The sequence below is a fragment of the Providencia sp. PROV116 genome, from assembly GCF_028482485.1.
Taxonomy (GTDB): Bacteria; Pseudomonadota; Gammaproteobacteria; order Enterobacterales; family Enterobacteriaceae; genus Providencia; species Providencia rettgeri.
The window spans coordinates 1-57,671 of sequence record NZ_JAMPQO010000030.1 but is presented as its reverse complement, the minus strand read 5'-3'; the positions used below and the strand labels follow the sequence as shown (position 1 = coordinate 57,671).

At 40.7% G+C, this 57,671-nt stretch carries 49 protein-coding genes and 2 tRNA genes (1 of these 51 running past the window's edge); 19 read left to right on the top strand and 32 right to left on the bottom strand.

All coding sequences use genetic code 11. The features are described 5' to 3' along the window. Positions 1–1,259 carry the 5' portion of a DNA repair protein RadA gene (radA, locus tag PSE72_RS17745; RefSeq protein ID WP_004914753.1) on the bottom strand. Its footprint begins 127 nt before the window's first position, so the window shows 1,259 of its 1,386 coding nt (coding positions 1–1,259); it begins with the start codon at positions 1,257–1,259; the stop codon falls past the left edge of the window. Positions 1,260–1,448: 189 nt separating this feature from the next. After that, positions 1,449–2,426 carry a phosphoserine phosphatase gene (gene serB / locus PSE72_RS17740; RefSeq protein ID WP_115166601.1) on the bottom strand — a complete coding sequence of 326 codons (978 nt, stop codon included), beginning with the start codon at positions 2,424–2,426 and terminating at the stop codon, positions 1,449–1,451. A 222-nt stretch (positions 2,427–2,648) separates the two neighbouring features. On the opposite strand from serB, the gene PSE72_RS17735 reads away from it, so the two are divergent. Next, the gene (locus PSE72_RS17735; protein ID WP_238563156.1) at positions 2,649–3,392 is read left to right on the top strand and encodes an AhpA/YtjB family protein; all 744 of its coding nucleotides are present in this window, start codon (positions 2,649–2,651) and stop codon (positions 3,390–3,392) included. A gap of 26 nt (positions 3,393–3,418) precedes the next feature. Here PSE72_RS17735 and PSE72_RS17730 read toward each other — a convergent pair whose 3' ends face one another. Then, positions 3,419–4,201, bottom strand: a complete 783-nt coding sequence (locus PSE72_RS17730) for an energy transducer TonB (RefSeq protein WP_198642077.1) — start codon at positions 4,199–4,201, stop codon at positions 3,419–3,421. A gap of 179 nt (positions 4,202–4,380) precedes the next feature. Between PSE72_RS17730 and PSE72_RS17725 the strand changes: the two genes are divergently transcribed. From PSE72_RS17725 to PSE72_RS17705, 5 genes are all read left to right on the top strand, one after another. Further along, on the top strand, positions 4,381–4,917 hold the full coding sequence (locus PSE72_RS17725) for an RNA polymerase sigma factor (protein WP_115168249.1): 537 nt from the start codon (positions 4,381–4,383) through the stop codon (positions 4,915–4,917). Continuing rightward, positions 4,917–5,903, top strand: coding sequence for a FecR family protein (locus PSE72_RS17720; protein ID WP_198642076.1), 987 nt, complete (start codon positions 4,917–4,919; stop codon positions 5,901–5,903). Before PSE72_RS17725 ends, PSE72_RS17720 begins: the two co-directional genes overlap by 1 nt. Before the next feature lie 117 nt (positions 5,904–6,020). Beyond that, a complete protein-coding gene (locus PSE72_RS17715) occupies positions 6,021–8,798 on the top strand; it encodes a secretin and TonB N-terminal domain-containing protein (RefSeq protein WP_115166598.1) in 2,778 nt (925 codons plus the stop codon). A gap of 69 nt (positions 8,799–8,867) precedes the next feature. Beyond that, positions 8,868–10,574 (top strand): ABC transporter ATP-binding protein/permease, encoded by a 1,707-nt coding sequence (locus PSE72_RS17710; RefSeq protein WP_115166597.1) that lies wholly within the window; start codon positions 8,868–8,870, stop codon positions 10,572–10,574. Then, on the top strand, positions 10,564–13,353 hold the full coding sequence (locus PSE72_RS17705) for a M16 family metallopeptidase (RefSeq protein ID WP_272691041.1): 2,790 nt from the start codon (positions 10,564–10,566) through the stop codon (positions 13,351–13,353). The genes PSE72_RS17710 and PSE72_RS17705 overlap by 11 nt, the downstream gene beginning before the upstream one ends. 85 nt (positions 13,354–13,438) lie before the next feature. Here PSE72_RS17705 and PSE72_RS17700 read toward each other — a convergent pair whose 3' ends face one another. After that, complete coding sequence (locus tag PSE72_RS17700; protein WP_115166595.1) at positions 13,439–14,677, bottom strand: hypothetical protein; 1,239 nt, start codon at positions 14,675–14,677, stop codon at positions 13,439–13,441. A gap of 207 nt (positions 14,678–14,884) precedes the next feature. On the opposite strand from PSE72_RS17700, the gene PSE72_RS17695 reads away from it, so the two are divergent. Continuing rightward, a complete protein-coding gene (locus PSE72_RS17695; RefSeq protein WP_164528370.1) occupies positions 14,885–15,379 on the top strand; it encodes a GNAT family N-acetyltransferase in 495 nt (164 codons plus the stop codon). A 47-nt stretch (positions 15,380–15,426) separates the two neighbouring features. Here PSE72_RS17695 and PSE72_RS17690 read toward each other — a convergent pair whose 3' ends face one another. From PSE72_RS17690 to PSE72_RS17635, 12 genes are all read right to left on the bottom strand, one after another. After that, a complete protein-coding gene (locus tag PSE72_RS17690) occupies positions 15,427–15,795 on the bottom strand; it encodes a helix-turn-helix domain-containing protein (RefSeq protein ID WP_115166594.1) in 369 nt (122 codons plus the stop codon). A gap of 2 nt (positions 15,796–15,797) precedes the next feature. Then, positions 15,798–16,103: a type II toxin-antitoxin system HigB family toxin gene (locus tag PSE72_RS17685; protein WP_198642070.1), complete on the bottom strand. Its 306-nt coding sequence runs from the start codon at positions 16,101–16,103 to the stop codon at positions 15,798–15,800. A gap of 135 nt (positions 16,104–16,238) precedes the next feature. After that, on the bottom strand, positions 16,239–16,955 hold the full coding sequence (gene deoD / locus PSE72_RS17680; protein WP_004914779.1) for a purine-nucleoside phosphorylase: 717 nt from the start codon (positions 16,953–16,955) through the stop codon (positions 16,239–16,241). Between the two features lie 244 nt (positions 16,956–17,199). Continuing rightward, on the bottom strand, positions 17,200–18,423 hold the full coding sequence (gene deoB, locus PSE72_RS17675; protein WP_004914781.1) for a phosphopentomutase: 1,224 nt from the start codon (positions 18,421–18,423) through the stop codon (positions 17,200–17,202). Positions 18,424–18,475: 52 nt separating this feature from the next. Beyond that, positions 18,476–19,798 carry a thymidine phosphorylase gene (gene deoA, locus PSE72_RS17670; RefSeq protein WP_004914783.1) on the bottom strand — a complete coding sequence of 441 codons (1,323 nt, stop codon included), beginning with the start codon at positions 19,796–19,798 and terminating at the stop codon, positions 18,476–18,478. A 48-nt stretch (positions 19,799–19,846) separates the two neighbouring features. Then, a complete protein-coding gene (deoC, locus tag PSE72_RS17665) occupies positions 19,847–20,626 on the bottom strand; it encodes a deoxyribose-phosphate aldolase (RefSeq protein ID WP_115166593.1) in 780 nt (259 codons plus the stop codon). Positions 20,627–21,120: 494 nt separating this feature from the next. Next, positions 21,121–22,404 (bottom strand): NupC/NupG family nucleoside CNT transporter, encoded by a 1,284-nt coding sequence (locus tag PSE72_RS17660; protein WP_181937082.1) that lies wholly within the window; start codon positions 22,402–22,404, stop codon positions 21,121–21,123. A gap of 305 nt (positions 22,405–22,709) precedes the next feature. Beyond that, the gene (locus PSE72_RS17655) at positions 22,710–23,495 is read right to left on the bottom strand and encodes a TatD family hydrolase (protein ID WP_115166592.1); all 786 of its coding nucleotides are present in this window, start codon (positions 23,493–23,495) and stop codon (positions 22,710–22,712) included. Further along, positions 23,488–24,585, bottom strand: coding sequence for a patatin-like phospholipase family protein (locus tag PSE72_RS17650; protein ID WP_004914789.1), 1,098 nt, complete (start codon positions 24,583–24,585; stop codon positions 23,488–23,490). Before PSE72_RS17650 ends, PSE72_RS17655 begins: the two co-directional genes overlap by 8 nt. Positions 24,586–24,717: 132 nt before the next feature. Next, on the bottom strand, positions 24,718–25,128 hold the full coding sequence (locus tag PSE72_RS17645; RefSeq protein WP_115166591.1) for a BON domain-containing protein: 411 nt from the start codon (positions 25,126–25,128) through the stop codon (positions 24,718–24,720). 192 nt (positions 25,129–25,320) lie between these two features. Beyond that, positions 25,321–26,910 carry a peptide chain release factor 3 gene (prfC, locus tag PSE72_RS17640; protein WP_004914793.1) on the bottom strand — a complete coding sequence of 530 codons (1,590 nt, stop codon included), beginning with the start codon at positions 26,908–26,910 and terminating at the stop codon, positions 25,321–25,323. 202 nt (positions 26,911–27,112) lie between these two features. Continuing rightward, a complete protein-coding gene (locus PSE72_RS17635; RefSeq protein WP_004914795.1) occupies positions 27,113–28,177 on the bottom strand; it encodes a tartrate dehydrogenase in 1,065 nt (354 codons plus the stop codon). Positions 28,178–28,279: 102 nt separating this feature from the next. Here PSE72_RS17635 and PSE72_RS17630 point away from each other — a divergent pair, with 102 nt between their 5' ends. Further along, positions 28,280–29,194: a LysR substrate-binding domain-containing protein gene (locus PSE72_RS17630; protein WP_115166590.1), complete on the top strand. Its 915-nt coding sequence runs from the start codon at positions 28,280–28,282 to the stop codon at positions 29,192–29,194. Positions 29,195–29,228: 34 nt separating this feature from the next. Next, a complete protein-coding gene (locus PSE72_RS17625) occupies positions 29,229–30,134 on the top strand; it encodes a helix-turn-helix domain-containing protein (protein ID WP_004914800.1) in 906 nt (301 codons plus the stop codon). Positions 30,135–30,179: 45 nt separating this feature from the next. Here the strand turns inward: PSE72_RS17625 and PSE72_RS17620 are convergent, their stop codons facing one another. Genes PSE72_RS17620 through PSE72_RS17610 form a run of 3 tightly spaced genes read right to left on the bottom strand, consistent with a single transcriptional unit; the run spans position 30,180 to position 33,764 of the window. After that, the gene (locus tag PSE72_RS17620) at positions 30,180–31,133 is read right to left on the bottom strand and encodes a PDR/VanB family oxidoreductase (protein ID WP_115166589.1); all 954 of its coding nucleotides are present in this window, start codon (positions 31,131–31,133) and stop codon (positions 30,180–30,182) included. Positions 31,134–31,149: 16 nt separating this feature from the next. After that, positions 31,150–32,598: an NAD-dependent succinate-semialdehyde dehydrogenase gene (locus PSE72_RS17615; protein WP_115166588.1), complete on the bottom strand. Its 1,449-nt coding sequence runs from the start codon at positions 32,596–32,598 to the stop codon at positions 31,150–31,152. A gap of 38 nt (positions 32,599–32,636) precedes the next feature. Continuing rightward, positions 32,637–33,764 (bottom strand): aromatic ring-hydroxylating oxygenase subunit alpha, encoded by a 1,128-nt coding sequence (locus tag PSE72_RS17610; protein ID WP_004914806.1) that lies wholly within the window; start codon positions 33,762–33,764, stop codon positions 32,637–32,639. Positions 33,765–34,086: 322 nt separating this feature from the next. Between PSE72_RS17610 and PSE72_RS17605 the strand changes: the two genes are divergently transcribed. After that, positions 34,087–35,646 carry a BCCT family transporter gene (locus tag PSE72_RS17605; RefSeq protein ID WP_217007888.1) on the top strand — a complete coding sequence of 520 codons (1,560 nt, stop codon included), beginning with the start codon at positions 34,087–34,089 and terminating at the stop codon, positions 35,644–35,646. A gap of 85 nt (positions 35,647–35,731) precedes the next feature. On the opposite strand, the gene rimI is transcribed toward PSE72_RS17605, so the two are convergent. Both rimI and PSE72_RS17595 read right to left on the bottom strand, forming a co-directional pair. After that, positions 35,732–36,184, bottom strand: a complete 453-nt coding sequence (gene rimI / locus PSE72_RS17600) for a ribosomal protein S18-alanine N-acetyltransferase (RefSeq protein WP_109911832.1) — start codon at positions 36,182–36,184, stop codon at positions 35,732–35,734. Continuing rightward, on the bottom strand, positions 36,153–36,563 hold the full coding sequence (locus PSE72_RS17595; RefSeq protein ID WP_004914814.1) for a DNA polymerase III subunit psi: 411 nt from the start codon (positions 36,561–36,563) through the stop codon (positions 36,153–36,155). The genes rimI and PSE72_RS17595 overlap by 32 nt, the downstream gene beginning before the upstream one ends. Before the next feature lie 133 nt (positions 36,564–36,696). Between PSE72_RS17595 and rsmC the strand changes: the two genes are divergently transcribed. The 3 genes from rsmC (at position 36,697) to PSE72_RS17580 (ending at position 38,125) form a co-directional block, all read left to right on the top strand. Then, positions 36,697–37,710 (top strand): 16S rRNA (guanine(1207)-N(2))-methyltransferase RsmC, encoded by a 1,014-nt coding sequence (gene rsmC / locus PSE72_RS17590; RefSeq protein ID WP_115166587.1) that lies wholly within the window; start codon positions 36,697–36,699, stop codon positions 37,708–37,710. Between the two features lie 196 nt (positions 37,711–37,906). Next, a tRNA-Leu gene (locus tag PSE72_RS17585) sits at positions 37,907–37,992 on the top strand. Positions 37,993–38,039: 47 nt separating this feature from the next. Further along, positions 38,040–38,125 (top strand) — tRNA-Leu (locus PSE72_RS17580). 108 nt (positions 38,126–38,233) lie between these two features. On the opposite strand, the gene PSE72_RS17575 is transcribed toward PSE72_RS17580, so the two are convergent. From PSE72_RS17575 to PSE72_RS17550, 6 genes are all read right to left on the bottom strand, one after another. After that, entirely contained in the window at positions 38,234–38,488 is a 255-nt protein-coding gene (locus PSE72_RS17575) for a DUF1435 family protein (RefSeq protein ID WP_115166586.1), read from the bottom strand. A 118-nt stretch (positions 38,489–38,606) separates the two neighbouring features. Then, positions 38,607–39,137, bottom strand: a complete 531-nt coding sequence (locus PSE72_RS17570) for a GNAT family N-acetyltransferase (RefSeq protein ID WP_115166585.1) — start codon at positions 39,135–39,137, stop codon at positions 38,607–38,609. Between the two features lie 206 nt (positions 39,138–39,343). Next, the gene (gene phoA, locus PSE72_RS17565; RefSeq protein ID WP_004914820.1) at positions 39,344–40,783 is read right to left on the bottom strand and encodes an alkaline phosphatase; all 1,440 of its coding nucleotides are present in this window, start codon (positions 40,781–40,783) and stop codon (positions 39,344–39,346) included. A gap of 181 nt (positions 40,784–40,964) precedes the next feature. Beyond that, positions 40,965–42,533: an alpha/beta hydrolase-fold protein gene (locus PSE72_RS17560; RefSeq protein WP_272691040.1), complete on the bottom strand. Its 1,569-nt coding sequence runs from the start codon at positions 42,531–42,533 to the stop codon at positions 40,965–40,967. Positions 42,534–42,591: 58 nt separating this feature from the next. Beyond that, positions 42,592–43,206: a DUF3156 family protein gene (locus PSE72_RS17555; RefSeq protein WP_232801102.1), complete on the bottom strand. Its 615-nt coding sequence runs from the start codon at positions 43,204–43,206 to the stop codon at positions 42,592–42,594. Then, complete coding sequence (locus PSE72_RS17550; protein WP_004914823.1) at positions 43,181–44,671, bottom strand: APC family permease; 1,491 nt, start codon at positions 44,669–44,671, stop codon at positions 43,181–43,183. Before PSE72_RS17550 ends, PSE72_RS17555 begins: the two co-directional genes overlap by 26 nt. Before the next feature lie 397 nt (positions 44,672–45,068). On the opposite strand from PSE72_RS17550, the gene PSE72_RS17545 reads away from it, so the two are divergent. Continuing rightward, positions 45,069–45,731, top strand: coding sequence for a helix-turn-helix domain-containing protein (locus PSE72_RS17545; protein ID WP_115166583.1), 663 nt, complete (start codon positions 45,069–45,071; stop codon positions 45,729–45,731). Positions 45,732–45,876: 145 nt separating this feature from the next. Here the strand turns inward: PSE72_RS17545 and PSE72_RS17540 are convergent, their stop codons facing one another. From PSE72_RS17540 to PSE72_RS17525, 4 genes are all read right to left on the bottom strand, one after another. Beyond that, positions 45,877–47,370, bottom strand: a complete 1,494-nt coding sequence (locus PSE72_RS17540) for an aldehyde dehydrogenase family protein (protein ID WP_217007887.1) — start codon at positions 47,368–47,370, stop codon at positions 45,877–45,879. 28 nt (positions 47,371–47,398) lie between these two features. Further along, positions 47,399–47,767: a cupin domain-containing protein gene (locus tag PSE72_RS17535; RefSeq protein ID WP_109911826.1), complete on the bottom strand. Its 369-nt coding sequence runs from the start codon at positions 47,765–47,767 to the stop codon at positions 47,399–47,401. 49 nt (positions 47,768–47,816) lie between these two features. After that, positions 47,817–49,121 carry an NAD(P)/FAD-dependent oxidoreductase gene (locus PSE72_RS17530; protein ID WP_115166582.1) on the bottom strand — a complete coding sequence of 435 codons (1,305 nt, stop codon included), beginning with the start codon at positions 49,119–49,121 and terminating at the stop codon, positions 47,817–47,819. Between the two features lie 341 nt (positions 49,122–49,462). After that, positions 49,463–50,206, bottom strand: coding sequence for a helix-turn-helix transcriptional regulator (locus PSE72_RS17525; protein WP_115166581.1), 744 nt, complete (start codon positions 50,204–50,206; stop codon positions 49,463–49,465). Positions 50,207–50,471: 265 nt separating this feature from the next. Between PSE72_RS17525 and uriH the strand changes: the two genes are divergently transcribed. Beyond that, complete coding sequence (uriH, locus tag PSE72_RS17520) at positions 50,472–51,416, top strand: uridine-preferring nucleoside hydrolase UriH (protein WP_004914829.1); 945 nt, start codon at positions 50,472–50,474, stop codon at positions 51,414–51,416. A gap of 43 nt (positions 51,417–51,459) precedes the next feature. Here uriH and PSE72_RS17515 read toward each other — a convergent pair whose 3' ends face one another. Then, positions 51,460–52,446 (bottom strand): glycosyltransferase, encoded by a 987-nt coding sequence (locus tag PSE72_RS17515; RefSeq protein ID WP_115166580.1) that lies wholly within the window; start codon positions 52,444–52,446, stop codon positions 51,460–51,462. A 303-nt stretch (positions 52,447–52,749) separates the two neighbouring features. Here PSE72_RS17515 and PSE72_RS17510 point away from each other — a divergent pair, with 303 nt between their 5' ends. From PSE72_RS17510 to idi, 4 genes are all read left to right on the top strand, one after another. Next, positions 52,750–53,664 carry a DUF808 domain-containing protein gene (locus tag PSE72_RS17510; protein WP_272691039.1) on the top strand — a complete coding sequence of 305 codons (915 nt, stop codon included), beginning with the start codon at positions 52,750–52,752 and terminating at the stop codon, positions 53,662–53,664. A gap of 373 nt (positions 53,665–54,037) precedes the next feature. Next, positions 54,038–55,795, top strand: coding sequence for a nitrate/nitrite two-component system sensor histidine kinase NarX (narX, locus tag PSE72_RS17505; protein ID WP_115166578.1), 1,758 nt, complete (start codon positions 54,038–54,040; stop codon positions 55,793–55,795). A gap of 18 nt (positions 55,796–55,813) precedes the next feature. Beyond that, positions 55,814–56,470: a two-component system response regulator NarL gene (gene narL, locus PSE72_RS17500; protein WP_004914835.1), complete on the top strand. Its 657-nt coding sequence runs from the start codon at positions 55,814–55,816 to the stop codon at positions 56,468–56,470. A 145-nt stretch (positions 56,471–56,615) separates the two neighbouring features. Next, positions 56,616–57,137, top strand: coding sequence for an isopentenyl-diphosphate Delta-isomerase (gene idi, locus PSE72_RS17495; protein WP_115166577.1), 522 nt, complete (start codon positions 56,616–56,618; stop codon positions 57,135–57,137). Positions 57,138–57,671: the final 534 nt, after the last annotated feature.

Genomic DNA, 57,671 nt, shown 5'->3' with positions numbered 1-57,671 from the left:
GCTTCAGAGATACGTTCTTGCCCACTTGGAACTGGACGAATTTCCCCTGCCAGCCCAACTTCACCAAATACCACAAGGTCTCTAGGTAACGGACGATCACGAAAACTAGAAACAAGGGACAGCAATAGTGCTAAGTCAGCACTGGTTTCGGTGACTTTAACGCCCCCCACGACGTTAACAAAAACGTCTTGGTCTGACATTTGCAAACCACCGTGGCGGTGTAATACGGCCAATAAAATGGCTAAACGGTTTTGTTCAAGCCCGACCGCAACACGCCGTGGATTCGACATCATAGAATGGTCGACAAGCGCTTGGATTTCCACCAGCAGCGGTCTTGTCCCCTCCCAAACTACCATGACCGAACTACCTGATGTGATTTCATCACCACGGCTTAAGAAGATTGCTGAGGGGTTACTGACTTCTTTTAGGCCTTGCTCCGTCATCGCAAACACGCCTAGTTCATTGACCGCCCCGAAACGGTTTTTATGGCTGCGCAAAGTACGAAAGCGGTTATCCGCATCGCCATCTAGCATAATAGAGCAATCAATACAGTGTTCGAGGACTTTAGGGCCTGCCAATGAGCCATCTTTGGTGACGTGACCGACCATAATGATGGCCACACCACGGGTTTTCGCAAAACGGGTAAGGTAAGCCGCGGTTTCCCTAACTTGTGCCACACTGCCCGGGGAAGATTGGATATCCGCCATATGCATCACTTGGATAGAGTCAATCACCATCAATTTGGGCTGCTCTTGCTCCGCAGTTAAGCAAATTTGCTCAATACTGGTTTCTGACAGCATATTGAGGGAATCTGTTGGCAACCCCAAACGATGAGCACGCATGGCCACTTGTTGAAGAGACTCTTCCCCTGTGACATACAAGGTTTTCATTTCGCGAGATAACAAGCACATGGTTTGCAGCAATAAGGTACTTTTACCCGCTCCCGGGTTCCCTCCAATGAGGATGGCGCTACCAGGTACGACTCCGCCACCGAGCACACGGTCAAACTCTTTAAACCCTGTAGTAAAACGAGGCAGTTCTTCGAGGCTGATTTCAGATAATTTCTGAACCTTACTGACCCCAGCCGCATTTCCTGCATAGCCCGTTAAGCGGTCAGTACGCGATGAAGAGCTTGTTGAGGCCAGACGCACTTCCGTAATGGTGTTCCATGCATGACAAGCACTGCATTGCCCTTGCCAACGCGGATAATCTGCCCCGCAATCATTACAGACAAACGCCCTTTTAACTCCTTTCGCCACAGCAAACTCCTCCTAAAATTCAATTTTGTTCTTAGTTCTTATTTTCCATAACATTTTAGCCGTAATACTCTAAATAGTTCATGTTGTGGCAAGGCGGCAAAAGAGGATGTCTTGGGGAGCATACAAAAGTATGTGACCCAAGCAGCCGAGTGCAGCCAACACCGCCACAACACGAAATATGAAGAATATTTAGCGTTCTTCGTGCTTCAGCCCCCCGCTAAGCACACACATCACCCCCATCAGATCTGCATGACGAATAGCGACCTTCGCCCTTGCATACACCTTTGGTTTCGCATGATACGCAATACCCAGCCCCGCTTTACGGATCATCTTCAGGTCATTTGCCCCATCACCGATCGCCACCGTTTGTTCAATGGGTAGTTCCAGTTTTTCAGCCAATTTAACCAAGGTTTGCGCTTTATATTTCGCATCTACAATTGGGCCTTTAACTTTGCCCGTTAACTTGCCATTTTTGACTTCAAGTTGATTAGCAACCGCCGCCACAAGTTTCAATCGCTGTTGCAAGTTATTAGCAAAGAAAGTAAAACCACCGGATGCTATCGCAATGTGCCAATTCATTGCTTGTAACTTACGTACGAGATTCGTTAAGCCTGGCATTAAAGGCAATGTTTCCATCACTTGATCAAGAATAGCGGCATCAGCGCCTTCAAGTAAGCTAACTCTTGCTCGTAAACTTTCCGTAAAATCGAGTTCCCCTAACATGGCTCGCTCGGTCACTTCTGCAACCTGCTCTCCCACCCCTGCTAAACGAGCAATTTCATCGATACATTCAATCTGAATGGCTGTCGAGTCCATATCCATCAGTAATAGGCCCGGTGAACGCAAACGTGGTATTTGCCCTAATGGCACCACATCTAATAAACATTCGTCAGCGAGTTTTTTAATTCGAGGTGTAATACTCCCGGCAATTCTGACCACTTGGTAGTCATCAATACGCCACGAGGAGACAATTACGATAGCGATCCCTAATCGCTGTTGGAAATTACTGATCCGCGCTTTATCTAAGCCACGGCCATATAGTAACCACCCACTGTCACCTGCACGATAATCCAATGGCATCACTTCTTCACCACTTAACGACAATGGCAACCCCGGCCATTTTTGGATTTCGTCGGGTAGATAACAATAGGTCAAACTCGTTGACATGAAAATTAGCTCCTGTAATCGAAAAAACTTTTTTATAATGATAAGTTGCGAGCAGCCAAACGAAGCCACTATACTCAATTTTAAGGCTTTGTGACCTTATGTGTTTACTGTTAAAACTGAAGTTAACCTCATACTACCTGAAGTATAACGACATTTTTATATTCAAAATAAGTCGAGAGCACCAATAAAGCAATGAAACTTACCTTTAGGCTCCACAAAACAGTGATTATCGTTATCTGCATTGCGCTGGTAACCTTACTGATGCATGGTATTTCTTATTTAGGAAATAGCCAAAACCAAGGCAGAATTGAGCAATTTAAACAATTGACCTATGTTCTTGCTGAACAAGTCGCCTTCAGCTTATCTGATTATATTGTTCCAGGCAGTAAAGATTTTAACTTAGAGCGCATTAATGCCAATTTAAATAACGTGGTGAAAGATAGGTATATTTTAGATGCCAGTATCTATACCGCTAGCGGCACATTGGTCACTCAAGTTGGTGAACCTACCACGGTAAAAGAACGGCTCGCGATAGATGACAGCTCATCACTACAAAACTTTCAATACCAGCTTGTTGTTCCCATTCAAGGAACAAAAGAGCCAAAAGGCTATTTACGCTTGACGATTGATACAGAGCTCCTTTCAGCCGAAATTCAACAAGCAGATAACAGTACCAATGTATTACGAATTTTTATTCTACTCTCCTTGTGTATTGGTTTCGTTTTAGCAAATACATTACTGCGTTTAAAGAAAAAGAAAGGTCACAAACAAGCCCCTCCGTTAGTCATTAATACAGAGGAAAATCAAGATGATAATGGAGATGACAACAGTAATGAAGATGGCAAGCAAGAGAACAAAGGGACGCCAGCTACTAATCCAGCACGTTTGAAACGAAAGAAAGAACCTCGACCTTATCGCCCTAAACGGCCTGCCTCAAAAAATAAGTCAGGCTCATCTGATAAATAGCCCTAAAAAGGGCTATTGAGTTAAATTCAAATAGAGGTTGTGTCGAACACGATTGGCGCAATAAACTCGACCCGACCATCGACTAGCAATGTTTCTGGCGGGGTAGGAAAAGGCGCAGCACGTGAAATGGTCGCCAACGCTTCTTTATCCAATATTTTCGTACCGGATGAATTCAATAAACTGGCGGCAATCACTTGGCCCCGACTATCCAAAACTACTTTTATATGAGAAACCCCTGTTGAGCGGTAACGCAGTGCAGCACGCGGATAGCGTTTGGTTTTTGCTATCCGCTGATGAACCTCACTTTGCCAACCTTGGTGCCCACTCACTGCTGCAGACGCATTACTGGAAAAATTCGCACTGCTACTGGATTCGCTGCCTGATGCAGGGGCAGAAGTTACCGTCGACTCCTGCGTGGTAACAGGTGCTTCGTCGATGACTTTTTTCTCTTGCGGAATTTTCTTTTTCGGTGGTCGTTTTTTCTCACTGACTTTCGTCAATGTGCCATTATCTACAATCGCAGTTTCAGGTAATTTATCCATCTTTTCAACGACTTCAGGTAATGATTCCTCACGTGTCGTCATTTGTTGTTTAGGGGCATGATTGATTTCAGGCTCAGTCTGCTGTTCAAGCTGATAAACACCCAGCTGCAACGAGATTGCTGGTGGTAATACCCCGGTCTTAGGAATTGAAGAGGTAAACCATCCAATAAAAATGATTGCCAGTGTTCCATGGAAAAGACAACTTAAAACCAAACCGCCTAGTGGACGGAAAATCGGGCGCTCTAACTGACCCGTCATACTGCTCATATTCTGCCTCACGACTTTATTTTTTGCAGATTATAGGCATAATACAAACAAAAATGATATTCATTATTATTAGTAAAAACACAATTATTAAAATAAATTATTGATTTAAATAATAAAGTAATCTGAGCAGATTATTAATCAGCACAACTGTGCTCTTTTATGACATTAACACCAGTAAAATGACTATTGATAAATCTCTTGCCCGTAAAATTAGCGGTGCGTATCAGTCAACATATAGCCAACTTGTGCGCTTTTTCCGCAGTCGGCTAGATAACAGCAACGATGCTGATGATTTATCACAGGATGTGTTTACACTATGGCTAAACCGTAAAGAACAAACGCCTGTAAAAGAGAGCCGCGCTTATCTGTTTAAAATTGCGAATCATGTTTTGATTGACCATTGGCGACGTAACCAACGCCAAACTAAATCAGAGACATCCATTGATGACGTTACTCATGAGCCACATTTTGAACAGAGCCAAGCTGATCCCAGTGAAATCTTGGAACATCAGCAACGGATCCAACGGCTGAGCGAGGCACTTGAAACGTTACCCCCCCGTCGACGAGAAGCTTTTTTGCTGTATCGTTTTGATGGCTTATCTCAAAGTGAGATTGCTGAGCGAATGGAAATTTCAATCAGTATGGTGGAAAAACATATTGCAGCAGCACTTGTTCACTGTAAAAAACACCTTGATAATCAGGGCAATAATTCGTAATGACACACGACTCTTTGCAAACATCAGATGATGAAAGCCGCATTGATGAAGAAGCCGCGCTGTGGTTTACCCGCATGCATAGCCAACGCATTAGTGCTCTTGAAACTGAGCAATTCAAACAATGGGTTGCAGCATCACCTGAACATGCAAAAGCGTATGATGCCATTGCTGAGCTATGGCGCGATTTTGATGATATGCCGCGCCCTGCTAGCACAATACTTCCGAAGGAAAAACGCCCTTTTTTTCGCTTATGGCGCCCTTTGGGCAACACTTTAGCGGCATTTTTTATTGCAGCTATTTTGTTTTTGCCCTACAGCCACTTGCCTGCGATGTTACTCAATAATATGACCTTAGTAGCAACGGATACGCCTAAAGAAGTCACATTACCCGATGGTTCCCAGCTGTTTCTTAACCACAATACCCGTATTCATGTTGCCTATGAAACTCCAGTTCGTAACCTGTACCTAGAACAGGGAAATGTTTACTTTAAAGTCAAATCCAACCCTTATCGGCCTTTTATTGTTCAAGCTGATAACCGGCGTATTCAAGTAGTAGGAACCGAATTTGAAGTCAACAAAGTGGCTCAGCAAGTTGCTGTGAATGTCAGCCAAGGCATTGTCAGCTTTGAAGATGCCGCAAGCAAACAACCCGTTTTCCTACTTGCCGGTGACAGAGCAGTCAGTCAATCGCCGAATAGCCCAATCGCTCGCCAACACATCAACCCGCTAGATGTGGCTCGTTGGCGTTTTGGTGAATTTGTTTTTGTTGATAAACCACTTTCAGAAGTCCTCGACGAACTTAAAAACTATTCATCGATAAATATCGAGCTTTCTCCCGCTCAATTAGCGAAGAGTAAAATCTCAGGTCGCATCAATACCCATCAGCCAGAACAGTTTTTTCAAGCCCTTCCTTCATTACTTCCGGTACAAGTCGTCTATCGAGATAAAAATAACGTATTGATTATTCAAAATAAAAAAAATAAATAAAAAATATTTTCATTTGCAGGTGAGGATAATTCTCATTTCACCCTCTTCTTAACTAGTCATCATTTTGCTGACCTATTTTCGCACACTTTTAGTGCAGCTTAAGAATAAGGGATAACCATGTCTATTCAGTTTACTCAAAGCCGATTAAGGCCGCTCGCCCTTGCTATTGCGGTGAGTAGCGCCATTGTTTGTCAGTCTGCATCAGCACAAGAACTCGCATTTTCACTACCAGAACAATCACTGGCTGCCTCAGTGGCTGAAATTAGCCGCCAAGGTCAAATTCAATTGATTTATGATAAAGGTCAGTTAAATGGCTTACGAGCACCTGCCTTGTCTGGTAACTACTCCGCACAAACCGCATTACAAAAAATACTCATCGGTAGCGGCTTAGAGTTAGTCAATGAAAATGGTGTTTTCGTTATTCGTCAGCAAAATTTAAGCCAAGGCACATTGGTATTACCGGAAACTCAAGTCTCTGGCGTTGTTCAGAATCACCCCGCAACAGATGTTATGTCAGCACCGCAATATGTGACGTCTGAAGAGATTAGCCAGAAAAATACCGGTGATGGCAATATCACCGACTTGATGAAAACTAACCCTGCTGTCCAATTTGCTAACAATGACAGCAACTCGATGAACCAAGGAGAAATCAAGCCTTCCCGCATCTCAATCCACGGCTCAAGCAGCTATCAAAATGCTTATCGCCTTGATGGTGTTAGTTTTAATAATGATTTTGACCCCGCAGACAGTGGTCTCGGTGAAACAGCGACCCGTCTGAGCAGTAGCGACCAAGGGATCTACATCGATAGCCGTCTGATCGACAGCATGACAGTGTATGACAATAACATTCCTGTCGAATTTGGTGGGTTTACAGGGGGAACCGTTGAAGTCAATAGCCGTCGCTGGCAAGGGGAAAATAGCGCCCATGCCTATTACCGCTTAACTCGCTCCGGTTGGAACAACTTGTTTCATGACTCCACACAAGGTATTGATACTACTAAAAATGATACCGCCAACCCTGCTCGCTTTCAAAACCGCTACGATAAAAATGACTTTGGTGGCTGGTTTGAATTAGGGGTGAGTGAAAATTCAGGGCTCGTATTCTCGGCCTCACGTCGTAGCTCGACTATCCCGATGACAGTGACGGGTGGCGAAGCATTTGTACTGGAAAACAACCAAATCGAACCTATTTTTTCTGATTCAGGTAAAAAAAATCAGCGCCGTACCTCAGATAATTACTTTTTAAAATATTCACTGGATTTATCGGATAAAAGTTCATTAGATTTATCTGCTAACTACGCCTCTTACGATAGCCGCTTATTTTCTTCGTCCGTCAGCAACTCGGGTTATGATTCAACCCATGATGGATTAGGTTTTACCGCTGTATTTAAACATCAGCTGGATTTAGGCCAATTTGAAATCACTGCTAATACTCAAGACTTAAAAGATAACCGTAGCAACGACCAAAAATACTCACTAACCGTTAGAGCGATTGAGTTTGATGAGGATTGGAATTACCTCGGCGTGACAGAACGTAATAGTGGTGGCCTTGGTGATTTAGAATCGAAACAGAAAAGTCATGGTCTAAAAACAGTGATGAGATTTAATTCTCTCGAAGATAGCTTAGGGATAACTCATCAACCAACGTTAGGGGCCGAAATAAACTATACCAAAGGGACGTATGTCCGTGATCATGATTATCTCCGCTACACCTATTCAGGTAATCTAATCAAAGATGATTATAATGGTAGTCTGACAAATATTAATCGATTTAAAAAAGGGTCATATTCCGCAGACTACACTAACTATGCAATTTTCTTGGATGATAACATCCAGTATGGCAATTTAACGCTACGACCAGGTATTCGTCTTGATCGTGATGATTTTGTAAACCGCACTAATATCGCACCACGTTTATCCGGTAACTATGATGTATTCGGTAATGGTAAAACGCAAATTATAGCAGGTGCGAACCGCTACTATGGCCGCTCCATGCTGACTTATGCACTGTACGGTGCGCAAAATGGCGGAATGCAAAATTGTAATGGTAGTGAATGGGATCCTTGCTCCCTAATATTAGAGAATAACAATTGGGATAATCAAAAAGATTACGAAGGGATCGATTCACTAAAAACGCCATATAATGATGAGCTTACTGTTGCTCTGCAACAAGAAATCCTTTCAACCACATGGCGTCTACAATACGTACACCGTGAAGGGTATGACGAAGTCAGAACTCGTACCAAATATGACACTCGTGATGCCGATAAACGTAGCATTCGGATGTACGACAATGGCGGCCGTAGCTCACACGACACCGTAACCCTTTCAGTTAATAACAGCCAACCTTGGGAGTGGGCAGATGCTTCCCATGTAATGACAGCATCACTTACATGGCAGCAAAGTGAAAGTAATACCCCGAAAGATTCAGGTTATAACTCATTTGACCCAGCCAATAAAGTCAATCTAAACAAAGTTTGGTATGACGGCAAAATTATTGATGCATCAAAATTGCCTTCAACCAGCTTTAACTCTCCGTTCAAATTTAACTTAGAACTGACCAGTGTTTGGGATGATTATGACCTAACTTGGTACAACCGCCTGCAATGGTGGGGTGCTCGTGACCAAGCAGTTCGCTACGATAACGCCTACGCAGTCGACCCTGAATATGGACAAGTTCGTAAGTACACCAAGCAGCATTTCTCCAGTAAATATACGTGGGATACCCGTCTTGGCTGGAAACCTGAATTCGCTCACGGTTTTGGCTTCTCAGTCGAAGTGAACAATATCCTTAACAATAAAAATGTTGCTGACCGCTTTGTCTTTGAAGACCGAGTATTGAAATCCTACGACCCGGGCCGTCAGTTCTGGTTACAAGTCAATTACGACCTGTAATCCACCAGCAATGTGAGCAATTTAAAAAATATAAGCCATTAAAATAAAACAACAAATGAACAAAACGTCATGAAGACACTGAAACAATTTTTCTATTTAGTAAAACCTTTTTGGGGGCAGCGTGCTGCCCTTTTGTGCTGGATACTGCTGTTTGCCTCACTCGGGCTCACGTTGTCCTCAGTTTGGTTCAACGTCAAAATGAACATGTGGAATGGGGATTTTTATAACGCCCTACAAAAACTCGACGGCCAAGCGCTGTATGGCTTATTGCAATACTTTGTGATTTTAGTCAGCGGGCTAATTTTTGTCGTTGTTATGGGTAATTACCTAAAACAAATGCTGATTATCCGCTGGCGTAAAGGCATGACGGAGCAAATACTTAGCCGTTGGTTATCGCCAAATAGCAAACATTACCTATTAAGGCTGACATCACAAGAGCCAGATAACCCAGACCAACGTATTGCCGAAGATATTCGTTTACTGATTGAATCGACATTAAATTTAGTGGTGACATTCCTCCACTCAATGTTAACTCTGATTTCATTTGCGACCATCCTTTGGACACTTTCCGGTAGCCTGTCGTTTAATTTTGCCGATAGCGACTGGACCATTCCTGGGTATATGTTCTGGGCTTGTATTATTTATACCCTCATTGGTATTGCACTTACCCAATGGATTGGTTTCCCACTTCGCCGTTTGCATATGGATAAACAACGCCGCGAAGCGGATTACCGTAGCTCATTAATTAATTGCCGCCAACACGGTGATGCCATCGCAGGGCAGCGTGGTGAAACTCAAGATAGAAAAGAACTGATGGGGCGCTTTGGTGAAATTATTAGCAACTGGAACCGCTTGATCCGTTGTGAGCGGAACCTCTCTTTCTACACAGTGGGTTACCAACAAGTTACCGCCTTAGCGCCTGTATTACTCGCATTACCTAAATTCCTTGCGGGTGAAATCATGTTGGGTGGCTTAATGCAATTGCGCCAAGCCTTTACCAGTGTTGCCACTTCACTCGGCTGGTTTATTTTTGCCTATAAAGAAATCGCCGCATGGCAAGCCACAGTCTCCCGTTTATACAACTTTGTGGTTTTATTGGAAAACGATAACAAAGCAGTGGTTACTATCGACGAAAAATCGCCACCTCTGATCGCTAAATTATCCGTTTCTACCGCAGACAACCGCTGCTTAATTAATTCCGTGAATATAACCGCCAAACAAGGCGAATTAACCTTGATTAGTGGCCGTTCTGGTGTTGGTAAATCCACCTTATTACGCACGCTAAGTGGGCATTGGCCTTTCTTCAACGGCACTATCAGCCGAACAGAAAAAGTTATGTGGATCCCACAACGCCTCTATTTACCAATTAGTCGGCTTGATAGCTTATTGGCTTATCCCAAAGCGACATCCCAATTTAGTCAGCAAGATTTTCAATATGCTTTGATGTTAGTCGGGTTAGAAAAACTGCATCACCAACTCGCACTCGAAACCGATTGGAGCAACCGTTTATCTGGTGGGGAACAGCAGCGCATTATGTTTGCACGTTTATTGCTAAACCGACCAAAACTACTGTTATTGGATGAGACCACCTCCGCCCTTGATGAAAACAGCGCATTAGAGCTCCTCGCTCTATTGAAAGCTGAGTTACATGACAGCGCCATTGTTTTGGTTAGCCATCAGAGCTTCGTTGCTCAATTTGCGGAACAACAAATATTGCTCGTTGAACCTGCGAGTGAAAAATCCTTAAATACAGGAACACCTGAATATGCTTCGTAAAATTACCTTCGCCACACTGGTAAGCATTCTGCTCGGTGGCTGCGCAGGCAGCACACCTGTGAGTCAAAATGCAACCTCGCTGTTGCCCGTACGCGGTGACCTGCAACACTATCAACTCGAAAATGGACTGCAAGTTTACCTTCTACAACGCAATCAACCTGGAGTTGAACTGCGTTTGTTGGTCAGTAGCGGTTCATTGCAAGAAAATGAACAGCAACTTGGTCTCGCGCACTTTACTGAACATATGGCGTTTAAAGGCACCAAACATTTTCCGGGAACCACGGGGTTCAAACAGCTTGAACACCAAGGGCTTAAACTCGGTAGCCATGTTAATGCGATCACCAGTTTAAATTCCACGCTATATAAATTATCACTCCCTGAAGCCACGACAGCACAAGTCGCCACGGGCTTACAAGTGATGGCTGATTGGGCATCAAATATGACATTTGACCAAGACGCCTTTGAAAAAGAGCGTCCTGTCATTGTTGAAGAGTGGCGCTTACGCCAAGGGATGGGCTATCGCATCAACGATAGTTTAGAAAAATTACGCTACCACGGTAGCCGATACGTCGATCGCAACCCAATTGGTTCATTAGATGTGGTACGCAATGCCCCGATTGAGCAAGCGAAAAGCTATTACCAAACATGGTATCAACCTCAGCGAATGTCACTATTAATTATTGGTGATTTCAATAGTTCATCAGTACGCAATCAGGTTGATAATTTATTTGCGCTCCCTAAACCCGAAAAAGTGGCAGAAGATAACCCGCAATGGAAACAATTTGCCCACTCAACCAATATGTTAGTGCAAGGCGTGTTTGATAAAGAGCAAGGGGCGCGTTATGTGCAATTTGCCTTACAAAAGGATGTTAGCGCACCGCTAAATACGCGCTTAGGGCAGTCCGAAGATTTACTCGATAACCTCTGGTTAGCCATTTTAAACCAGCGTTTCTCCGTCATGGTGGATAACGGCGTTTTGCCATCCATTAGTATCAATGAACAAGGAGCAATGTTAGATAACCAGCGCTTACAACAGTTGATGATCATCCACCCTAAAGGCAATGATTACCAAGGTGCGACTGAGATTTTATTTACAGAGCTACAACGCCTTGCTACTGAGCCGGTTACCCAAGAAGAACTTGATTCTGCAAAGCAAGCCATGCTGAAAAAATTTAGCCGGCAAGCCGCTTCAGAACAACGTTATAGCAATGAATATTTAGCGGGGCAACTCACTACGGCACTTGAATACGACATGCCGATGTGGAATAAGCGCCAGCAGTTAGATAACAGCTACCAATTGATAAAGTCTGTCAAACCGCAGGATTTACAACAACATGTCGCTAAATTCCTACAAACTGCCTCCCCGCGTTTAGCATTAATTGGACCGGATACAGATGCCGCGACAATGGATAAGTCCACATTTAATCAACAATGGCTTAAAATACGCCAAAGCACACCCGGGCCATTTACGCTGCGCTCCAAAGCAATTCAACTACAACTACCTCAAGTTCCCAAAGGGGATATTGTTGAGCAATCTAAGCTACCAGTTGAAAAAACAGAGCGTTGGACATTAAGCAATGGTATTCAGGTAATTGTTAAAACAGATAAAAATCTGAAAGATGACATTCAATTTAACTTGCAATTACCGGGTGGCCGCTCGTTAGAAACACAACAAACGGCAGGTTTAACCGATTGGGCATTGAAACTTCCTGAAAGCAGCGGTTATGGGAATTACAGCGCTCGTGATCTGGCTTTACTGGCAAAACAAAACCAAATTAGCGTTCGCCCATACAGTGAATTACTCACGCATGGTTTTCGGGGAAAAACCCCTGTCGATAACCTCGAAACGGCTCTACAACTACTCAACTTGAAGCTAACAGCGCCTCAATTTAGTGGTGAAAAGTTAGAGCAACAAAAACAATCTTTTGCTTTAAACTTATCCAAAACTCCCGTAGAGCGCACATTCCTTGATAATATCAATAAAGAAAGCTATACCCATGGTGAATTTTTAGTGATCAATCCACAAGGTAGCTGGCAACAATTTACTGCTCAACAGTTGCAGCAAGCCAACCGCCAATTACTCACGTCAACAGCAGATATGACACTGGTCATTACAGGTGCAATGAATAGTCGTGAGCTAAAACCGCTGTTAGAGCAATGGGTTGCATCACTGCCGCAAAGTAACCAAAAACTGGTATCTCGTGACCAAGGGATCATGCCAAAAATGGCCAGCTTTAATAAAACATATCCCATCAGTAGCAGTGATAAAAGCATGGTCAGCATTCAATTCGCCTCACCCGCCGTATGGAGCCAACAAGATAGCTTAGCAATTCAACTTATTGATACCATTGTGAGCCAACGTCTGCGCGGCGAATTACGTGAAAAAGCCAGCGGGATCTATGCATTAGGTTTTTCACAGATGTTAGCGAAAAAACCGCAACCTTATTACCTCTCTCGCTTGAATTTCACCACGTCACCTGAGCGTGCTGAAGAAATGACGCAAATCGCCCAAAAAACGATTGGGCAAATTCGTCAAACAGGTGTGAGTGAAAAAGAGTTAACTGAAGCAAAAAATATTTGGCTCACTGAAAATTCACAAGTGACGGATAGCTCAAGCTATTGGACCGAAGCTTTGGCACAGATTGCTGCAGATGATGGGCAATATCAGCGTTTAAATCAAGAACAAGATATTATTCGCCAACTTACGGTTGAGGATATTAACCGCTTGGCTCGTCAGTATTTAGGGCAAAATTCGAAAGTGTTTATGATGACGCCTTAATATGAGTAAAGATGAGCCCGTAAATACATTGGGCTCATCTTTCTACTTTCCACCCTATTGACATAAATGAAATTCATGATTAATTTCAGCTAAATATTCTTCTTATTTTATTGATAATTCGATTGAATACGTGTGAAATTATTTTTTTTAAACTCATATCCTTCATTATCTCTTCCGGATCTCTATTTTTTTCAGGTTCCAATAACTCTGTCTTACTTACAACACTGAATTTTTCATTTCCCTTCAATTCGTTCACTCTATCTACTGAATAAACGTCTATGAAATCATTAATCTGCTTAGCAATATTTTCATGAGTATAATTTGATATTTTCCGCCTTAAGTCTGATTTATATTTATCAATATTCTCAACAGGCTCCATTTTCAAACCATCTATAATTGCCATTTTAAACTCATTGAGCTTACGTGGCGTAACATCTTGTAATCCAAACACGGAATTTATAGCACACCAAATTCGGTTTATTGGACTTCTATTTTCTCTAATATATAATTCATGTTCATCTAAATATTGATTAATAATTTCATTTATTTTCTTACATACCAATTCATTATCGTATTCTTTTAGTATTCCCTGTGCACTTAACATTTCGCGCTCAAAGAGTTCAGGGGTTTCACTTGACTTCAACTTATTAAATTTTTCCTTAATTTTAGCTTTAATCAAATTTAATGACTTATTCGAGATCTCATTAAAAATCACTTTAATTCTAATCGCTTCCTCTATCGTATGGCGAGAAAGGATTTTTTGAGACTTAGGTTCCTCCTCACTCTTGCCCAACTGATTTAGTTTAATTTTTTTTATTTCCTCACTAACTACTTCATTCTTCTGTTTTGTAATCACACCGTTGCAATGTTCCATCTTTTCTATAATTCTATCACTTTCAGAATTACTCTTTATTGGCATTGAATTATTAGATAAATCGTCACTGTGTGATTTTCGAACAATTGATTTTTCAAAACCATCTTCTTTTTGCTCTGATTGTATTTCTTTAGTAGGAAGTGACTGTTTAGGAGGACAAAGAAAATAATTTTTACTTGCTTCGATGCCTTTATTAAAATACTTATTAATTTTATACTTCGCTTTTTCGTTAGCCTTATTTACTTTACCCCATGCCTCTGTTATTTCCTTCATTCCATCAGCATTACTACTATTCTTTAAACTAACTATTTTATCTATTATCAGATGGCTAGATCCCTCATAGAAGCTATCTTTTCTGATAATGTTATCTACCATATCACTCAGTGAAATTGATGGGTTCGTTTGCTTTGTAGCATGATCGTGATGGCTTATGGCTTTAAAGATCTTCATATTAGGTTTCCTATTTGAGGTAAGACACACAAAAATAATATATAAGCCAATAAGCTTTCGATATCAGATAGCGATTCCCTCAATAATTTTTAAATACAATCAGTAAAATTTAATGCTACTACTAGATTTATATGACTTTGTTAAGTTGACATAATATATTTTTGATGTGATTAATATATTCTAGAAACGACAATGATGAGTAAAGTAATGAACAACATAACCATCCGCAGAGCAACACTGGACGATGTGCCTGCAATCACCCAAATGCACGCTGACTATTCCGCGTATGCGAATACTTTACAACTGCCATACCCAACAACAAATACGTGGGAAGCTCGCCTAAGTGCTAATGACCCGCTAGTCACACAGTTTGTGGCCACTATTGATGATGTCGTTGTCGGGTTACTCGTTATTCATCAACCAAGCCAAATACGCCGCCGCCATGTGGCTACCTTCGGGATTACCGTTAGTGAAGCCCACCAAGGCAAAGGTATTGGTTCACAACTGATGCAAGTGATGGTGGATTACTGTGACAACTGGCTGAATGTCCATCGCATAGAACTAGAAGTATTCGCCGCAAATGGCAGTGGCGTCGGGCTGTATGAAAAGTTTGGTTTTGAACTAGAAGGCCGCATGAAAGATTATGCATTCCGTGATGGGCAATATGTTGATGCCGTGATGATGAGTAGAATCAAAAAATAGCGATAAAAAATGCCACACAATAGGTGGCATATCAATTTATTAATATTTTAAGGGCATTCAACACCGACTAAACTACGTAATGGGATCCCGAATTGATAATGTAAACGACGGATCATTGGCAACGTCAAATTACGTTTCCCATTTAATATCTCATAAACCCGATTAGCTTTTCCTATCGCGGGTTCTAAGTCTTTTACTGTAAGACCTTGTTGTTCCATACGAAATTTAATCGCTTCGATTGGGTTTGGCGCTTCAATAGGGTAGTGCCTTTTTTCGTATTCTTCGATCAATAAGCACATCACCTCAAAATAATCCCCTTCCGGGGTATTTAATACAGGCTCATTATCAAACATCGGTGAAACCGCTAATAAAGCCGCTTCATAGTCTTGTTCTGTTCTAATGGGTTTAATTTTCATGATCATGACTCCAAATCCACCGTTTCTGCATCAACTCGGTCATACTGTTCATGAGTTCCAATGAATTTAACGAATATCCACCCACGCTGATACGCAATAGCGACAATCAATCGATAACAATTCCCTTTTATATTAAATACCACTCGCTTGTTTTTTAAAATACTTGCGCTGCGATACATTCCTTTGATATCTGAAGGGGTTTTCCATGTTGCCTTGATAGCTTCATCCAACCATGCCTTCAGCGGTTGTTCTGACTCTGGATATTTTGACCAAAAGTCTTTCAGCGTTTTTATGGAGATGATTTTCATTAAAATAGCCTAGTCCCATTTTAGGACTAAGTCAATCATCAAGTCCCAGTTTAGGATTCACTATTATTATAATTTTCTCATAAAAAATGCCACACAATAGGTGGCATTTTAGCGCATCATGAAAACGTCTAACGACTATTTGTCGCCTAACAGCACGGAGTCCAGTGCAATTTCAATCATCTCATTAAACGTGGTTTGACGTTCTTCTGACGTTGTTTGTTCGCCAGTTTTGATGTGGTCAGAAACGGTACAAATCGTTAATGCACGAGCACCAAACTCAGCGGCAACACCATAGATACCCGCAGCTTCCATTTCAACACCTAGGATGCCGTATTTTTCCATCACTTTGAACATATCAGGATCTGGTGAGTAAAATAGGTCTGCTGAGAACAAGTTACCCACACGCACATTCACGTTTCTTGCTTTTGCCGCTTCAACCGCATTATGGACTAAGTCATAGTCTGCAATCGCTGCAAAATCATTTTCTTTAAAACGTTGACGGTTAACACGTGAATCAGTACAAGCACCCATACCAATCACAACATCACGCAATTTGACGTCATCCATTACTGCGCCACATGAACCCACACGAATAATCACTTTTACACCAAAATCAGTGATCAGTTCTTTCGCATAAATGGAGCATGAAGGGATCCCCATACCGTGACCCATAACAGAAATTTTACGACCTTTATAAGTCCCTGTAAAACCTAACATGCCACGCACATTATTGACTTGGCGAACATCCTGAAGGAAGGTTTCAGCGATGTATTTTGCACGTAATGGGTCGCCTGGCATCAGAACGACATCAGCGAAATCACCCATTTCTGCATTAATATGTGGAGTTGCCATGATTATTTCCCTTTAAATGATTAAATTTTTTTAAATGAATAAAATGGTTTCCCCACCTTATTCTTAAAAAAGATGACGGCAAAGCCTTGCCCATTACCTTTAACTGCGCACAATTACCCTAAATAATTTGAGTTGTCGCTAGGCGGCAAAGAAAATCATCCCTATGAGCATACATAAGTATGTGATTAGGGGGATTTTATGCAGCCAACACCGCGACAGCTCAAAGAATGACGGGTAATGGGTGTTAGAGCATTGGTTTACCATACTCCATCGGCGACAAATCAAAGTACTTAGCGACTGTCTGCCCAATGTCCGCGAACGTTTCACGGTGACCTAATGAGCCAGGTTTAACTTTTGGTCCATAAATCAGTACTGGGATGTGCTCACGGGTATGGTCTGTACCTGGCCAAGTTGGGTCACAACCGTGGTCAGCGGTTAAAATCAGAATGTCATCTTCTTTAACTAATTTCATTAGTTCAGGTAAACGACGGTCGAACAATTCTAATGCTGCGGCATAACCAGCCACATCACGGCGGTGGCCGTATGCTGAGTCAAAATCCACAAAGTTAGTGAAAACGATGGTGTTATCACCCGCCAGTTTCATTTCTTCTACCGTTGCATCGAACAGTGCATCAATACCTGTGGCTTTAATTTTCTTAGTGATACCAACATGAGCGTAAATATCAGCAATTTTACCGATAGAAACCACTTCACCTTGTTTTTCATCAACTAATTTTTTCAATACTGTTGGTGCTGGTGGCTCTACCGCTAAGTCATGACGGTTACCTGTACGTGTGAAGTTACCGGCTTTATCACCAACAAATGGACGCGCGATAACACGGCCAATGTTATAACCACCTTTGGTTAACTCTTCACGTGCGATTTCGCACAGCTCATACAGTTTATCTAAGCCATAAGTTTCTTCGTGGCACGCAATTTGGAATACGGAGTCAGCAGAGGTATAGAAAATCGGTTTACCGGTTTTCATGTGCTCTTCACCCAGTTGATCGAGGATAACTGTACCGGATGAATGGCAGTTACCTAAATAGCCCGGCAAGTTTGCTTTCTCGACTAAAGTGTCCAGCAGTTCTTGTGGGAAGCTGTTTTCTTCATTAGAGAAATAACCCCAATCAAATAGCACAGGTACACCCGCAATTTCCCAGTGACCTGACGGGGTATCTTTACCCGAAGAAATTTCGCTCGCATAAGCGTATGCGCCAATAATTTCTGCATTAGGATCAAGGCCTGCAGGGAATGAACCGCTTGATTCTTCTCCTGCTTTACCTAAACCTAATTTTGTTAAATTCGGTAAATGCAGAGGCCCTTTACGACCAATATCCGCTTCGCCACGTGCGCAAGCATCTGCAATGTGACCCAGTGTGTTTGAGCCTTCATCACCAAATTTATGTGCATCGTGTGCAGCACCGATCCCAAAGGAATCCAAAACCATAATAAATGTGCGTTTCATATTTTTCTCCTGCGGTATTTTTAAATACGATATACCACTAAAATCTTGTGTATTACTCGCTGATTTGGCGATAAACCATAGGTGTAGCTTCAGGTGCTTTATCACCAATCACCATCGCTTCACGCACTTCCTTCGCGGCTTCTTCCCACGCTTTTTCACTATTTGCATGGATAATTGCCAGTGGCGTTTGGGTATCCACTTTGGCACCTAACGCAGCGATATCACTCAAACCAACACTATAATCAATTGGGTCTGTCGCTTTACGACGACCACCACCTAAAGTCACGACAGACATTCCCAGCGCACGTGTATCCATTTGCGTGATAATGCCGTCTTTTGGTGCATAAACCGCTTTGCTCAGCACTGCAGTCGGCAGGTATTTGTTGTAATTTTCAACAAAATCAGCTGGCCCTTTTTGCGCTGCAACCATACGGCCAAACACTTCTGCCGCTTTACCATTGTCTAATACTGCCTGTAATTTTTGACGTGCTTCTTCGCGGTTTGCGGCTAATGAGCCAGATACTAACATTTCTACGCATAACGCCATGGTGACTTCATAAAGACGTGGATTACGGTATTCACCTGTCAAAAATTGTACAGCTTCACGCACTTCAACGGCGTTACCGGCACTGGATGCCAGTACTTCATTCATATCAGTTAATAATGCGGTGGTTTTACACCCTGCGCCATTCGCGACTTTAACAATAGACTCAGCTAGCTGTTCTGACTTCTCATAAGTTGGCATAAATGCACCTGAGCCAACTTTAACGTCCATCACCAGAGCATCAAGGCCTTCTGCCAATTTTTTACCTAAGATTGAAGCCGTAATTAGCGGAATTGAATCCACTGTCGCTGTGATATCACGGGTTGCATAAAAACGTTTGTCTGCAGGTGCTAATGAATTGGTTTGCCCAATAATTGCTACCCCGACATCTTTGATAATGTCACGGAAACGCGCATCATCTGGGAAAATATCGAAATTAGGGATCGCTTCGAGTTTATCTAATGTGCCACCGGTGTGGCCTAAACCACGGCCTGAGATCATCGGTACATAGCCACCACACGCTGCGACCATTGGGCCGAGCATTAATGAAGTGACATCACCCACACCACCAGTTGAATGTTTATCAACTAATGGGCCATTGAGATTGAGTGATTTCCAGTTCAACACCGTTCCTGAATCACGCATAGCTAGCGTTAATGCAACGCGCTCAGGCATGGTCATATCATTAAAATAGATAGTCATTGCCAATGCAGCAATTTGACCTTCTGAAACTGAGTTATCGCGAACTCCATTAATAAAGAAACGAATCTCTTCTTCGCTTAATGGCTTACCATCACGTTTTTTACGGATAATTTCTTGTGCCAGAAACACAATATGCTCCTTTAAAGTCGAATTTATCGGCTAACAATATTGCGAAAATTAATAGCTACTGCTTGATTTTTTAACGTCAAAACCCAGCGTATTTAATAAATTTGCTAATAAACTAGAAGCACCAAAACGGAAATGGCGGCTATCTGCCCAATCATCACCTAAAATCCGACCTGCTAACGCTAAATATTCTGCCGCTTCTTCTGCGGTACGTACGCCACCAGCAGGTTTAAAACCAACAGTTTTTTCCACACCCATATCATGAATGACTTGCATCATGATTTCTGCGCTTTCTAATGTTGCATTAACAGGCACTTTACCTGTTGAGGTTTTAATAAAATCAGCACCCGCTTTAATGGAAATTTCAGAAGCTTTACGGATTAATGCCGCATCTTTTAACTCACCGGTTTCAATGATCACTTTCAACAGCACATTGGCTGCCGCGCAAGCGTCTTTACAGGCTTTCACTAAGTCAAAACCAATTTGCTCATTACCGGCAATCAATGCGCGATAAGGGAATACCACGTCAACTTCGTCCGCACCGTAAGCAATCGCCGCTTTAGTTTCAGCTAATGCGATATCAATATCATCGTTACCGTGAGGGAAATTTGTGACCGTTGCAATACGTACATCTGGAGTGCCTTGTTCACGTAATGTTTTACGTGCAATTGGAATAAAACGAGGGTAAATACAGATTGCTGCTGTATTGCCTGCAGGGCTTTTCGCCTGATGGCACAGTGCGATGACTTTCGCATCAGTATCGTCATCATTTAAAGTGGTTAAATCCATAAGGGACAGCGCGCGTTGTGCGGCCGCTTTTAAATCAGTCATATAACTCTCCAACGTTGTTAATTCTTCAGAACGACACGTTCTTTGTTGGCGAGCGGGCTTGGTTCCTTAAAGATGCTAGTCGGATGCTTTCCGAACTGAGCAGCTGAGATCCTTCTCACCGCATCATGCCCTAGAGTCCTAGACTCTGAGAACTAGCAGTTCCATAGCAGCTTACTAATGCCTATTTGACCATGGAATGATGCCATTTTATGTGCTACAAATCACATTAATCGACTGAATGTTACATTATTAAAATAAAAAATGTGATCACAGTCTAATTATATCATCTCTCGCCATCCATTTTTCTCTCAAATGGCTTTTCAATATATTCTTCATCATTAATTGACTAAGTTAAGAATAGTTGAAAATTTACGATTGATATAAAAAGTCACAAAAGAATATAGCGAATCAAAATGAAAACGGAAGGACTATTGCCCTTCCGATTGACTTATTTGAGTTTGAGATGGTATTAATCTTCCCACCAGACATATAAGTTAAATGACTGCCGCTGCGCCTAACGTCAAGAAAAAGCCTGCAATCGTTGCACTCATTAAGTTAGACAGGGTACCTGCCATAACCGCTTTCATACCTAAACGGGCAACATCACCGCGGCGATTTGGCGCCATTCCGCCTAAGCCACCGAGTAAGATAGCGACGGATGAAAGGTTAGCAAAACCACATAATGCAAACGAAATAATCGCTTTAGTATGGTCAGAAAGTACTTGTTTACCTGCCGCCAGAACTTCAGCATCCGCTTTCATGTATTCACCAAAATTCATGAATGCAACAAACTCATTCACGACAATTTTTTGGCCGATGAAAGAACCGGCAATTGTCGCTTCACTCCACGGCACACCAATTAAGTATGCGATTGGGGCAAATAACCAACCTAACAGTAATTCCAGTGACAGCTGTGGATAATCAAACCAGCCACCAATGCCACCTAAGATACCATTGATCAATGCAATCAAAGCGATAAACGCCAATAACATTGCACCCACGTTCAGCGCTAGTTGCATCCCTGATGATGCCCCAGAAGCGGCCGCATCAATGATATTGGCAGGGCGTTCATCTTCAGCGACTAAATCTGTCGCATCAACCCTATCTTTTACATCTTCTGTTTCTGGAACCATCAGTTTGGCAAATAACAAACCACCTGGAGCAGCCATAAAGGAGGCAGCAATCAGGTATTCCATTGGTACACCCATTTGTGCATAGCCCGCCAAAACTGAACCCGCGACAGAAGCTAAACCACCACACATAATGGCAAATAACTCTGATGTCGTCATTGTTGCAATATAAGGACGAACAACCAATGGCGCTTCCGTTTGCCCAACAAAGATATTTGCTGTCGCAGATAACGATTCTGTTCTTGAGGTTCCCAATATTTTTTGCAGGCCACCACCAAGTACTTTAATCACTAACTGCATGATCCCTAAGTAGTAAAGGACAGCAATCAATGAAGAGAAGAAAACAATGATTGGCAAAACGCGGAAAGCAAAAATAAAACCACCGCCACCAAACAGTTCAAACATTTTATCGGAAACCAAACCGCCAAAGATGAAGCTCATCCCATCTTGACCATATCCAATAACTTTAGAAACCGCGTCAGACATCCCTTGGAGCACACTACGCCCCGCTGGAACATAAAGAACAAATGCACCAATGGCTAATTGAATTAAAAATGCGCCGCCAACTGTGCGTAGCCTAATTGCTCGGCGATTGCTGGAAAATAGAATAGCTATCGCGATAAGTACCGCCATTCCGATAATACTCATAATGAGCTGCATGGAAGGATCCCTGTTCACTTTATTTTAGGTTGATATATAAGGAAACGTGTAAGTCGCCTTGACTCTTAGTTTAATGATTATACCTAGTCATCACCAATAACCCGCAATACTCATCACAAATACATACTGCAATAAACAACAAAAATTCAAGTAATGTGATAAAAATCACAAAATCAACTCAGTTTAGTCTGGAAAGGCACTAAAGTCCTAATTAGCCACAATAAAAACTAAATAGATTTAAATAGCTAATTAATGAAATTATATAAATATTATTTATGATTATGTATACGGTTTTACTGAGGAAGATTAAATAACGACAAACTATTGTTGTAAAGTTGTTGGGCTATTTCTGCAGGGGATTCGTGGCGAAGCTCACATAATGAACGAAAAACCCACTCGATACGTTCAGGACGATTTGGTTCGCCTTGAAAACCCGAAACTGGCATATCGGGGGCGTCCGTTTCGAATAATAATGAAGTCAAAGGGAGTTGTGACATCACATAGCGAGTTTTATTCGCTCTTTCATAGGTAATTGTCCCACCAACACCAATATAATAACCAAGTTTAACAAAGACTTGCGCTTGAGATAGGCTACCAGCAAAGCCATGTACGACTCCACGAGCAGGAACATCAAAACGACGCAACATCGCCGCTAATGGGTCATGACTTTTACGTGAATGCAAAATAACTGGTAAATCAAACTGTTTCGCTAGCTTTAATTGGGCGGACAATACCATTTGCTGGCGTTCAAACTGAGGGTTTTGCATATAGAGGTCGAGCCCTATTTCCCCTATCGCCACACACTTTTTATTTTTTTGGTTAAGATAATCAACCAAAATATCAATGTGTTGCTCTTGAAACTGGCTCAAATATAACGGATGAAACCCCATAGCAGCATGTAACTGCGAATACCGCTGTGCCAGTTGCCAAACTCGTGCAAAATTATCCACACTCACGGTAGGAATAACAATATCACTCACGCCACTTTGTCGAGCAAGCTGCAAACTTTCAGCGAAGGAATCACTAAAAGGAGGGAAATCAAAATGGCAATGGGTATCGATAAATTGATGTTTAGCCATCACGATTTTCGTTTGCTGATATTGCGGCCAAAGGCATTGACGTGACAGGCTCTGCCACCAATTCCGGAATGAGTTCGTTCGGTACTTGTGGCTCAAGCTGAATATCTAATGGATTAGACTCAATTTTTTGTGCCAAGGTATGGCTAAAGCGATTTGTGTTGTGCTCAAAGGCATTACCCAGTGCAGCAATAAAATAACGACCACACCGGCGCCCCGTATGGTAATCTTGATTAAGCGAAGACACCTTACTGCCTAGTGCACTGCTTTTCAGTGGAACGGGTGGATAAATCTCAAAGACCTGTACATCTTTTGGTGGGTTTTCAATAAATTCTTGTGTTCTACGGTAGCTTTTCAGATGAACTTTCAGCATCGCAGCCATACGTTGTAGGCCATTCTTATCCCCTTCCAGCCACCGAGTCATTCTTTTCACCCATTCAGGGGTAAAATACATTTGGGAAGGAACGGTACGGATCACCACAATAGTCTCTGCACCGCGGCGGTATGCCTCTTCAACTGGGATAGCAGCACTAATGCCACCATCTTGGTAAAGCGTACCATCAAATTCGACACCTGCCCGGTAAAAGCCAGGGATAGCGCTGGATGCGCGAATAATATCGAGCCAATTGTCAGCGTCAGGTTTTAGAAAAGCGGCTGAAAAATCATCACTGCGGCTTGCTCCCATATAGAATTCACGACCTGAATTTAATAAATCGAGCCCTGCTTGTATACGTAATGGGAATTCTTTTGCTGTGGTGTCGACGAGCCAATCTAAATCAATCAGATGGCCTCCACGGATAAAGCGCAGTGGATTAAAAAATGCCGAATTAGTCGTATAGCGAGTGATCACACGGCGCGCATAACCCGCTTGCCCACAAATATACGCAGACAGGTTTTGAGCCCCTGCTGAAGTACCTATCATCAGATCAAAAGGGTTGAAGTCAGAAATAAGAAACTCATCCAGTACACCCGCTGTAAAAATCCCTCGTTGGCCGCCACCTTCACAAATCAGGGCAGTTTTTCCCGAGTTGATATTATCAAAGAATGCTAACGGCTCAATCGTGCCGAGTGTAACCGAAACGTGTTTTCCCATAATGCCTCTGGATAGCAGAAGTTCATTTTAAATAGCTCAAAAGCAAAATGAGCTTCCTTTTGAAAGCCCATTCTATCGAGATTGTACAATAAATACTCAGCAATATGAGCTATTGAGACATTTATTTATAGATTAGTTAGCAATCACTAAACCATTTTGTACTGATTTCACCCCGTTAACTTGGGATGCAACTTGGGTAATTTTATCCATCTGATCGGCTGATTTTACGAAACCGGATAAGTAAACAACACCATTGACGGTTTTGACTGATACACTGTTACTCGAAATGCCTTTCGTACCCAGTAATTTTCCTTTTACATCCGCAGTAATCGCTGAGTCATCAATATACTCACCGGTATTTTTAGCGCCACTCGAAATGGCATTCCCAGTGTCTTTACCGGCCATTTCCACTGTCTTAGATGCACTGTCCCACGTTTCTGAAGCTTGTTTTTTCAAAGCACTATCCGATGATGAGCTACAAGCTGCGAGCGCCCAGCTCAACCCAATAACTCCTAACACGCTCAATAGTTTTGCTTTTTTCATAAAAACCTTCCTTTCACTGCAATGGACAACGAATAATATAGCCTAAGTAAAAAAATATAAAAAATAAAGAGAAAGGTAATAAAGACAGAATATTCTTGATGATAAGCACTAAAAAACAGAAAAAGAAGCTTTAAATGAAGTTCGAAATAAGATGACCCACTGACTATTGTTAGCCGTGGGCCATCAACGCAATTAGTGTTCGCGTGTTTTGCGGAATTTAACGTCAGGGTAACGTTCACTGGTGAGGTTAAGATTCACCATAGTCGGTGCGATATAAGATAAGTTATCGCCACCATCAAGGGCTAAGTTTTGCTCATTTTTGCGTTTAAACTCTTCGAATTTCTTCGCATCATCACACTCAACCCAACGCGCAGTAGAAACGTTAACGGCTTCATAGATAGCTTCAACGTTATATTCGCTTTTCAAACGCGAAACTACCACGTCAAACTGCAGCACCCCTACCGCACCAACAATTAAATCATTGTTAGTTAACGGGCGGAAAACCTGTACCGCCCCCTCTTCAGATAACTGAACGAGGCCTTTTAACAGTTGTTTTTGCTTCAGTGGGTCACGTAAACGAATACGGCGGAATAATTCAGGGGCAAAGTTAGGAATCCCCGTAAACTTGAGTTCTTCACCTTGCGTGAAGGTATCACCGATTTGAATCGTGCCATGGTTGTGTAACCCAATGATATCCCCTGCATAGGCATTTTCGACCTGAGAGCGATCCCCCGCCATAAAGGTTAAAGCATCAGAAATAACCACATCTTTTTTGATACGCACTTGGCGTAGTTTCATGCCTTTTTCATAAGTACCTGAAACAATACGCATAAATGCAACACGGTCACGGTGTTTCGGGTCCATATTCGCTTGAATTTTAAATACGAAACCGGTGAATTTTTCTTCTGTCGCATTAACTTGGCGTAAATCTGTTTGGCGTGGCTGCGGCTGTGGAGCCCATTCAACTAAGCCATCTAACATATGGTCAACACCAAAGTTACCTAATGCGGTGCCGAAAAAGACAGGGGTTAATTCACCCTGCAAAAATGCATCATGGTCAAATTCATGGGATGCCCCTTGAACCAATTCCAGCTCATCGCGTAACTGCGCGGCTAGTTCCTCACCAACAGCGGCATCGAGATCGGGATTGTTTAACCCTTTAATTATACGGACTTCTTGAATCGTATGCCCTTGGCCTGTTTGGTATAGGATTGTTTCATCACGTAATAAATGATAAACACCCTTGAATAGTTTACCGCAACCGATAGGCCATGTGATTGGACAACAAGCAATTTTCAGCTCATTTTCCACTTCATCCATTAATTCCATTGGATCACGAATATCACGGTCCAATTTATTCATGAAAGTTAAGATTGGAGTATCACGTAGACGGGTAACTTCCATCAGCTTACGTGTCCGGTCTTCAACCCCTTTACCGGAGTCAATCACCATCAAGCAGCAGTCAACCGCCGTTAATGTACGGTAAGTATCTTCGGAGAAGTCTTCGTGCCCTGGGGTATCCAGTAAGTTAACAAGACAATCATTATAAGGAAACTGCATGACAGAGGTAGTAATCGAAATACCACGCTGCTTTTCCATTTCCATCCAGTCAGATTTAGCGTGTTGATTAGAGCCACGGCCTTTTACCGTACCTGCACGTTGAATAGCATGCCCGAACAATAACACTTTTTCAGTGATTGTGGTTTTACCCGCATCGGGGTGGGATATGATAGCAAACGTTCTGCGTGTGCTAACTTCATGGAGAAAGTTCTGATCTGTCATTTAACCGTTCTTTTCGTTTATATACAGATTTGTATAAGCATTCGAAGAGGCTCAATGTGGCTCTTGGCGTCGCAAATCCGTCTTGTTAATCAAAATTGGCGGATATTTTCGCAGATCTTGGGGGTATTAACAATCAAAGCATCGAGGAACAGGCAAAACAGTCCCCCGATAGCTCACTAAATTGGCTCAATAAATACCGCCTTTAGGCACTGACTAAACGGGTAATTTCATCCCCTAGCGCCTGTGTACTAGCATTGCCTCCCATATCGCGAGTCAAATGTTGACGTTGTTTAATCGCGGTTTCTACTGCGGACATGATAGAATCATGCATCTCGGGACATCCCAAATGCTGCATCATCATGGCTGCAGCCCAAATCGTCCCAATCGGGTTGGCAATATTTTGCCCTGCGATATCAGGTGCTGACCCGTGAACAGGCTCAAACATCGATGGGAATTGTTTTTCTGGGTTAATATTGGCCGATGGCGCAATCGCAATAGTTCCCGTACAAGCAGGCCCTAAATCAGACAAAATATCACCAAACAGGTTTGACCCGACAATCACATCGTAGAACTCTGGCATTCTCACTAAGTTTGCTGCAAAAATATCAATATGAAATTGGTCAACTTTAATATCTGGGTATTGCTTCGCCATTTCAGCTACACGACTATCCCAATAAGGCATTGAATGAAATAGCCCGTTAGATTTCGTCGCTGAACTTAAATGTTTTTTCTCGCGTGACTGCGCCAAATCAAAAGCATATTTTAAGATACGGTCGGTACCTTTACGGGTAAAAATACTTTGTTGCAATACCATTTCTTCATCCGTACCTTCGTACTGAATACCGCCAATCGCAGAGTATTCCCCTTCAACATTTTCACGCACGACATAAAAATCAATATCTCCCGGTTTTTTATCTGCTAGTGGGCATTTAATGCCATCAAATAAGCGTACAGGGCGTAAGTTAACATATTGGTTAAAAGCGCGGCGGATGGGTAATAGCAGCCCCCATAATGAAATATGATCAGGTACACCAGGGAACCCTACCGCGCCGAGGAAAATCGCATCAAATTTTTGCAACTGTTCTAAGCCATCTTCAGGCATCATGCGCCCAGTACGGTGATAGGTTTCGCACGACCAATCAAAATGGGTAAAGTTAAGTTTTACATTGTGTTTATTGGCTGCCGCTACTAATACTTTTAATCCTTCAGGGATCACTTCGGTACCAATACCATCACCAGGAATAACCGCTATGTTAAATTGTGACATTGTGAAAACCTCTGATAAATGAATTATGTCTGTTTGTTCTCCAGTTTAGGGGTTGCTGTGATAAAGTATAGATATGAAGTGTAATCCTTAGGTTTACAAACTATGAACAAGCTTCCTTCGTTAGAGGATATCCGCGTTTTTGTCACAGTTGCCCGCTTGATGAGTTTCTCTCAAGCGGCTTCACAGCTGTTGGTGTCCCCAGCTTATGTTTCTAAACGCATTAAATTGCTAGAAGAAAATTTAGGACAAACTTTATTTTTTAGGACTGCTCGCTCAATTAAGCTAACTCACGAAGGGCAAATTATTTTACGTAGCAGTGAAGTGATGCTAGCTGAATTGGAACAGATGCAACAGCAACTCAACGCCTGTCGCGAAGAGATCCGCGGCAATTTACGTATCAGTTGTAGCACAGGGTTTGGCAGTACCTATATTAACCCGTTTATCCTCACATTACGGGGGAGTCATCCTTTATTAGGCATTGATCTCACTTTGACCGATAAGTCTGTCGATATTATTAGTGAAAATATTGATGTTGATATCTGTATTGGCGGTGCAATAGCAGAGCAATTTATTGCAAGGCGAATTGCACAAAACCAACGAATTTTGTGCGCTTCACCAGCCTATTTAGCAACACACGGCTACCCAAAATATCCACAAGAGTTAGAACAAAAACACTTTTGTATTGCGATTAAAGAGCGCAACCAAGCTCCCGCCGTATGGAAGCTTGAACAACAGCAAGAAAGTATGACGGTCACCCCCAATAGCAAATTAACCGTCAACAATGGTGAAGTCGCGAAACAATGGTGTTTAAGTGGCGAAGGGATCCTATTGCGCTCCCAATGGAGTGTGCAGCCTGAGTTACAGTCTGGCCAATTAGTACGAGTGTTACCGCAATGGCACCAAACCGCAGATGTTTATGCTGTATATTCGAGAAGTCTCCGAACGAGTGCTAATCTTAGAGTCTTTATCGAAAATCTAGAGCAATACCTTGCTACTCACTTATCACATGGTTTTTAGTTAACCCCATAAGTTATAAGGTAAACATGAATTGATGACAGAAACAGAGACATTCAAAGAACGTTTGTTGAAATTGCTAAAACAGAAAAAAATGAGTCAATTAAAAGCAGCTGAAGCCCTTGGGGTTTCCCGAACGGCGGTTAATAAGTGGACAAAAGGCGGTATGATTGATGAAGATAATCTTGAAAAGCTCGCCACGTTATTGGATGTCGACAAAATATGGTTGAAATACGGTGAATATACCAATAACCAAGTTACTGTTAGCAATTCAGGTGTCATGCGCAACATCAACGAAGTTCATCTGCAAGAATCGGCAGATATCGTGACATGGGAGTGGGACTTATTAACTGGAGAATTGAACTACTCGGACAACGTTGAAGCCGTTTATGGCATTAAAATCACCAGTAATGAAGATTTCTGGGCCTTAATGAGCCATGACTCCAAAGAAAAACTGGTCAATGGATATTCTAAAATTATCCGTGAAGGTGGTGCCCATGAAATGGATTTTAAAATTAACTGGGAAGGCGATTACCGCTGGATCACCTCCCGAGCGACAGGGGTCAAAGGCCCGAATGGCAAAGTGACAAAACTGGTTGGGATCAGCTTAGACAACACAGAACGTAAAAATACCGAACTGCGCCTGCGTAAAATCAAATGCTATTTCGACGTCTTATTGTCCCATTTCAATCATTTAGTCGTATTTACCGATAAAGCAGGTGAAATATTAGCCAGCAACTTACACAACCAATCGACTGAAATAGATTACCTTGAACTACAACGTTTATTGTATCAATTAGTGATCAACCATAAGCCATGGTTAGATGAAGTATTTCGCACTGGGCGGGGGCAAATCGTATTTCAAGATAAGCAAATTACAGCTTATCAACACTTTAATGATGAAAAACAGCCTTTTTTAATGTTTGAATTAAAAGATATTTAAAACCGCTATCTTGCCCCACTTATGGCTAAAGCGGGGCAACTTTGGTTATAAATCAAGCACCAATCGTTTAGATTTAGCTCGCGAAACACACAACATCATCGTTTTTTGCTCGGCTTTTTCATCATCATCAAGGTAGTGGTCACGGTGGTCGGCCTCTCCCTCAAGTATCGCCGTTTCACAGGTTCCACAAACCCCATTACGGCATAAACATTCCACGTTAATGCGCTTATCAGCTTCGATCACCTGTAAAATAGACTCATCTTTACCCACTTCCAAACTAAAGCCTGAACGTTGAAAATAGACCTCAAATGAATCCCCTTCACTGGCAATTTCACCAAAATTTTCAAAATGAACCTGTGATTCACCAAGGTGCTGATAACCCTTTTCAATCACCTCATTAATTAATGATTGAGGGCCACATACATACAGATGGCTATTACTCGCTTGTGCTTTAACCAATTGTTCGACAGACATTCGCTGCCCTTGGCTGCTGTCATAAAGAAATAACCGCGAGCTAATACGCTGTTGTAAATGTTCAAGAAATGCCGCTGTTGCACTATCACGAAAACAGTAATGAAGCTCAAAATCCATTTCATTTTCTTCTAGTTCATAGAGATACGAAAGAAAAGGCGTGATCCCAATCCCACCTGCGATCAAAATATGCTTACATTGGTTATCCGCAGCTAATGAGAAAAAATTCTGCGCTGGGGACAAATATAAACTATCCCCAGCAGATAGGTGCTCATGCATAAATGCCGAACCGCCTTTCGAATTTTCATCACGTAAGACTGAAATACAATAGCTTCCACATTGCTGTGGGTCACTGATTAATGAATATGCACGTTGCAAACCAGCCTGCTCACCCATATGAACGGTGACATGACTACCTGCGCTAAAAGGCATTAGCGCGCCCTCTTGTGCAACAAACTCGAACATTTTGATATTTGGGCTAATTTGCTCAATTCGACTGACATTGACTGCAATTTTTTGTTGGTTCATCACAGTGCCCCTCTCATTATTCAATATCTAAACACAGATACTTAGTACTTAAATAATCCTCAATGCCATATCGAGAGCCTTCTTTTCCTAAACCTGATTGTTTTACTCCTCCAAAAGGAGCAACTTCATTAGAAATTAAGCCTGTATTGATACCGACCATGCCACTTTGCAGTTTTTCAGCAACGCGGTAAACACGGCTAACATCACGAGAAAAGAAATAAGCCGCTAAGCCATAAATCGTATTATTGGCACGAGCAATCACTTCATTTTCATCACTAAAACGAATTAATGTTGCAATGGGACCAAAGATTTCTTCATGAACAATCCTCATTGAGTCATCAACATCAACAAGGACTTTTGGATTAAAGAAATTGCCATACTCCGCCACTTCGCTACCTAAGGTTAATTGGTGTGCCCCTTTCGCGAGTGCATCTTGCAGTAACTCATTCATACCATCAATGGCACGTGTTGTTATCATAGGCCCAATATCCGTTCCTATTTCAAGGCCATTACCGACTTGCAATTTGGCGACTTCTGCAACGAACTTGGACTGAAATTCATCGAAAATAGCATCTTGAAGATAAAAACGGTTCACACAAACACAGGTTTGCCCGCCATTACGAAACTTCGCTTGCACCGCACTTTTTACCGCTTTATCAATATCTGCATCATCAAAAACAATAAAAGGCGCATTTCCCCCCAGTTCGAGTGATGTTTTTTTAATTGTCGATGCACACTGCTCAGACAATACTCGGCCAACTTGCGTTGAACCGGTGAATGAAAACTTACTAATAAGCTCATGTTTAGTTAGACGTTCACCTAGAACACGAGAATCCCCAGTAACGATATTAAATATCCCTGCGGGAATACCCGCTTCATCAGCCAGCTGAGCGAGGGCAAGTGCCGTAAAAGGCGTTTCAGTCGCTGGCTTGATGATGATACTACACCCCGCAGCCAGTGCTGGAGCCGCTTTACGGGTGATCATCGCTGCGGGAAAATTCCATGGCGTAATCGCACTGCAAACACCGATCGGCTGCTTGATTGTCGAAAGACGATTACTTCCCACCGTTTGAGGGATAGTTTCCCCATAAACACGTTTCCCCTCTTCCGCAAACCATTCGATAAAAGAAGCCGCATAGCGAATTTCACCTTTTGCCTCATGTAATGGCTTACCTTGTTCAAGAGTCATTAAACGCCCAAGATCGTCAACATGGGCTTCAATCAGCTCAAACCAGTGGCGTAAAATGATAGAACGCGCTTTAGCAGTAAGCTTACTCCAATCTTCCATTGCGACATGCGCTTGTTCAATAGCGTCATCCACTTGGGTGACTGACAGGCTGGGAATTGTTCCCAGCACAGATTGGTCAACAGGATTAGTCACAGGGATTTTTTTATCTGAATCAACCCATTGCCCATTGATGTAGCATGACTGACGAAATAGCGCAGGGTGAGTTAAATGATGCATTTGTGACTTCTCCTTTTGTTTTTTTATGGATAACGTGATTACTCAGTGTGTGCGCCAGCAACAATTTTGTGGAAATGGGCAACCCCATGTTCACTAATTCCACTACGCTGTCTGTCAGCCATAATGCGCCCTTGGCCTCGGTAACCTCGTGATCGCAATCCTTTTTGTACACTTTCCACCAAGCGCAGATCTTCTGGGCGGAATACGGTACGATACCATTCAACTAAGTTTTTCTGATATTCAGTCAGTTCTTCATTGAGGAAATAAATATCATAGTGCTGCAAGGTTTCCCCTGCGTTCACTGGAAACTCATAAATCACCGTCATGAAATCCCCGCCAGGAGGCATATTGAACATGGTGCTTGGCCAAATCCAAAAACCAAAGAAACGAGGGTCTAAAACAGATTCATCAAACTGATAAGAGGACTCAGAGGGTTTTGCTTTACCAATTTGAACAGTCCAATTATCCAATAATTGGTGTTCGTATACGTTAACATCTACGGAACTTGCAAAGCTCACATGGTTAGTTGGACAGTGATAACACTCAATATAGTTATCAACGATGGTTTTCCAATTGGCTGGTGTATGACTAACAAAACGTGCAGCCAATTTTAAATCGCTAATCACCGCACATGCTTCTTGCATTTTTTCGGCTAAGCCTGGAAGCTGCTCTTCAATAGGTTGTGGTTCACCAACTGTCATATTCACATAGATAAACCCTGCATGTTCAATAACATGGAAGCTACTCAATGACATTGCATCTGCTTCAAAATTGTTCACATTCTCACAATTGGTCGCATGTGCTAGTTGACCATCTAACTTGAATGCCCACGCATGGTAAGGGCAAGTAATCACATTTTTGACTTTACCACTTTCACCGCTGATCAACTGGTGCCCACGGTGCGGGCAGACATTATAAAAACCACGCAATACATCATCACGACCACGAACAATCACGAGGCTTTCGCCAATGAGCTCACGAGTGATATACGAATTTTTTTCTTTTACCTCACTAACATGAGCGACACAAACCCATGAATTAGCAAATATTTTTTCTTTTTCATACTCAAAAACATCATTAGACGTGTAATAACGAGCAGGGATTGTCCATGCGTTATCAATATCAAGGTGATCATTAATCGAAATGACTTTAGCTGCATTGCTCATAATTGCCCTCACTTATGTAAACTTATAGTTAACATCTTTTTCAGGAATGTTAATGCAGATCGCATTAATGATCAAATGAAATATTGATAAAAATTTAATCAATAACATTTATTTGTTTTATAACAATGAATTGCATTAACAATAATTATTGCAACTGTTAATAATTAGTTAATTACTTGTTGACTACGTAATCTTTGCATGGCTATTCTCTGTAAACCAAAAGTAGCATTTAACAAAAAAGTACCCTTAAAAACAAAACGAGTATTCCCTGCAAGCCAACTCTCATAAAAGAAAAAAATAAGTGAGCAACTGGAGAAGAGGTATGATGAATCACAAAAAATCCGTATTTTACGTGTCGCTAGCCTTTAGTCTGGCGTTAATCAGTTTTGGGGCATTTATTCCTGATAAACTGGAAGCTTTTTCACATTCCGCCTTAAGTTTTATCTATAACAATCTAGGTTGGTTTATCCTAGGTTCCGTTTTTATCTTTTTCAGCTTTTGTATGTTTCTTGGATTTTCCAAATTTGGTCACATACGTCTTGGTGATGACAATGATAAGCCGGAATACAGCACAGTCACTTGGATTGCGATGTTATTCAGTGCCTCAATTGGTATCAGTTTGATGTTCTGGGGAGTGGCAGAGCCTGTTTCCTATTATATCAGCCCACCAGTTGGTCAAGGTTCAACAGAACAGTCGGCCAAAGCAGCCATGCAATATGTCTATCTACACTGGGGGGTTTCCGCATGGGCGTGTTATGCACTCGTCGGCGTGGCTTTGGGCTATTTCCAATTTAGGAAAAAGCTCCCGTCGTCACTTAGTTCTGTTTTCTATCCCTTAATTGGGGATCGGATCTACGGCTCTGTCGGGAAATGGATCAATATATTGGTGATGTTATCCGTCGTTATTGGTATCGCCACATCATTAGGTTTTGGTACACTACAAGTTAACAGTGGTATGAATTACTTATGGGGATTGCCCATTAGTATTTATGTACAAATTGGTTTGATTGCTATCATTACTGTTGTTTATGTTGCTTCGACAATTTCCGGGCTACAAGGGGCAATAAAACACCTATCAAACTTAAATATCATACTTGCTCTAGGATTGATGGCATTTATCTTTCTATCTGGCCCAACCCAAACTATCTTAAAAGTCTTATTCCAAGGCATAGGAGACTACGTCCAAAATTTTGTCAGCATGTCATTTCGCACTGAACCCTATAATGACGGTACTTGGATTGCTAACTGGACACTGTTTTACTTTGGTTGGTGGATAGCATGGGCACCGCTAGTTGGCAGCTTTGTGGCTCGTATATCGAAAGGAAGAACAATCAAAGAATTTATGATTGGCGCAGTATTTATTCCTGTATTAAGTGCTTTTGCTTGGTTTGCAGTCATGGGTGGGTCAGCAATCCATCTTATTCAAAATCTAGGCCAAACAGCACTGGCTGATGCCGTAAAAACCGATGTCACATCCGCATTGTTTAAGTTCTTAGACTATTTCCCTGCATCGACATTTATTAGTGTTTTAGCCATTGTCTTAGTGCTGATTTTCTTTATTACTTCTGCTAACTCAGCGGTATTTGTACTGGGAATGGTCAGCGAAAATGGGAACCCAAATCCGTCTCATGTCACTAAAACTATTTGGGGAGTCATTATTGCAGCAATCGCGATCGTGCTAATTATGACAGGTGGATTATCAGGTTTGCAATCCGCACTGGTTGCTATGGCGGTGCCATTATCCATCATGATGCTAATTATGTGTTACTCCACCTATAAAGGCCTCAATGAAGAAGTCAATGCACAAGCTGCAGCCAAAAAAGAGTTAAAAGATAATATCCAAATAATTAGTAAACCTATTCTTCCTGAAATTGAAAAATAATCGTCACTAAAAGCACAAACCCCAGTATGTCTGACAACATATTGGGGTTTAATTATATTAGTAATAAATTATTTATTACTTAAATTTATTCATCGGAAAATAGAGTTAAAGCAAGTACTAAAGCATCTTCTCGGCCTTTTTTGGCAGGGTAGTAATCTTTACGTACCGTTACTTGGTGAAAACCTAGCTTATCGTATAGATGCAAAGCAGATGCATTTGATTCTCTCACTTCTAACCATAATGTGAGAATGCCTTTCTTTATGAGTTCCTTGATAAGCTCTTCTAGCAACAAGCGGCCATACCCTTTCCCTTGGTAATCAGGGTGGAGAGCAATATTGAATAGGGTCGCCTCATCAAGAACACATTGTGTTATCGCATAACCAATAATTTGATTATTAACAGAAATTTTTAAGTTATGATACTTTTCCCCTTGATTTCCATAAAAAACTCGCTCAGTCCATGGAAAGTCATGGCTTAACTTCTCAATTAAGTACGCAGTTGCAAGATCAGATTGCTTTAGTGTTGAAATTTTCATCATATTGATAAATTTGTTTCCATAGTGCCCGTTTAGCGCTACAGCTTGTACTTAGCTCAGACAAAACAGGTGAAGTAAACATGACTTTTGAACCTTCAGGCTGGATTTCATCACCTAATACCCAACATGGTGTTATTATTGGTGTTGGGATTAAACCTAATTGCTCTGAATTGACACAAACCACATCGTCCTGTGCAATATTCATGGAAAGAAAAACATCTTTTAGCAATTGGCTATTTAAATCAAGGTTCTCATCAGTAATAATAATAAGCTTAGTCGACGCTGGGATCCTTACACCACGTTCACCACGTAACACAGCAGGATTTCTCACCATCCATTGAGTGATCCCCATTTGTTCTAAAAGCCTGTCACGTCGTGTCATTTGATTTTCCAGTCGCAATTTTACAACCACATCTTATCAAAGGGGATTAATAGCGCCAACAGAGCAATGCTATTTCTCTTATCTTTGGTAAGATGTCATCGGTTTTTTTATTATTTTAGGAGATTGACAGAATATGTCATTACTGACACCTGCCAGCGAAGTTATTCAACGCCATCTCGAACATTTTACAGATCGTCATGTCATTTTGGCTGGTGACATTCAGGATGAGCTCGCTGCAACCTTAGAAGCAGCTAGTGTTCGCGTCATCACCAACCAGTATCATCACTGGCAACGCTTACAACCGTTAATGGGTGATATGGCGTTATTCTCTGCCATAACCCCAGCAGAATTTATCCAGCCTTGCGATACTCTCATTTATTTTTGGCAAAAAAACAAGCAAGAAGCCTGCTTCCAACTCGATGACCTTTGTACTCACCTTGCTGCGGGTAGCCAAATTTTTATCGTCGGCGAAAATCGCAGTGGTGTTAAAAGCGCCGAATCCATTATGGAAGGGATCGCTAACCTACAAAAAATCGACTCTGCACGCCGTTGTGGTTTGTACTATGGTGAATTAGAACAACCCACAACCTTTGATATTGCTCGCTGGTGGCGTCATTATCAAATTGATAATGTTAGAATTAACGCATTGCCTGGGGTATTTAGCCATAATGAGCTTGATATCGGTAGTGACCTACTATTGTCGACGCTAACTGACCCAATGAGCGGTGATCTGCTTGATCTCGCCTGTGGTAATGGCGTGATCGCTGCGGTGATCGGCTCACAAAACCCAGAGATCAAACTCACCTTAAGTGATGTCAGTGCGTCTGCGCTTGATTCCGCAGCATCCACTCTTGAGGCCAATAAACTGGTCGGCAGAGTCATCGCAAGTGATGCCTACTCTGATATTAACGATAATTTTGATTGGATTATTTCAAATCCACCATTCCATGATGGCCTAAACACCAGTTATCGTGCGGTTGAAAATATGATTTACCAAGCCCCTAAATACCTGAAAAAAGGTGGACGTTTGCGCATCGTGGCTAATGCCTTCTTACCATACCCTGATTTACTTGATAAAGCTTTTGGTAGTCATGAAGTACTTGCCAAAACAGGAAAATTTAAAGTTTACCAAGCAGTTAAGCGTTAATTTAATCGCTAATAATTTAGACTAAAGCACAATTCATCGTACTGCTCATTGGCTGGTGATCCTTTACCGGCCATTTTTTCATCAATCAAAAAATACTTCATAAAAAAATTATTGACGTTCGTCCAAATTAGCCTAAAATCCGCACCACATTATTGCTGGTTAGAAGCATTGATGAATCAAAGTTTAGTTAGGTATTGCGAGGGTGGCGGAATTGGTAGACGCGCTAGCTTCAGGTGTTAGTGTCCTATGGACGTGGGGGTTCAAGTCCCCCCTTTCGCACCACTAACTTTGTATAAACCACAATAATTTATTATTGACGTGACAGTATTGCGAGGGTGGCGGAATTGGTAGACGCGCTAGCTTCAGGTGTTAGTGTCCTTCGGACGTGGGGGTTCAAGTCCCCCCTTTCGCACCACTGGTCAGTCATTGTTTATAACACCCTGCCCATTTTGACCTTCCTTGTACGACTAGCGCTGCCCTAATTCTCTATTTTGTTCTGTTACTTACTGATTAGATTATAGAACTAACTTTGTAGAACAAAGGCCATCATAAAACATGCGAGTGAAATAACTGCGGGGACAATCAATAAACGACGAGAACCGCGATTAAATAGCATCCCAGCGGTTGCTACCATCATGGTAATCATAATGATTTTTAGATTATCTAAGCCCATATTATTGAGTATATAAGCAATGCTCAGCAATATCACAGCAAAAACACCCCAAAGGCCAGCACCTATTCGCCTTAAACCTGTGGTTTTTGATATGCTAGTTGGCATAGTGACCTCAACACCCTTAAATGATAATGATTATCAATCATATCTAGTTTCTAGTAAATTTCAATGCTTTTTTATTTCACCACGCTATAAATTAACACTTATTTTACAAAATACAAACTTACGAAAATAGATAAATAAAATGAATATCTTCGGGCTCCAATGCAAATAATTCAGGGTCAGGCTGGGCAATTAAGGAACAACCGAGATGTTGATAAAAGTGCACCGTATTTTCTGAAGGTGTCGCAGAAATATATAAGCCTTTTGCACCTTTTCGCATCGCCATTTCAGCGCATTGTTGGAATAACATCCCTGCTAAACCTTTACCACGATGTGAGTGGCTCACATGCAGGAAAGACAATTGCAGTAAATTTTTTTGTTCGCCGCGCCACACATTATCTAAACTTGCGGCAGCAATTAGCTTGCCCTGCTCAAAAATACCAAGAAATACCGCTCCTTGGTCATAACTTTCCAACAAATGAGGGGTATAAGCTTCAGGTTCGCCTTCTGGCCAACCTTTCATATCAAACCGCTGCTTGGATAGCACCAACTCACCATTTCGATATAGATAAAGGTTTTCAATTAATTCAGTGCGGTCGATAGACCAAACAGATGGGATTTCCTCTCGTTGCAGTTCGCGAACTTCTCTCATAATGTCATTCTCATTATTCGTGCCTATGAATAAGCACATTTATTGTTATTTAATAAATCAATTTATCAAGATAATGAATAAAAAAAGAAGTGCAAATGTTTAGTACGTTCATTGAGGCATGGTTGAAAAATAAGAAAAAAAAGGGCTAGAAATAAAAAAACTCCCCGCAACATCCTATTGCGGAGAATTTTTACTACAGGGTTGGTTTATTGCTTCAATCCCATTGCATCGCGCATGGTAAAGAACAAATCAGTTTGGTCAGTCAGACCCATTACGTTTGCCGCATGTGGACCATAAGCTGCCACACGTAACTGAGCACCTGTGTGCTCTTGAGAATCATCTTCTTCAGAGTTACCGTAATTTACCACCATCACAGAACCGTCTTTAGTAATCAACGCTTGCGTTAAACCCGTTGACTTAGTGCCTTCAGGAATAATTTGGCTTGAATGTGAATGGTCAGCAGTCACGATAACTAATGTATCACCATGTTTTTTAGCGAAATCTAAGCCGACTTGTACTGCTTGGTCGAGAGCGACAGTTTCACCAATTTGACCACATGGATTTGCTTTATGGTCTTGCTTATCGATAGAAGCGCTTTCAACCTGCAAGAAGAAACCATTTGGGTTGACTTCTAACAGCTCAATCGCTTTTTTCGTCATTTGAGCCAATGTTGGTGCATTCGGGTCTAACTTAGCATTCGGTTTACATTCTAACGGCGCATTGTTGATATTACCGTAATGAACCGCTTTCGGGCCTTCCCATGCAACAGTCATGTTGCCATCATGGAATAAGCCCAGAACAGGTTTATCTTGATTTGCAACAGTAATGCTGTCTAATGACTTAGCGTCACGCACAATATTATACCCACGCTCAATCGCCTGTTGCTCCAACGTTTTACCTTTGTAGTCACCCGCCTTTGCTTCTTGCTTGAAGCTCTTAGCTCCACCACCAAGGGTGACATCTGGGCGAGTTACTAACAGTTGCTCTGAAATTGAACCACGACCGCCATTTTCTAGCGCGTTAGCCGCACATTTTTCTGCTGTTTCCTCAGGGCCATAACATTTACGAGCACTCACATGCGAAAACTGTGCAGCTGGCGTAGCGTCTTGAATCTCAGAGGTTGTGACGTTACCCGTCGCTTTACCATTACGTTTAGCTATCTCAATTAATGTCTCATGATCGTTGCCAAATACATCAATCCCTAATGCGCCATTGTAGGTTTTTACACCAGAAGACCACGCCGTGGCAGACGCTGCAGAGTCAGTCACATAGTCTGGTTTTTGGGTTTTCTTATCTAACGCATAATGGGTATATTGGCCTGTAATTGGCAAGGCATCGATTCCTTTAAAGAACCCTGAAGCACCTTCTGCATAGTTACGGGCAACGGTTATCTCTGAGTCACCCATACCATCACCAATAAACAGAATCACATTTTTGGCTTGGCCATTGTGAAGTGCCGCTTTCATGATATCAGTTTGCTCTGTCGCTAAACGACGCGCACCACCAAATTTTGTGATATCACCTTGTGCCGCACGGTTTTCTGACACCGCATCATTTTTATCAGCCGCGTAGGCAGGGACTGCACTTCCTAAAATTAAAGTACTTACCGTGACAGCTAAAAGGGATTTCATAAAATTACCAGTCATAACTGTTTCCTTGCCAATCAATAATGAAAAGAGAAAATGTGTATTTCAAATAATGACAGGCATGCTAAAGGAGCTAGATGACAGTTGAATGACGCTTTTATGGCGAAATGAAGACGTTTGTCATAAATGTGAAAAAGCAGCTAAATATAAGCTGCTTGTTGTGAATCAGTGTTATGGCTATTTACCATTGTGACACAAGTTGATTTGTTCCCTCATAAAGCGTTTCACACCAAGAAACATAGTCGTGCCCGCTAGGTAACTCAATAGCATCAACTTGATAACCTTTGTGTTTTAGAACATCCAGTAATCGGTAGTGGTTCTGAATAATTCCCCCCCAACTACCGCGTTGTTCGAATAAGCCGGCCTCAAGGAAAAAACGGATAGGTTGCGTTGGTATAATTTCGATTTCACGAATTAACCACTCAGGGTCTTTATCTTTTGGAGCCCACCAATAAGATCCTGACATACTGATAACATTACCGAAGATTTCAGGATGTTGTAATGCATTCCATGTCGCGCCAATCCCACCATAACTGGAACCCGCAATAATCGTATGGCTTGCAGATGCTTGAATTCCCATTTGTGCTAATTGAGGCATGAGCTCATCCGCCAGCAACTTAGGAAAGACATCATTAGGGGGAAGCACATCCCCACGACGCTCTGAATTTATGCTATCAACAAATATAATATTCATAGCTGGAAAACTCCCCTGATTCATCCACTTATCAAAGAATTTCTCCATTTGATAGTTTTGCAGGTAAATTTGCCCATCCAATAGCAACAATAACGCCGGTGTTTCCATTGGTACATTAGGCTGATAAACCGTTATTTTTCTTTCGTTTTTTAATATTTGACTCACCAACGTAAAAGTCTCTAAACGGCCTTTAATCTGCCGATTTTCTACATCAGGAAAGTGACACTGGCGTATGTTCGGTGCCAATGATAACAACGAAAAACGATTATATTTATCTACATTTAGGGAAGGAATAACGTGAGAATTATATGGGTCAGACTGCGCGGTGACTAGAATTGCTTTACGTTGGGCAAAACCGCCTTCCGGTACAGAAGGGATATCAGGTGCAATTTTATATTGCGATAACGTATCATTCGGGATGATAAAAGAACGATACCAAATATCCGTTCCCGCCAAATGGGCCATTCTTTCGTGATTACCTGACGGCGCACCTAAAATATAGGCGTTTGCTTTCGCGCCACGCCAAAGGAATGTCACCCGTTTTTGTCTATTTGAAAAATCTTCAACCAGTGGCGTTCCTTGCGCGGCAACGGCTTGCCAAAATGCGCTTGTATCACCATTTTGATAATATTCATCCAGTAAACTTTGCAGCTTGGGACTAACCGGTTCATTATCCTTTTTAATGGCTAAAGGCTGGTACTGGGTGACATCAAACTTTAATTGCCAAGGTTTACCCAGCTCACCATTCAACGCTAAATAATAAACCCCATTTTTTGATACTAAATAATCTGCACTATGAGGTTCTTGTACTGAACCGTACTCTTGCAATGCACGCACTGGCTGTTTATTGGAATCCAATAATAGAACCTTGGAAAGACCTTCACCGCGTTGTTTTATAAAATCTTGCTGCGATACTTCAAAAGATAAGCAGCTATGACCTTCGCTATCATGTACCCCTTCAGCAAAGGAAAGCTCAGATAAACGCATACAGTCAGCGTGTGTTGCCATCACCGCAGAAGAAAACAACATACAACCTAAAAGAGGCAAAGATTTCACATCAAATTCCAGTGAGTCAATTGATAATAATTATTACTATCAAAAAACTCTTTTAAACTCAATGGCTCACAGCACGTTTTTCCACCAGTTGGTTAATTAACTGCAGCGCACTCAATAAATAATAGCGTTGTTTTTTTATTAATCTCAAATAACGACGAGTCGCGGGAATGCGGCTCACCATTTCTGATGCCGTGTAAGGCTCAATTTCACAACGCCAACGACCTCGGCTAAACTCTATCTCGCAATGATTAAATTCCAGCTCTTCTAATGTTTGCCTAATAATTGGGTACTCATTCAGCCATTCAATCACTTTCTGCCCATCCATCTGTTTCGAAACAAAATGGACATGCTTCTTCTTTATAGTCCCACGGGTTTTTACTTCAATTTTTGCATTGATACTATCTGTACATTGGCCAGATACCGCAAAACGGCTATACACGATAAAAGCGAGAAACAATTTTCTTGTCCGTTCAGTCACCTCAATCGTTAATTCGGGTTGAGGCTGCATATGGAGCACTCCGGGTGCCCCCCACTCACATGGATAAGGCGCCATGTCCTTCTCAACACGGTTAAGAGTCAATCCTGTTTGATATCCGGCAGGCAAACGTTGCTGGATAAACTTACCGATTTTCTTCTGCAAAGACGGTTTAGGCGAGGTTACGTAATGGCTCAAGTTGGCCTCCTTCCATTTCTTCATCAGCGAAGGAATTAGATAAAACGTATTCAACATCCACAGGTTTAAATGGGTTCACTTTCTGTACAAAAACGGTCCAAATTAATGCATATCCTGCTGTTAAACCTAACATAATGGCAAAAGGAATATAGATATCCGATTTATTCATGCCTGGTGGAGTGATATACACAATCGCTAAAATAATCCCGACACTCGAAATAATTTGCGGTATAGGGAAAAAAGGCGAACGATAGGCTCGATGTAAGTCAGGTCGACGAATACGCAATAACACTACTGAAATCGTTACCAGCAAGTAAGCCGTACCCCAAGAACACACCGCCGCCAGTACCAATGGAATGATACGATCAAGGTCGCCTTGAATAGCAAAAGCGTGCAAACATGGGATCATCACAGCTACTAAAATACCGAATACTGGAGTTTTAAAACGAGGGTGCAAATAAGCAAAGATGCGTGGTAATGCCCCATCAAGAGCCATTCCATAAAGAATGCGAGGAACCGCTGCCATTAACGTATTGATGGTCGCTCCACCAGCCAGTAATAACGCGATACCTATCCAGTATTTACCAAACTCACCCATAACAATTTCGGCGAATGCAGGGATTGCCATCGGTGTTTCAAGTAAACGCGTACCTGTCAGCGGGTCAACGACCACATTTTCCACTTGGTTCGCTAGCGCTGCACCGAATAACACCATACAGAGTGCGACACAAAATAAACCTGTTGTCATCGCACGGGGAATCACTTTCGCGGAATTTTTAATTTCAGGAGCCATTGGGGTTACTAGCTCACAACCAACAAACATGAACATTGCCATACCAACAAAGCTCAGTATTAGTGTTGGGTCAGTATTGAGAGGCTGACCAAACCAGCCGTCCATATCCACATGAAATGGCAACAACAAACCACTCACACTAAAAATTACTAACGTGGACCACATGGCAAATGTCAGTACAACCTCGACCTTACCAAAGGCCTCAATACCAAATGCATTTAAGATACCAAACGTGACAACCAACCCAACACCAACCATCCAAGATGAGTTACTGGTCTCTAAGACCGTGTTGAGATGTTCAAAATTAACGAGAGCCATAATCCCTGACAGAATAGTTTCAGCTGTTCCTGCAAATACATGCACAATCAAGTAAGCCGAAAGCGCACCTGTTATCGCCCAAAAGCGTCCCATCCCACAAGAGATATAGTCATATACTGAGCCTGACGTTGGTAGAATGGCCGCAGCCTCCGAAAATGTAGTTAACTGAGCTTGCATCATGATGAAACTGAGTAGCACCGCTAAGGCAAACGTATCGCCACCGATGCCGAATCCACTCGTGACGGTTAAAATAACAGGACTGGCCATAATCAAACCAGCAGAACTCGCCAAGGTGGTCGGAAAGCCAACTTTCCCTTTTTCTAAATGTGTCGACAATTTTGAGGATAAATTCATCTTGCTTCCCTCTCACTCTCTATCTAGCTATTAATGTGAATTTTTTGTAAAAATAAAGTGGTTTCATATCCACTATAGAAATAAGCTTAAATCCACTGCTATCGTTCTAAAGGACGATACCCAGAGAGAGGGGAAATAAAGTATAGCTCGCGAAAAGTACCCATATTTTTAAAAACAAAAAAAATAATTAAAGTAATATCAATATGTAACAAACAAACCACTTGTTAATATATTAATAAATATCTTTCTAAAGATACCAAAAAGCAGCAAATCAATATTCATGAGGTTTTCATGAGTTTTAAATACTGCTATCAACTTCACGTTATTAATATGTTTATTTTATGTTAAATCCATTAAGAGGCATGATAATCATTCGATTAGTACACAAGGGAATATGATGAATTCACCATTATTCGAGCCTCATCAACAAACATTGATTGATTGCTGCCTAAATACCATTGCGCATATTATTCCGGTTTCTGCATTGGTGTATTACCTCGTGAATGATCATTGCCAACCAGATAACTACGTTCTTCACGGGATACCGGCAAAAATGCATGAAGAGTATCTCGCTTATTTTCACCAATTAGATCCTTTACACCCTGACCATTTTCGCAGCGATGATTTACGCTTAGTGAGAATGGATTCTGAAATACGCCAGCAGAATCAAGCTTTTTTCCATGATTTTATGCAGCCAAATAACATGACTGATATGGCGGAAATATTTATTCGTCGTAAAAATAAAATTATTGCGGGGATTTCGGTGCTGCGAGACAGCCCATTTAGCCAACAAGAAATCATGCGATTAAATACTATTTTACCTGTCGCTGAGCTGATGACATTTGATGTACTACCTGATTCCTTAGTGGCTTATACCCCCAAAGAACAAGAAATTATCCATTTAGTACGGGAAGGCGCGAGCAATAAGCGAATTGCATTATTACTGGGGGTTTCGCTATCAACAGTGAAGACTCACTTACGCAATATCTTCACTAAAGCAAATGTGACTAACCGAACCGAGCTTGTTTCATCAGGGTTTATCATTCGCCAAGAAAAATGACAATAAATCTAACGACCACCCGCTGCGGATGAACATCCACAATAGCTTTGTCTTTAAATTGATTAATAAGCCATAGTATCTATCAAATATAAAAAACCCGGCACGATGGCCGGGAAATGTTGATTAATTAAATATAAATTGAACACTAATAACGCACCATGACAGATTTTAACTCTGTGTAATACTCAATAAAGGCACTACCAAATTCACGACCAATACCTGATGACTTAATGCCACCAAATGGCACTGCGGGGTCAAGGAAGGTATGCATATTCACCCATACCGTTCCCGCTTCAATGCGTGAAATCATACGCATTGCTTTACTAAGATCATTTGTCCATAAACTCGCAGCTAAACCAAACGGAGTGCTATTCATCATCTCAATAAGTTCTTCTTCGTCATCGTAACTCAAGAAAGTCCCTATTGGCCCAAATGTTTCCTCTTTCATCAATACATCATCTGGGCTTTTAGCACGAATAATGGTTGGAGGCACAAAGTACCCAGCGCCTGCAATGGGTTGGCCACCATAAATAATTTCACTACCCTCTTGGCGAGCTTTTTCAAACAAACCTAAGATTTTTTCATAATGCGCTTTATTGGCCAGCGGCCCCATCTCGGTTGTTTCATCCAATGGAGAACCGACTTTCATCGCAGACAAACGCGTTTTTAGTTGCGCTAATACTTCATCCATCAATTTAGATGGAATATAGAACCGCTCAGCAGCCGCGCAAATTTGCCCTTGATTTAGATACCCCGCTTCAATAATCCCATTAACAATTTTTTCAACCGGAAGGTCAGCTAAGAATGCCGCACCATTTTTCCCACCAAGCTCCAGAGTTACTCGGGTTAATTTACCTTCCATTGCTGAACGCCCTACTGCCAGCCCAGTTGGTACAGACCCCGTAAATGTTACTTTAGAACAAAGTGGATGATGAATTAGTGCAGGCCCAACTTCACGACCACCACCATTCACGATATTAATTACACCGTCAGGAATTCCTGCCTCTTTTGCCAATTCTGCCACTCTTAGCATGGTTAGTGGGGTAAATTCACTTGGTTTCAACACAATCGTACAGCCACATGTTAAAGCAGCCGCTAATTTCCAAATGGAAATCATAATAGAAAAGTTCCAAGGAATAATACCAGCTACAACACCAACAGGTTCACGCTGGGTAAATGCAGAATATTTCTCACCATTAAAAGAAGGCAATGAAACATTCAATGTTTCCCCACTAATTTTAGTCGCCCAACCGGCAAAATAACGCAAGAATTGCGCAGATGACCCCACTTCAAGAAAACGAGATAATTGAATGGTTTTACCTGAACATAACGTCTCTAACTGGGCTAATTCTTCAAGATGCTTTTCAAGCAGGTCAGCAAGGCGGTTTAAGCAATTCCCTCTTTCCATCGGTGTCGTGTTTGCCCAACCCCCTTTAAATGCAGTATGAGCCGCATCCATTGCAGCATCAACTTCCGCTAAAGTTCCTTCTTTTACTTTAGCAATAACCTGTTCAGTGGCTGGGTTAACAACATCAAAAAAAGTATCGCCCTTGCCAGAAACCGGTAACCCGTTGATAAAATGACCGTGCTGACGCTTCAAAAATTCACTGACTTCTGGTAATAGGGTTAACTCGCTCATTGTTATCACTCCACTCAATAGAAATTAATTAGGCATTTACACAAGCTAAGTAATGTTTTACGAAGCGTGGTGTATCAATTTCCCATAAAACTTCGGTACCTTTCGCGGCAAACCAGGTATCGCCTTTATGGTATTCAACCGTCACACCGGTTTTCACATCCGTTAACTTCACCGAACCTTCGTGGACTGTCGCCATTTCATCAAATGGATATACCATTTTGAACTTGCCTTTAGTACAAGCAAAAATACCGCAGGTCAGGTTATCCGTTGGTTCACCGTGGATCATTGCAACACTCGCTTGAGGATCGCCTTCAACAACCACAGAGCCTAAATTTGTCACGCTACCAACATTCAATAACTCAGGTAGTGGTTTATTTAACAGTAATGGACTAATCATAATTTTTACCTTTAATCGATTTTAATAAACTAGTTAGGTGGATAACGAATTAGCGACGACCTTGCCAATAACCGGATGTCTGATGCATTATTTTTGCCAACGAAACAATCACATTACGCAGACTATCTTTACCAATAATATTGGCGTGCGGGATAGAACTCATTAAGTCATAACGATGAGAACCTTCCACCATCCCTTCAGCAAGAACTTTGCACACAATCTGGCTTGGCGTAACACCAAAACCTGAATAGCCCTGTGCATAAAACACATTTTTGTGTTGTGGTAATGAACCAATTTGTGGAAATAAATTTGCACTACATGCCATTGGTCCACCCCAAGCTAATTCAATTTTGACGTCTTTGAGATAAGGAAAGACTTTTAGCATTAAATTACGATTCCATGCTTTAAGATCAGACGGAATATATTCAAGAAAATGAGTGGAACTGCCAAATAATAGGCGATTCTCATTCGTCACCCGGTAGTAATCTATTACAGGACGAATATCACTATAAGCACCACGAATTGGGCTAATTTGCTCGATTAATTCATCAGGTAGCTCTTCCGTCATTAATTGATATGCGTAAGTATTAATAGTTTTAGGGTAAATCGTCGGCTCAAGGCCATTTAAAAATGAATCGCAAGCCCACAGCATTTTCTGTGCTTTAACTGTTCCCATCGCAGTTCTGACTTTGATGGTATTACCATATTCCACATTTAATACTTGGCTATTTTCAAATATTTTAGCGCCATATATTTCACTAATCGCTTTCGCTTCACCCAATAATAAATTCAATGAATGAACATGACCGCCACCCATGTGTTTGATCCCACAGGTATAAGCATCAGAACCAATAATCTGTTTTAGTTCTGAGCCACTGTAAAACTCAATTTCTTCATCAGGATCAACTGACTTAAAATCTTTTAGCCAACTGCGTAAGGTTTTTTCTTGGCGCTTATTACTACCTAAGTATGCGTAACCACGGCAAAAATCTGCATCAATATCATATTTAGCGATACGATCACGCATGATCCCTGCGCCCATATTGCTGAGTTTAAAAATCGTTTCTAAACCCTCTGGCCCGACATATTTTTTGATTGCATCGATATCATGGCCAATGCCCGCCATTACTTGCCCGCCATTACGCCCTGAACCACCGTAGCCAAGGTGCCGTCCTTCCAAAATAGCGATATTGGTAATCCCTTTCTCACACAGCTCAAGCGCAGTATGGATCCCAGAAAAACCACCACCAATAATCACCACATCAACATCAAGATCTTCCTTTAGCGTAGGAAAACGTAAGTCATACTTTTTAGTTGCTGCATAGTAAGTCAATGATTCTACTTGGTTATTCATTATGGATACCCTATTTAGTATCTTTCGATAACTCGATTATCTTAACCTTACATTAACAATTACATAGCCCTTTAGGGATATTCGAAACATAAAGTTAACAATTGTGACGTAAGTAGAATATTTAAATAATAATAAAATTTTAAAAAAATAAAAAAAAAATTTAAAAATCAAATAATTAGAAAACCATTCTCATATTAATAATAATGATTATTAATTTAATTTTAGTTCATACAAATCATCTAGACAAAAATAAAAAAAAATAATGCAGCAATAAAAAAGATAACAAGCCATAAAATGCTATTAAATCACTAGGTTAAAATAAATATAAAAACACATTATACTTAGCTTAACCTATTCATTAATAAGTTAAATAATTCAACCTGTGAATTAATACTTAGTTTTTGATAGATATTTTTACGATGATTTTTCACTGTTCCTAAACTAATGAAAAGCATCTGTGCAATTTGTGGTGAACCTTTACCTGCTAAGATTAATTCGACAACTTCACACTCTCTTGGTGTCAGCCCAAATCGTGTTTGCATATCAGTATTTTGATGGTGGTTCGACACCGAAGAAGGAGAAACATCTTTATGAAGTTTCACCATACTACGAATGATATCGAAGGCGTCTTTAAGGGGCGCTTGCGTATATTTTCCCGAGAAAAAAGGCCTATCTTCATTACCAAAAAAAATGCCTAATTGCCTGTCAGTTGAAATATCTAATAACAGCCCAGCTTCATCACACCACCCTGTCTTACGATAAAAATTGAGATAATAATCTGTATGGTAAAACCCTTTAGGAGCAAGTTCTTTTAATGTTAATACTTTGGAAGCCCCTCCCTTTTGGATTTCTTGGTAGAATGGATCCATTAAATAAGCACCTCGTTGATAGATTCTATTAATACTATCGCTATTGCGGCGCTCTACTTTAGAAAGAAATCGGGGTGGAGCTCCTTTTTCAAAGGAGTAAACAATCGCATTATCGAATGCAATAAGTGAAGATAACCATGATAATAAATTAGGATAAAACTGGTTAGTTGCAACAGAATCAATGACATCAGGTAGTTTTTCCAGATAGCTCTCCATTCTGCCTCCACAATTATTAACTAATTAATAAAACCCCTCTAGGCGGCTTCATTTATATTGCTTAAAACTTCATAAAGAACACATTATCTTTATAAACTCAACACGATTGTTATTAATATGTTAATCACATCACTCTCTATTAGTAACCCTAATGAATAATTTCATTACATTAGTATTCATAAAAATAGAACTTACATCACATAAAAATAAATTCATCCATATATTATGTTAATTAAAAGTAAATAACCTAATAAAAGGAGAAATAATGTCTAGCAATAAAATTATTATCGATTGTGACCCTGGCCATGATGATGCAATGGCAATTTTCTTAGCATTAGGCAATTCAAATGTAGAGTTACTTGCGGTAACGACGGTTGTCGGAAACCAAACTTTAGACAAAGTTACTTATAATGCACGCGCAATTATGGAATTCGTTAGTGCAAATGATATCCCTATCGCTGCTGGTTGCTCTAGGCCATTAGTGAGAACAATACAGACTGCCCCAGAAGTTCATGGAACAACAGGACTGGACGGCACTCACCTCCCTGAACCCAAATTACCTATTGACCAACGCCACGCTGTGGACTTAATTATTGATACGCTAAAGTCACATCCCTCTAAAACGGTTACTCTCGTACCTATCGGAGGACTCACAAATATTGCTTTAGCCGTGAGGAAAGCACCTGAAATTGTAGAATTAGTAAAAGAAGTTGTTTTAATGGGAGGAGGATACCATACGGGCAACCGTACTGCAGTCGCCGAATTCAATATCCTTATAGACCCTGAAGCTGCTCATATCGTGTTTAATGAAACTTGGCCTATCACTATGATTGGGTTAGACCTTACACACCAAGCAAGGCCAGACGACCAAATAATGGAAGCAATTGCAGCGTTAAATACACCTGTAAGTGACTTTGTTGTTGAATCTCTAAATTACTACACGGCAGGTTACCGTAGACGTAATGGCTATACTGACCACGCCCCGGTTCACGACCTATGCGCTGTTGCTTATGTTATCGACCCATCCATAATGGAAACGATTAAGGCTCCAATTGATATCGAGCTACAAGGCGCTCTAACAACAGGTATGACAGTGACTGACTTTCGCCATCCAGCTAAAGCAGATTGCCACACACAAGTCGCCACAACATTAAATAACCCTCAGTTATGGGATATGTTTATTGCTTCTCTAAAGCAACTAGAAAAATAAAAACAAAAAGGTAGCCTATAAAAACAGCTACCTTTTCAGAAGATTATGATTTGATAATTTCTTTTAACTTAGTGTAGCGTCTAATTAATCGCCATTTTAATTTTACTGTTGTTGCATGCGCCCACACTATTTGCCAATAACCCTTATCAAAAAATAGTTGTACCATTTCCTTCTGTACATCGGGTGATTTAATGGCTAATAGCGCTTGAATCACCCCCAAACCTTCCTTTCCTACCTGCCATAAGCAAGCTGGTGCCTGTTTAACTTGTTCAGGATAACGCTGGTAAATATTTAGCAGCATATCAATAATCTTCAAATACGTTTTTATCTTGCGGACAGAGCGTTCATCACCACTTAATGAGTGCGAAACAGATTGGTTATGGATTAAATATCGGTAGTATTGTTCATTAATAAATTGCACGCGCTTCGCCACGAGTAAGACTTCCGTCGTCCAAGGAATGTCTTGATGATGTAACTTAGGCTCAAAGAAAAATTTGTGTTGGCGCAACATGTCCAAACGATATAAATTCAGCCAAGTTACATGCAGAAACTTGCGTGAACTTAAGCCAATTTCAAGCCATTCAGGGCCTGAAATTACCCCAGTTGACGGGACTTTATTCGGTGGAAAAATTGCCTTTGGTGCATCACCATTAGTATAAACATAAGTTCCATTACAGGTTGCAACATCGAGGTCATTTGATAATGCTATTTCTAATAAACGCCCATACATTTTAGGGCTAATTTCATCGTCAATATCAGGGAATGTAATATATTTTCCCGTAGCCTCTACCATCCCCGTATTACGGGCAACTGATACGCCTTGGTTCTCTTGATAAAGCACTTTTAAATGTACAAATTTATCTGCGTAAGACTTAATGATGTCTTCACTTTTATCTTTAGAACCATCATTAACAACGATCAACTCCCAATTTTCTAACTTTTGCGCGATTAAGCTATCAAAAAACTGAGGTAGAAATTTTTCACCATTATATACAGCAACGACAATACTCAAAACTGGCTGAGAAGACATGTATTAACCCTATACCAATCTATTAAAAATTATTCATAAGCTAAATAATTAAACCAAATATAAAGCAAAGTAGCAGATAGCAATATGTCACTTCATGTTACTTCACTAAAATTAATAATTTAGAAAAGAAAAAATCACATTGGTTCCATTGTCATAAAAATTTAATAATTTAAAATTCAGATTTATCAATCTGCAATGGAATTATCTTATTTGTAAGTATGATTTATATTGTAATGAACTAATTATCCATTAATTGACCTAATAAACATTAATGACACCTTAAAAAATATTGAGGATATTCTTGTGGCTGGAAGTAGCTTACTCACATTACTTGATGATATTGCCGCTGTACTAGACGATGTTTCCGTCATGACAAAAATGGCTGCCAAAAAAACATCCGGAGTTTTAGGTGATGACCTCGCACTAAACGCCCAGCAAGTCACAGGTGTTCGTGCAGAGAGGGAAATTCCTGTTGTTTGGGCCGTCGCTAAAGGGTCATTTGTTAATAAATTAATACTTGTTCCTTTAGCGTTGTTAATCAGTGCGTTTATCCCTTGGGCTATCACACCTCTACTCATGATTGGTGGAGCCTATCTTTGTTTTGAAGGAGCAGAAAAAATCACTCATAAGCTATTGCATTCTAATGCAAAAGATTCTACTCCCCAACACCAATTGCAATTATCAGCAGAAGAACTTAAGGAATTTGAAAGTAAAAAAATCAAAGGAGCTATTCGTACCGATTTTGTTTTATCAGCTGAAATTATTGCCATCACACTCGGCATTGTTTCCACTACCTCTTTTATCAACCAAGTGGCCGTACTCTCTATCATTGCTATCGTGATGACTGTCGGTGTGTATGGCTTAGTTGCAGGTATTGTGAAATTAGATGACTTAGGCTTTTATTTACAGAAGAAAACCTCTTCTTTATTAAAAAAATGTGGTAATGCCTTAATTTATGCGACTCCTTATCTCATGAAAACATTATCTATTGTAGGAACAGCTGCGATGTTTATGGTCGGTGGAGGTATCCTAACGCACGGTATCAGCTATATTTCAGAATGGATTACCGAAATATCATTTACCACAACCTTAACACCTATCATTGGTAGTACTATGCAGTTTGTCTTACCGACTATAATTAATTTATGTTTTGGGCTAGTAACCGGCCTAATCCTTGTCGTGATAATCTCACTATTCAAAAAATTTAAAAAAGCCTAAAACAAAAAGATAGCTCTATCGATTAGAGCTATCTTTACTCCTACCATTCGATAATTTTTCAGTAACATTTTTCGGTGTATATTATTTTACACATTGATTTTCATCGATATTTAAACTGATCTAAATCAAAGGAAATTCATCTTTAATTTAAGCTATAATACGTATCCCCATTCCAGACTAAACCAAATTTAATCTTATATATCAATAAATAAAAGTACAAAACTTAAAGAGAAATTTTATTTTCTATTTTCTATTTTGTTATAACACCAGAAAATTACTACCAAAGTAGTATATTTAATGTTCGCCCCTTTATGAACAATACTAGAACTATGCATTTTAAGTTCGCTAGCGCGACTCTTTAAGGAAGTGACACATGCCCACACTGTATCGTCGATTTTCAATTATTAACCAAGTAATCGGCCTTATGCTACTTATTGCGATCTTAGGAATTATTGGGATGACGATTTCTAATCGAATGATTATAAGTGTACAAGGTAATGCTCACGCAATAAATAAATCAGGTTCACTACGAATGCAGAGCTACAGATTGCTTTCTCTCGTCCCTCTGAATACTCAAAATCAGCGTTATCTCGACGCATTAGAATCTGACCTCATTAGCCCAGAACTGACTCAAGTTGTAAAAATTGAAAGCTTAACGCCTCAATTTGATGAGCTCTATAATTACTGGTTACATATCTTACGACCTTCATTAATGGAAGCAAATACGCCTAACGATGCAAGGTACGAAGTTATATCATTTGTAAGTAAACTTGATGAATTGGTTCATAATATTGATGAGAAAACAGAAAGAAAGATTGCTTATGTAGCTATGACACAACTGATTTTTATTAGCTTAGTATTCTTATTACTTATGGGAACCATCTGGCACTTAAGAAGAAAAATTTATTACCCATGGGTTAAATTATTATCAATGGTCAATGCGATTGGGCGAAAAGATTTTAGCCAACGCTACCCTAAAAATAATAGGCAAGATGAGTTAAACGCATTAGGAGAAACGCTGAATCAAATGTCAGATGAATTAGCGCTAAGCTATCATCAACTTGAAGAAAGAGTTGCAGAAAAAACTGCAGATTTAATCACAAAAAATAAAGTGTTATCTTATTTATATCAATCAAACCAAATTCTTCATTCATCAGATCCCCTCTATTTGCGATTACAAAAAGTCCTTATTGAACTAGAAAACATTACCATACTCAAAAATCTAAGTTTACGGTTGTATGAAGAAAGTAATGAAGCCTATTTTCATGAAATATGTTGCCATTCAACCGGATTATCTGAAGAGAAGACAACGAAACTAAAACAACAAATTTCAATCGATAAACCTCTCAGCATACAATGGGATTTATCAGACAATATGCATCGTTATGGCGTTATTATTGGTGAGATTGAAGATAATCAAATACTTTCAGACGAACAAAACAACCTCGTTTCTGTTCTAGCAAAACAAATCTCTGGTATGCTCGCGATGGAGCACCAAATAGAACAACAACAACAGTTGCTTATCATGGATGAACGTTCTGCAATTGCACGCGAACTTCATGATTCTATCGCTCAGTCTTTATCTTGTTTGAAAATGCAAATTAGCTATCTGCAATTACAGCCTGAGCCATTACCAGAAAAACCTCAACAGCTTTTAACAGAAATGCGCAGCGAAATTAATACCGCATATAGCCAACTGAGAGAGCTATTAACCACATTTAGGCTTAAATTAATGGAACCTGGCCTACTTCCCTCATTAGAAAGTACCATTAGTGAATTTAGCGAACGTATGGGGTATACAGTAACCTTAAACTACGACCTACCCGCAAAGAGTATTTCACCACACCAATCTATTCATATTATACAAATCGTCCGAGAAGCATTAACTAATATTCTAAAACATGCTAATGCAACATCGGCTGAGGTTTCATTAAACCAGTATGATGGTATTGTTACTATTACCATTATCGACGATGGTGCAGGGATCACGTCAAACACTGATAAACTTAATCATTATGGGCTTATTATTATGAGAGAAAGAGCTTTAAGCCTTAATGGTAATTGTTGTATTACACCTAGGCCTCAAGGTGGAACAGAGGTAAAAGTTACCTTTCCTTTATCTGACGCTTAACATACCGGAAAATCATCTATGGAAAATACAAATATAGTAAACGAAAAATCAACCATTCTACTTATTGATGATCATCCGATGCTAAGAAATGGAGTCAAGCAATTGATTAGTTTGGAATCTTCATTACAAGTTATCGGTGAAGCAGGAGATGGTAAAACAGGTATACAGATCGCTGAAGAGCAAGATCCTGATCTTATTTTACTGGATCTCAACATGCCTGGAATGAATGGTTTTGAAACTCTTGATGAACTTAGAAAGCGAGAACTATCCGGTAGGATTATTCTTTTTACTGTTTCTAATTATAGTGATGACTTAGTCAATGCACTAAAAAGAGGTGCTGATGGCTATTTGCTTAAAGATATGGAGCCTGAAGAGCTTATAGTCGCCCTAAAAGAAGCCGCTAGCGGTAAGTTAGTTGTTAGCCCAACATTAGCATCTGTACTTGCTGAATCACTCAGAGACAATACCACACAAGATGATAATAATATAACTTCATTAACACCAAGAGAAGCCGATATTCTAGAGCTGATATCACAAGGCTTATCAAATAAAATGATAGCTCGTAAACTAGATATCGCAGAAAGCACAGTAAAAGTACATGTTAAACATTTACTTAAAAAGCTCAATTTAAAATCAAGGGTTGAAGCCGCTGTTTGGGTGTTACAACAAAAATAATTTTTAATCTCACAGCTATATAACCTTATGATAGCTGTGAGCTTTGAAAAAATCATGTTAACTAATAAACAGCTCTAATATGCAAACTTATATTTTTAATTATACTAAACTAGTGTAATAATTTTTATGATGGAAAATAGTATAAATGGAAGATGAATTAATTTTAGTTAATGAACATGATGAACCTGTTGGTGTTATGTCAAAATTATTGGCACATCAACTCGGTTATCTACATCGAGCATTTTCAGTATTTATCTTTAATGAGCAAAATGAGCTATTAATTCAACAACGGGCACTTCATAAATATCATTCAGCAGGGCAATGGGCGAATTCTTGCTGTAGTCATCCTAAACCTAATGAGGATACTCAGAAAGCCGCTGAACGTAGACTTCAAGAAGAGCTAGGATTTATCACTCCATTAACGCATGTAGGCTCCTTAATTTATAAAGCTGATGTTCAGGGGGGCTTAATTGAACATGAATATGACCATATTTTTATTGGTTATTATAACCAATATATTCAACCAAATAGGGAAGAAGTCTCATCTATAAGGTGGGTAACTCTTCCTCAATTAAAACAAGAGATCGTTCTTACTCCTGAAATATTTACACCGTGGTTTAAAAAAATATTGGAAGATTTTGCCCTATTAAATATTTTAAATAAATGAGTTTATAATATTTAATTTATAATTTAACTTTTAATACACCATTCAAATCATAAAAAATATTTATATAAAATCACATACCATAAAGATATATTATAGACAAGAAAATAATTTAATTATCAGTTTCACATAAATAAATAGTGCTAGTTTAATCTCAATTCTCAACGTAGGCTAACTAATCTTTTCCATTGAATTATTTTTAATACTAAATATTGTCATTATTATTTATTCATTGAATATAATTGCATTATTAATAAAATTTACTGGTATATTTCTATAGTAAGTAATCACTTAAAACTTACTGCGGCCTTATTCACTATATTTTATTACTTTCTTTTACCCGATATATTTTTAATCCTATAATAAGTGAGCTATTACTCACTACCTTACCCCCTCAATCGCATTCCCCCCTGAATACTCAGAGTGCAACGCCTTGATTTAATTCTTCCCTCCTATCTTCCCATCCCCTCTGTAGCCCAAATAGAAGTGAGCTATTACTCACTACCTTACCCCCTCAATCGCATTCCCCCCTGAATA

What these genes read in the sequence shown, in the direction of transcription:
- PSE72_RS17685 (WP_198642070.1), bottom strand. Translation starts at nt 16,103, where the DNA reads ATGAAAATCATCTCCATAAAAACGCTGAAAGACTTTTGGTCAAAATAT.
- PSE72_RS17710 (WP_115166597.1), top strand. Translation starts at nt 8,868, where the DNA reads ATGAAGACACTGAAACAATTTTTCTATTTAGTAAAACCTTTTTGGGGG.
- PSE72_RS17625 (WP_004914800.1), top strand. Translation starts at nt 29,229, where the DNA reads ATGACAGAAACAGAGACATTCAAAGAACGTTTGTTGAAATTGCTAAAA.
- PSE72_RS17635 (WP_004914795.1), bottom strand. Translation starts at nt 28,177, where the DNA reads ATGTCACAATTTAACATAGCGGTTATTCCTGGTGATGGTATTGGTACC.
- PSE72_RS17610 (WP_004914806.1), bottom strand. Translation starts at nt 33,764, where the DNA reads ATGAGCAATGCAGCTAAAGTCATTTCGATTAATGATCACCTTGATATT.
- PSE72_RS17605 (WP_217007888.1), top strand. Translation starts at nt 34,087, where the DNA reads ATGATGAATCACAAAAAATCCGTATTTTACGTGTCGCTAGCCTTTAGT.
- deoD (WP_004914779.1), bottom strand. Translation starts at nt 16,955, where the DNA reads ATGGCAACTCCACATATTAATGCAGAAATGGGTGATTTCGCTGATGTC.
- PSE72_RS17690 (WP_115166594.1), bottom strand. Translation starts at nt 15,795, where the DNA reads ATGAAAATTAAACCCATTAGAACAGAACAAGACTATGAAGCGGCTTTA.
- PSE72_RS17525 (WP_115166581.1), bottom strand. Translation starts at nt 50,206, where the DNA reads ATGGAGAGCTATCTGGAAAAACTACCTGATGTCATTGATTCTGTTGCA.
- PSE72_RS17595 (WP_004914814.1), bottom strand. Translation starts at nt 36,563, where the DNA reads ATGACACGACGTGACAGGCTTTTAGAACAAATGGGGATCACTCAATGG.
- prfC (WP_004914793.1), bottom strand. Translation starts at nt 26,910, where the DNA reads ATGACAGATCAGAACTTTCTCCATGAAGTTAGCACACGCAGAACGTTT.
- narL (WP_004914835.1), top strand. Translation starts at nt 55,814, where the DNA reads ATGGAAAATACAAATATAGTAAACGAAAAATCAACCATTCTACTTATT.
- PSE72_RS17545 (WP_115166583.1), top strand. Translation starts at nt 45,069, where the DNA reads ATGAATTCACCATTATTCGAGCCTCATCAACAAACATTGATTGATTGC.
- uriH (WP_004914829.1), top strand. Translation starts at nt 50,472, where the DNA reads ATGTCTAGCAATAAAATTATTATCGATTGTGACCCTGGCCATGATGAT.
- PSE72_RS17700 (WP_115166595.1), bottom strand. Translation starts at nt 14,677, where the DNA reads ATGAAGATCTTTAAAGCCATAAGCCATCACGATCATGCTACAAAGCAA.
- PSE72_RS17515 (WP_115166580.1), bottom strand. Translation starts at nt 52,446, where the DNA reads ATGTCTTCTCAGCCAGTTTTGAGTATTGTCGTTGCTGTATATAATGGT.
- idi (WP_115166577.1), top strand. Translation starts at nt 56,616, where the DNA reads ATGGAAGATGAATTAATTTTAGTTAATGAACATGATGAACCTGTTGGT.
- PSE72_RS17715 (WP_115166598.1), top strand. Translation starts at nt 6,021, where the DNA reads ATGTCTATTCAGTTTACTCAAAGCCGATTAAGGCCGCTCGCCCTTGCT.
- PSE72_RS17720 (WP_198642076.1), top strand. Translation starts at nt 4,917, where the DNA reads ATGACACACGACTCTTTGCAAACATCAGATGATGAAAGCCGCATTGAT.
- PSE72_RS17575 (WP_115166586.1), bottom strand. Translation starts at nt 38,488, where the DNA reads ATGCCAACTAGCATATCAAAAACCACAGGTTTAAGGCGAATAGGTGCT.
- rsmC (WP_115166587.1), top strand. Translation starts at nt 36,697, where the DNA reads ATGTCATTACTGACACCTGCCAGCGAAGTTATTCAACGCCATCTCGAA.
- PSE72_RS17705 (WP_272691041.1), top strand. Translation starts at nt 10,564, where the DNA reads ATGCTTCGTAAAATTACCTTCGCCACACTGGTAAGCATTCTGCTCGGT.
- PSE72_RS17535 (WP_109911826.1), bottom strand. Translation starts at nt 47,767, where the DNA reads ATGATTAGTCCATTACTGTTAAATAAACCACTACCTGAGTTATTGAAT.
- deoC (WP_115166593.1), bottom strand. Translation starts at nt 20,626, where the DNA reads ATGACTGATTTAAAAGCGGCCGCACAACGCGCGCTGTCCCTTATGGAT.
- PSE72_RS17730 (WP_198642077.1), bottom strand. Translation starts at nt 4,201, where the DNA reads ATGAGCAGTATGACGGGTCAGTTAGAGCGCCCGATTTTCCGTCCACTA.
- PSE72_RS17530 (WP_115166582.1), bottom strand. Translation starts at nt 49,121, where the DNA reads ATGAATAACCAAGTAGAATCATTGACTTACTATGCAGCAACTAAAAAG.
- PSE72_RS17655 (WP_115166592.1), bottom strand. Translation starts at nt 23,495, where the DNA reads ATGGCTAAACATCAATTTATCGATACCCATTGCCATTTTGATTTCCCT.
- deoB (WP_004914781.1), bottom strand. Translation starts at nt 18,423, where the DNA reads ATGAAACGCACATTTATTATGGTTTTGGATTCCTTTGGGATCGGTGCT.
- PSE72_RS17550 (WP_004914823.1), bottom strand. Translation starts at nt 44,671, where the DNA reads ATGAATTTATCCTCAAAATTGTCGACACATTTAGAAAAAGGGAAAGTT.
- PSE72_RS17695 (WP_164528370.1), top strand. Translation starts at nt 14,885, where the DNA reads ATGAACAACATAACCATCCGCAGAGCAACACTGGACGATGTGCCTGCA.
- serB (WP_115166601.1), bottom strand. Translation starts at nt 2,426, where the DNA reads ATGTCAACGAGTTTGACCTATTGTTATCTACCCGACGAAATCCAAAAA.
- PSE72_RS17620 (WP_115166589.1), bottom strand. Translation starts at nt 31,133, where the DNA reads ATGAACCAACAAAAAATTGCAGTCAATGTCAGTCGAATTGAGCAAATT.
- PSE72_RS17540 (WP_217007887.1), bottom strand. Translation starts at nt 47,370, where the DNA reads ATGAGCGAGTTAACCCTATTACCAGAAGTCAGTGAATTTTTGAAGCGT.
- PSE72_RS17725 (WP_115168249.1), top strand. Translation starts at nt 4,381, where the DNA reads ATGACTATTGATAAATCTCTTGCCCGTAAAATTAGCGGTGCGTATCAG.
- PSE72_RS17615 (WP_115166588.1), bottom strand. Translation starts at nt 32,598, where the DNA reads ATGCATCATTTAACTCACCCTGCGCTATTTCGTCAGTCATGCTACATC.
- PSE72_RS17650 (WP_004914789.1), bottom strand. Translation starts at nt 24,585, where the DNA reads ATGGGAAAACACGTTTCGGTTACACTCGGCACGATTGAGCCGTTAGCA.
- rimI (WP_109911832.1), bottom strand. Translation starts at nt 36,184, where the DNA reads ATGATGAAAATTTCAACACTAAAGCAATCTGATCTTGCAACTGCGTAC.
- PSE72_RS17570 (WP_115166585.1), bottom strand. Translation starts at nt 39,137, where the DNA reads ATGAGAGAAGTTCGCGAACTGCAACGAGAGGAAATCCCATCTGTTTGG.
- PSE72_RS17630 (WP_115166590.1), top strand. Translation starts at nt 28,280, where the DNA reads ATGAACAAGCTTCCTTCGTTAGAGGATATCCGCGTTTTTGTCACAGTT.
- narX (WP_115166578.1), top strand. Translation starts at nt 54,038, where the DNA reads ATGCCCACACTGTATCGTCGATTTTCAATTATTAACCAAGTAATCGGC.
- phoA (WP_004914820.1), bottom strand. Translation starts at nt 40,783, where the DNA reads ATGACTGGTAATTTTATGAAATCCCTTTTAGCTGTCACGGTAAGTACT.
- PSE72_RS17660 (WP_181937082.1), bottom strand. Translation starts at nt 22,404, where the DNA reads ATGAGTATTATCGGAATGGCGGTACTTATCGCGATAGCTATTCTATTT.
- PSE72_RS17645 (WP_115166591.1), bottom strand. Translation starts at nt 25,128, where the DNA reads ATGAAAAAAGCAAAACTATTGAGCGTGTTAGGAGTTATTGGGTTGAGC.